The sequence below is a fragment of the Clostridium psychrophilum genome, assembly GCF_018861705.1.
GTDB lineage: Bacteria > Bacillota > Clostridia > Clostridiales > Clostridiaceae > Clostridium_AD > Clostridium_AD psychrophilum.
Genome location: NZ_JAHLEC010000001.1, coordinates 57,672 through 115,342, shown reverse-complemented (window position 1 = coordinate 115,342; position 57,671 = coordinate 57,672). Strand labels below are relative to the sequence as shown.

36 protein-coding genes, 1 riboswitch and 2 other annotated features are annotated in these 57,671 nt (G+C 30.5%); of the genes, 26 read left to right on the top strand and 10 right to left on the bottom strand.

All coding sequences use genetic code 11. The features are described from left to right. Nucleotides 1-292 precede the first annotated feature (292 nt). Nucleotides 293-1,405 carry a DUF362 domain-containing protein gene (locus tag KPL38_RS00550; RefSeq protein WP_216285483.1) on the bottom strand — a complete coding sequence of 371 codons (1,113 nt, stop codon included), beginning with the start codon at nucleotides 1,403-1,405 and terminating at the stop codon, nucleotides 293-295. Between the two features lie 595 nt (nucleotides 1,406-2,000). Between KPL38_RS00550 and KPL38_RS00545 the strand changes: the two genes are divergently transcribed. The 6 genes from KPL38_RS00545 (at nucleotide 2,001) to KPL38_RS00520 (ending at nucleotide 10,941) form a co-directional block, all read left to right on the top strand. After that, nucleotides 2,001-2,441 (top strand): MarR family winged helix-turn-helix transcriptional regulator, encoded by a 441-nt coding sequence (locus KPL38_RS00545; protein ID WP_216285481.1) that lies wholly within the window; start codon nucleotides 2,001-2,003, stop codon nucleotides 2,439-2,441. A gap of 29 nt (nucleotides 2,442-2,470) precedes the next feature. Continuing rightward, the gene (locus KPL38_RS00540) at nucleotides 2,471-4,246 is read left to right on the top strand and encodes an ABC transporter ATP-binding protein (RefSeq protein ID WP_216285479.1); all 1,776 of its coding nucleotides are present in this window, start codon (nucleotides 2,471-2,473) and stop codon (nucleotides 4,244-4,246) included. Next, the gene (locus KPL38_RS00535; RefSeq protein WP_216285477.1) at nucleotides 4,243-6,246 is read left to right on the top strand and encodes an ABC transporter ATP-binding protein; all 2,004 of its coding nucleotides are present in this window, start codon (nucleotides 4,243-4,245) and stop codon (nucleotides 6,244-6,246) included. Before KPL38_RS00540 ends, KPL38_RS00535 begins: the two co-directional genes overlap by 4 nt. A 288-nt stretch (nucleotides 6,247-6,534) precedes the next feature. Further along, nucleotides 6,535-7,377, top strand: coding sequence for a BglG family transcription antiterminator LicT (gene licT, locus KPL38_RS00530; protein ID WP_216285475.1), 843 nt, complete (start codon nucleotides 6,535-6,537; stop codon nucleotides 7,375-7,377). A gap of 197 nt (nucleotides 7,378-7,574) precedes the next feature. Continuing rightward, nucleotides 7,575-9,455, top strand: a complete 1,881-nt coding sequence (locus KPL38_RS00525) for a beta-glucoside-specific PTS transporter subunit IIABC (protein WP_216285473.1) — start codon at nucleotides 7,575-7,577, stop codon at nucleotides 9,453-9,455. A 64-nt stretch (nucleotides 9,456-9,519) separates the two neighbouring features. Beyond that, complete coding sequence (locus KPL38_RS00520; protein ID WP_216285471.1) at nucleotides 9,520-10,941, top strand: glycoside hydrolase family 1 protein; 1,422 nt, start codon at nucleotides 9,520-9,522, stop codon at nucleotides 10,939-10,941. 87 nt (nucleotides 10,942-11,028) lie between these two features. Here the strand turns inward: KPL38_RS00520 and KPL38_RS00515 are convergent, their stop codons facing one another. Then, the gene (locus tag KPL38_RS00515; protein WP_216285469.1) at nucleotides 11,029-11,985 is read right to left on the bottom strand and encodes a YncE family protein; all 957 of its coding nucleotides are present in this window, start codon (nucleotides 11,983-11,985) and stop codon (nucleotides 11,029-11,031) included. A gap of 322 nt (nucleotides 11,986-12,307) precedes the next feature. Here KPL38_RS00515 and KPL38_RS00510 point away from each other — a divergent pair, with 322 nt between their 5' ends. The 4 genes from KPL38_RS00510 to KPL38_RS00495 all read left to right on the top strand — a co-directional run bounded on the left by KPL38_RS00510 (nucleotide 12,308) and on the right by KPL38_RS00495 (nucleotide 20,411). Beyond that, on the top strand, nucleotides 12,308-14,485 hold the full coding sequence (locus KPL38_RS00510; protein WP_216285467.1) for a family 2 glycosyl transferase: 2,178 nt from the start codon (nucleotides 12,308-12,310) through the stop codon (nucleotides 14,483-14,485). Nucleotides 14,486-14,677: 192 nt separating this feature from the next. Then, nucleotides 14,678-17,821: a hypothetical protein gene (locus KPL38_RS00505; RefSeq protein WP_216285465.1), complete on the top strand. Its 3,144-nt coding sequence runs from the start codon at nucleotides 14,678-14,680 to the stop codon at nucleotides 17,819-17,821. A 62-nt stretch (nucleotides 17,822-17,883) separates the two neighbouring features. Further along, complete coding sequence (locus KPL38_RS00500) at nucleotides 17,884-18,948, top strand: HEAT repeat domain-containing protein (protein WP_216285463.1); 1,065 nt, start codon at nucleotides 17,884-17,886, stop codon at nucleotides 18,946-18,948. A gap of 38 nt (nucleotides 18,949-18,986) precedes the next feature. Beyond that, nucleotides 18,987-20,411: a glycosyltransferase family 2 protein gene (locus tag KPL38_RS00495; protein WP_216285462.1), complete on the top strand. Its 1,425-nt coding sequence runs from the start codon at nucleotides 18,987-18,989 to the stop codon at nucleotides 20,409-20,411. A 140-nt stretch (nucleotides 20,412-20,551) separates the two neighbouring features. Here the strand turns inward: KPL38_RS00495 and asnB are convergent, their stop codons facing one another. After that, complete coding sequence (gene asnB, locus KPL38_RS00490; protein WP_216285460.1) at nucleotides 20,552-22,393, bottom strand: asparagine synthase (glutamine-hydrolyzing); 1,842 nt, start codon at nucleotides 22,391-22,393, stop codon at nucleotides 20,552-20,554. Nucleotides 22,394-22,565: 172 nt separating this feature from the next. Further along, nucleotides 22,566-22,736, top strand: a riboswitch (Lysine riboswitch). A 166-nt stretch (nucleotides 22,737-22,902) separates the two neighbouring features. On the opposite strand from asnB, the gene KPL38_RS00485 reads away from it, so the two are divergent. After that, on the top strand, nucleotides 22,903-24,102 hold the full coding sequence (locus tag KPL38_RS00485) for an aspartate kinase (RefSeq protein WP_216285458.1): 1,200 nt from the start codon (nucleotides 22,903-22,905) through the stop codon (nucleotides 24,100-24,102). A 26-nt stretch (nucleotides 24,103-24,128) separates the two neighbouring features. After that, entirely contained in the window at nucleotides 24,129-25,427 is a 1,299-nt protein-coding gene (gene lysA / locus KPL38_RS00480) for a diaminopimelate decarboxylase (RefSeq protein ID WP_216285456.1), read from the top strand. 461 nt (nucleotides 25,428-25,888) lie between these two features. On the opposite strand, the gene KPL38_RS00475 is transcribed toward lysA, so the two are convergent. Beyond that, complete coding sequence (locus KPL38_RS00475; protein WP_216285454.1) at nucleotides 25,889-27,076, bottom strand: cation diffusion facilitator family transporter; 1,188 nt, start codon at nucleotides 27,074-27,076, stop codon at nucleotides 25,889-25,891. Between the two features lie 173 nt (nucleotides 27,077-27,249). Here KPL38_RS00475 and KPL38_RS00470 point away from each other — a divergent pair, with 173 nt between their 5' ends. Further along, entirely contained in the window at nucleotides 27,250-28,551 is a 1,302-nt protein-coding gene (locus KPL38_RS00470; protein ID WP_216285452.1) for a M18 family aminopeptidase, read from the top strand. A 162-nt stretch (nucleotides 28,552-28,713) separates the two neighbouring features. Continuing rightward, nucleotides 28,714-37,335 carry a glycoside hydrolase family 94 protein gene (locus KPL38_RS00465; RefSeq protein ID WP_216285450.1) on the top strand — a complete coding sequence of 2,874 codons (8,622 nt, stop codon included), beginning with the start codon at nucleotides 28,714-28,716 and terminating at the stop codon, nucleotides 37,333-37,335. A 45-nt stretch (nucleotides 37,336-37,380) separates the two neighbouring features. Here the strand turns inward: KPL38_RS00465 and KPL38_RS00460 are convergent, their stop codons facing one another. After that, nucleotides 37,381-37,656 carry a hypothetical protein gene (locus tag KPL38_RS00460; RefSeq protein ID WP_312884123.1) on the bottom strand — a complete coding sequence of 92 codons (276 nt, stop codon included), beginning with the start codon at nucleotides 37,654-37,656 and terminating at the stop codon, nucleotides 37,381-37,383. A gap of 395 nt (nucleotides 37,657-38,051) precedes the next feature. On the opposite strand from KPL38_RS00460, the gene KPL38_RS00455 reads away from it, so the two are divergent. The 3 genes from KPL38_RS00455 (at nucleotide 38,052) to KPL38_RS00445 (ending at nucleotide 41,830) form a co-directional block, all read left to right on the top strand. Beyond that, complete coding sequence (locus KPL38_RS00455) at nucleotides 38,052-38,426, top strand: desulfoferrodoxin (protein ID WP_216285448.1); 375 nt, start codon at nucleotides 38,052-38,054, stop codon at nucleotides 38,424-38,426. A gap of 450 nt (nucleotides 38,427-38,876) precedes the next feature. Beyond that, nucleotides 38,877-39,875, top strand: a complete 999-nt coding sequence (trpS, locus tag KPL38_RS00450; RefSeq protein ID WP_216285447.1) for a tryptophan--tRNA ligase — start codon at nucleotides 38,877-38,879, stop codon at nucleotides 39,873-39,875. 359 nt (nucleotides 39,876-40,234) lie between these two features. Next, the gene (locus tag KPL38_RS00445; protein WP_216285445.1) at nucleotides 40,235-41,830 is read left to right on the top strand and encodes a peptide chain release factor 3; all 1,596 of its coding nucleotides are present in this window, start codon (nucleotides 40,235-40,237) and stop codon (nucleotides 41,828-41,830) included. 62 nt (nucleotides 41,831-41,892) lie between these two features. Here the strand turns inward: KPL38_RS00445 and KPL38_RS00440 are convergent, their stop codons facing one another. Next, nucleotides 41,893-42,048, bottom strand: a complete 156-nt coding sequence (locus KPL38_RS00440) for a DUF5670 family protein (protein ID WP_216285443.1) — start codon at nucleotides 42,046-42,048, stop codon at nucleotides 41,893-41,895. A gap of 231 nt (nucleotides 42,049-42,279) precedes the next feature. Between KPL38_RS00440 and KPL38_RS00435 the strand changes: the two genes are divergently transcribed. After that, nucleotides 42,280-42,828 (top strand): ECF transporter S component, encoded by a 549-nt coding sequence (locus KPL38_RS00435; RefSeq protein WP_216285441.1) that lies wholly within the window; start codon nucleotides 42,280-42,282, stop codon nucleotides 42,826-42,828. A 110-nt stretch (nucleotides 42,829-42,938) separates the two neighbouring features. Here the strand turns inward: KPL38_RS00435 and KPL38_RS00430 are convergent, their stop codons facing one another. Next, nucleotides 42,939-44,057, bottom strand: a complete 1,119-nt coding sequence (locus KPL38_RS00430) for a GerAB/ArcD/ProY family transporter (RefSeq protein ID WP_216285439.1) — start codon at nucleotides 44,055-44,057, stop codon at nucleotides 42,939-42,941. Between the two features lie 137 nt (nucleotides 44,058-44,194). Here KPL38_RS00430 and KPL38_RS00425 point away from each other — a divergent pair, with 137 nt between their 5' ends. The 4 genes from KPL38_RS00425 (at nucleotide 44,195) to tyrS (ending at nucleotide 49,610) form a co-directional block, all read left to right on the top strand. Next, nucleotides 44,195-45,601 carry a spore germination protein gene (locus KPL38_RS00425; protein ID WP_216285437.1) on the top strand — a complete coding sequence of 469 codons (1,407 nt, stop codon included), beginning with the start codon at nucleotides 44,195-44,197 and terminating at the stop codon, nucleotides 45,599-45,601. Then, nucleotides 45,594-46,712: a Ger(x)C family spore germination protein gene (locus tag KPL38_RS00420; protein ID WP_216285435.1), complete on the top strand. Its 1,119-nt coding sequence runs from the start codon at nucleotides 45,594-45,596 to the stop codon at nucleotides 46,710-46,712. The genes KPL38_RS00425 and KPL38_RS00420 overlap by 8 nt, the downstream gene beginning before the upstream one ends. Before the next feature lie 143 nt (nucleotides 46,713-46,855). Beyond that, nucleotides 46,856-48,001 carry an AlbA family DNA-binding domain-containing protein gene (locus tag KPL38_RS00415; protein WP_216285433.1) on the top strand — a complete coding sequence of 382 codons (1,146 nt, stop codon included), beginning with the start codon at nucleotides 46,856-46,858 and terminating at the stop codon, nucleotides 47,999-48,001. A 56-nt stretch (nucleotides 48,002-48,057) separates the two neighbouring features. Then, nucleotides 48,058-48,328, top strand: a binding site (T-box leader). A gap of 61 nt (nucleotides 48,329-48,389) precedes the next feature. Further along, nucleotides 48,390-49,610, top strand: coding sequence for a tyrosine--tRNA ligase (gene tyrS / locus KPL38_RS00410; protein WP_216285431.1), 1,221 nt, complete (start codon nucleotides 48,390-48,392; stop codon nucleotides 49,608-49,610). Here the strand turns inward: tyrS and KPL38_RS00405 are convergent. Beyond that, nucleotides 49,589-49,777 (bottom strand): hypothetical protein, encoded by a 189-nt coding sequence (locus KPL38_RS00405; RefSeq protein WP_216285429.1) that lies wholly within the window; start codon nucleotides 49,775-49,777, stop codon nucleotides 49,589-49,591. The two genes, tyrS and KPL38_RS00405, sit on opposite strands and share 22 nt — an antisense overlap. A 163-nt stretch (nucleotides 49,778-49,940) precedes the next feature. Between KPL38_RS00405 and KPL38_RS00400 the strand changes: the two genes are divergently transcribed. From KPL38_RS00400 to KPL38_RS00390, 3 genes are all read left to right on the top strand, one after another. After that, nucleotides 49,941-51,548 carry a hypothetical protein gene (locus KPL38_RS00400; RefSeq protein WP_216285427.1) on the top strand — a complete coding sequence of 536 codons (1,608 nt, stop codon included), beginning with the start codon at nucleotides 49,941-49,943 and terminating at the stop codon, nucleotides 51,546-51,548. Nucleotides 51,549-51,646: 98 nt separating this feature from the next. Next, nucleotides 51,647-51,913, top strand: a complete 267-nt coding sequence (locus KPL38_RS00395; protein WP_216285419.1) for an EscU/YscU/HrcU family type III secretion system export apparatus switch protein — start codon at nucleotides 51,647-51,649, stop codon at nucleotides 51,911-51,913. 23 nt (nucleotides 51,914-51,936) lie between these two features. Beyond that, nucleotides 51,937-52,626: a metallophosphoesterase gene (locus KPL38_RS00390; RefSeq protein WP_216285417.1), complete on the top strand. Its 690-nt coding sequence runs from the start codon at nucleotides 51,937-51,939 to the stop codon at nucleotides 52,624-52,626. A 143-nt stretch (nucleotides 52,627-52,769) separates the two neighbouring features. Here the strand turns inward: KPL38_RS00390 and KPL38_RS00385 are convergent, their stop codons facing one another. Continuing rightward, nucleotides 52,770-53,621 carry a DUF2225 domain-containing protein gene (locus KPL38_RS00385; RefSeq protein ID WP_376769010.1) on the bottom strand — a complete coding sequence of 284 codons (852 nt, stop codon included), beginning with the start codon at nucleotides 53,619-53,621 and terminating at the stop codon, nucleotides 52,770-52,772. A gap of 261 nt (nucleotides 53,622-53,882) precedes the next feature. Between KPL38_RS00385 and yjbM the strand changes: the two genes are divergently transcribed. Then, a complete protein-coding gene (gene yjbM / locus KPL38_RS00380) occupies nucleotides 53,883-54,674 on the top strand; it encodes a GTP diphosphokinase (RefSeq protein WP_216285413.1) in 792 nt (263 codons plus the stop codon). 140 nt (nucleotides 54,675-54,814) lie between these two features. Here yjbM and leuS read toward each other — a convergent pair whose 3' ends face one another. Next, entirely contained in the window at nucleotides 54,815-57,277 is a 2,463-nt protein-coding gene (leuS, locus tag KPL38_RS00375; RefSeq protein ID WP_216285411.1) for a leucine--tRNA ligase, read from the bottom strand. Nucleotides 57,278-57,404: 127 nt separating this feature from the next. Further along, nucleotides 57,405-57,635: a binding site (T-box leader), on the bottom strand. Nucleotides 57,636-57,671 lie beyond the last annotated feature (36 nt).

The window sequence follows — 57,671 nt, the reverse complement described above, 5'->3', positions numbered from 1 at the left end:
TTAGTGTAAATGTATTATAGTATGGCTTTCTCCGGAAGTGACTTCAAATAAGAAGAGCAGAAACAATTGAAATTTCATTTAGAAATTCTTCTTTTGCTAATATAAAATTCCCGTGAGCATGACAGGATGTCAGGCTAGCGAACCCGAGACAGGACGTCGAGCGTGAGCGATAGAGAGTTTTATATTCTCAAAAGATTAGAATCTCTTAATGAAATTTCACGTTCCAATCTCTTATTTGGAGGCACGCAGGAGAAAGTTAATACGGATGTACTACATCCCGGATTGTTAATTCTTATTTAACTGTTACTATTTCATATTCATTGGTACCAAATCCTATTTCTTTTGCATGGTCAAGTCCAACTTTCCAGTTTGTATTTGGGTGAATATTTGAGAATTTATCTTCGCCTTCATGATAATGGTTATCTGAAAGTTCACATCCGTATAATGCTGTTGCTTTATTGACCATATCAACACAGGCTTGATCTAAAGCTATTGGATCAAAAGATGCTGCGATACCTATGTCTGGAACTATTGCTACATCGTTTTCTGGCGAACAATCACAATTAGGGGAAACATTCATTATGAAACTAATATGAAAGTTTGGTTTATCTTTAATTACAGCATATGTATATTCTGCAATTTTTTCATTGGCACTATCAGCAGATTCATTCCACTTTATTGTTGCTGATCCAAAGCGACAGACTGCAACGCATTGGCCACAGCCTACGCATTTATCGTAATCTATAGTTGCTTTTTTATTTTCATCAAAAGAAATTGCTTCATGTAGGCAATTTTTAATACATTGGCCACAGGCAACACATTTATGATGTTTCATTACAGGTTTTGATGCGGAATGCATTTCAAGCTTTCCACCAACGGAACCTGAGCCCATGCCTAAATTTTTTAATGTTCCTCCAAAGCCTGTCATTTCATGACCTTTAAAGTGAGTCATAGAAATAATTACATCTGAATCTGCAATAGCTGAACCTATTTTAGCTGTTTTGCAATGTTTTTGGTTGATTGGAATTTCTCTATAATCTCCACCTTTTAATCCGTCTGCAATTATTAAGTTACAACCAACTGCAATTGGGTTAAAACCATTTTCCATAGCGGATTCTATATGGTCTACAGCATTATGTCTTCTTCCTGAGTATAATGTGTTTGAATCAGTAAGAAAGGGTTTCCCACCAAGCGTTTTGATAAGTTTAACTATACTTGCAGCATAGTTTGGTCGAATATATGAAAGATTCCCAGGTTCTCCAAAATGAATTTTTATAGCTACAAATTTATCTTTAAAATCAATATTTTTAATACCAGCCTCGATGACAAGTTTTTGAAGCTTATCTAATAAATTATATCCTGGTTTTGTTCTTAGGTTTGTGAAATATACCTTTGATTTTTCCATTCATTTACCTCCTACTATTTTTTATTACAATTTTTAAAAATTAAATCGCCTATTATAATATTATATCATATAGTAACATGTGTTTTTTTATTATTTATTAATGATGTGGTTGAAGTTCTCATTCTAGGCCCTAATAAATATAACTTCTAATTAATTGAAACATTTTATAAACTTTTCTGCGGAGCTTTATAATAGTCAGTTCGCCCCTGTTTGATTTTCCAATAACTAAAGCTAACGGTATTATCTAACAGATTAATTAATAAAATTGAACATATTATAAGCGCGTAGCATAATCTGATTTTAAAGGCTTATAAAACGGCATATAAAAATGATAATCTTTTAAATTATAAATGATCTATTTATGAGGAAATGGTTTATTTAAGTCATTTTGGTTAACAAATAAAACTAAATAAAGCATTGAAATAGTTTACATTTAATTCTTGTCAGCCCTTTGATGAACAGACGTTAACGCCTGTTTATTTGTTTTGAAAATATATATTGACATATAATATATATGGGATTACAATATACTTCGTAAGCTAAATATACGGACACGAAACATTTGCAGACGAAATACATTTGAGGTGGTGATTAAGTGGAAACATTGAATGAAAGTATAGAGGTTGCAAAACTATTTCAAGAAGTTATGCAGTTGTTTAAACATAGCATGTCCAAGGTGTTATGTGATACAGGAATGTCTGCACCACAAGGCATGGTTTTGGGACTTTTAAGTAAAAAAAAGAAGATGAAGATAACTGAACTTAGCAATGCGCTTTGTCTATCAAATAGTACAGTTTCTGGAATTATAGATAGACTTGAGAAGCAAGAAATGGTAGTACGAGAAAGAAGCGATACTGACAAGAGAGTAGTTTACGTAAGTATAGCACCAAATTTTGAAGACATGCATAAAACTTTCCATAAGCAGTTTGAAAGAAATCTTGCAGAGGTAATGAGCAAGGGAAACGCGGAGGAAATTCATAAAATATTTGAAGGTTTATACACACTTAAAAAGCTTTTAAGTGATGAACAAAAATAATGTAATAACAATGAATGGGGATGACATTAATGATCAAATTATTTAGGTTTTTAAAGCCATATACAATGCAAATAATAGCAATACTTGTACTGATTTTTATTCAAGTAATTGCAAATTTATATTTACCAACTTTGATGGCTGATATAATTGATAAAGGTATAGTGCAAAAGGGGACACTTCAAACTATTTCATTTTTAGGGTTTAGTGGATTTTATAAAGGGATAGATTATATTCTTAGAACAGGTGGAATAATGCTAATAATTTCAGCCGGTGGTGTATTATGCTCAATAGTTGCTGCATTCTTTTCATCAAGAACTGCTGTGGCGTTTGGTAGAATTATTCGTAATAAATTGTTTGCAAAAGTTGAAGGATTTTCACTTCATGAATTTGATAAGGTTGGTACTGCTACCCTTATAACAAGAACAACAAATGATGTTACGCAAATTCAAACAGTAACCGTAATGATATTTTCTATTATGTTATTTGCACCACTCACTGCAATAGGCGGTGTTGTAATGGCTTTAAGGGAAGATGGCCCTCTAACTTGGATATTTGCAGTTGTAGTTCCTCTACTTGGAATTATTATTGCAATAACGCTTAAATTCGCTATGCCGTTATTTAAATTGATGCAAGTTAAAATAGATAAATTGAATCTTGTATTACGTGAATCACTTACTGGTATTAGGGTCATTCGTGCATTTAATCGAATTGATACTGAAAAGGCTAGGTTTGATGACGCTAACACTGATCTTATGAATAATGCAGTAACAGTAAACAAAATCATGGCGTTTTTATTGCCAATAATGATGTTAATTATGAATGTTACAACAGTTGCTATTATCTGGTTTGGTGCTAAAAGAATAGATACGGGCGGCATGCAAGTTGGTTCACTTATAGCATTTATACAATATGGAATGCAAATCTTATTCGGATTCTTAATGCTTGCAATGGTGTTTATAATGGTGCCAAGAGCTCAAGCTTCTGCAATAAGAATAAATGAAGTGTTAGAAATGAAAGCAGATATTATAGATCCAAAGGAAGCAATACTCGCTGATAAAGAGAGTGGATATGTTGAATTTAAGGATGTAACCTTTAGCTATCCTGGTGCAGATCAACCAGCTATTAGTAACATAACTTTTAGTGCAAAACCTGGTGAGACTACAGCAATTATTGGGGGTACAGGTTCCGGTAAGTCAACTCTTATTAACTTAATACCACGTTTTTATGATGTAGAAAGTGGATCTGTATTAGTTGATGGAGTAGATGTACGCGAAATGAGTCAAGAGGACCTTCGATCTAAGATAGGTTTTGTTCCTCAGAATACTGTACTCTTTACTGGAACAATTGCTGAAAATATTAAGTATGGTAAAGATAATGCTACTATAGAAGAAATAGAGCATGCAGCAAAAGTAGCTCAAGCTACGGACTTTATTAAAGGAATGGATAAAGGATATGATCATCCTATTGCTCAAGGAGGAACAAACGTTTCAGGAGGACAAAAACAACGTTTATCTATAGCCCGTGCTTTAGTTAGAAAACCTGAAATATATATTTTTGATGATAGTTTTTCAGCACTTGATTTTAAAACTGATGCAAAACTTAGGGCAGCACTTAAAAAAGAAATAAATAATGCTACAGTAATAATAATTGCTCAAAGAGTTGCAACAGTTATGGATGCAGATAGAATTATAGTAATAGATGATGGCGCCATTTGCGGCATGGGGACTCACAAGGAACTTTTAACTAGTTGTAAGATATATCATGAGATTGTATTGTCGCAGCTTTCAGAGGAGGAATTATCATGAGTGAAAAAAATAAGAAGAACAAACCAAGCGGCGGTATGGGTGGTGGGCCTATGGGATCCTTTGCTGGCCCAATAGTTAAAGCAAAAGACTTTAAAGGCACACTAAAAAGGCTTTTAGGTTATTTAAAACCTCAAAGAACTAATTTTATTCTTGTTTTTATATTTGCAATCATTAGTACTATTTTTACAATAGTAGGTCCTAAGATTTCAGGATGGGCAATAACTAGATTGGTTGAAGGTATAATAAATAAATACTCGATAATTCAACTGAATATAGCGCAAGGAAAAATAGCAACATTAATAAAGGCTAACCCAATGGCGGGGAAAAGTCCTAAAGTAATTGAAGGTCTTGCTAAAATTAAAGCAGAAACTGCAAAGATAATGAAAGTAAATAATGGCCAAATAGATTTCACATATATAGGAAATATTATTCTATTATTGCTTGGATTATATTTAGTAAGTACGCTTTTCGGATTTTTTCAACAATATATAATGGCTGGAGTAGCACAGAAAACTGTTTACAATATGCGTAAAGAAGTTGAAGATAAGTTATCACGGTTACCACTTAAATTCTTTGATTCAAGAACTCATGGGGAAATACTAAGTCGTGTAACAAACGATGTTGATAATATTTCGACAACACTTCAGCAAAGTCTTACCCAGCTTATTACATCCATTGTTACAATAATTGGTATTATTGTTATGATGCTTACAATAAGTCCATTAATGACTCTTGTTGTAATTTTAACATTACCATTATACGTTTTTGTTACGGCTTTTGTTGCAAAGCGATCTCAAAAGTTTTTCGCTGCTCAACAAAAAGAAATTGGAGCACTTAATGGCCATGTAGAGGAGATGTATACTGGACATAAAATTGTTAAATCTTATGGACATGAAAAAGATTCAATAGAACAATTTAAAAACATTAATGACAGATTATACGTTGCCGGTTGGAAAGCTCAGTTTATATCTGGGATAATAATGCCTATGATGAGGTTTGTTAGTAATATAGGTTATGTAGTAGTTTGTGTTGTCGGAGGATTTTTAGCAACTCAAGGTAGAATAACTATAGGTGATATTCAAGCATTTATCCAATACTCAAATCAGTTTACTCAACCAATAGTTCAAACTGCAAATATTGCAAATATTATACAATCAACTGTAGCATCAGCAGAGCGTATTTTTGAATTATTAGATGAAGTTGAACAAATTGAAGAAACTTCCAATAGTAAGGTAATTGCACTTCCTAAGGGAGAAGTTAAATTTGAACATGTTGATTTCAGTTACAGTGCAGAGAAATCACTTATTAAAGATATGAATATCGATGTAAAGAGGGGCCATACAATTGCAATAGTTGGACCAACAGGGGCTGGTAAAACTACACTTGTTAATTTACTTATGAGGTTCTATGAGATAGATGCAGGTAAGATATCAATAGATGGAGTTGACATAAGAGACATAAAACGTGGAGAATTACGTAGTATGTTTGGTATGGTACTTCAGGATACTTGGCTTTTTAATGGGACTATAATGGAAAACATTGCTTACGGGAAAAAAGGAGCAACTGATGAAGAAACTATGCAGGCAGCAAGGGCAGCTCATGCACATCATTTTATTAAAACTCTTCCTGATGGATATAACACAATACTAAATGAAGAAGCTTCTAATATATCTCAAGGCCAAAAGCAACTTCTCACAATAGCTAGGGCAATACTTGCAAATCCAATTATTATGATACTTGATGAAGCTACAAGCAGTGTTGATTCAAGAACAGAAGTTTATATACAAAGGGCAATGACTGAGCTTATGGAAAATAGAACAAGTTTTGTAATTGCACATAGACTTTCTACAATTAAGGATGCAGAGTTAATATTAGTTATGAACAAAGGAAGCATTATCGAGATGGGCAGTCATAATGAGCTTCTTGCTCAGAATGGATTCTATGCAGATCTTTATAATAGCCAGTTTGCTGGAGCAAATTTAGATAACGAAGTAATGTAATAAAAGGTACTGTAGAAATAATTCTGCAGTACTTTTTTATAATATATTCATCTTGACGATATTTACAGTACATGCTATTATAATCATTAGTGCAAATAATTTTTAATAGGATTGTGACTGATAATTCAAGCAAGACCAAGGTTAATGTGAGACTTACTTATTTAGGGCATATAAGTGGTTGATTTCAATTTGGTTTTTTTATTTTATAATAAAATTAATATTAAAAAATTATTGATTAAATGCATTTACAATTGTATAAAATATAGCTATTTTAAAGTGGTGTTAATAATGAAAATAAAAAAAATATTAAACAATAATGCGGCAACTGTTATTAATGAAGATAATAAGGAAGTTGTTGTTATGGGCCTTGGGCTCGCTTTTAAAAAAAAGTCTGGTGATAAGCTTGAGGAAGAAAAAATTGAAAGAACATTTACTTTAGAGAATAAAGAGGTATCTGAAAAATTAAATAAGTTAATTAGTGAAATTCCTTCAAAATATGTTAAGATTTCAGAACAAATAATAATCTATGCAGAACAAAATTTACACAAAAAGTTAAATGAAAATATATATTTAACATTAACAGATCATATTAGTTTTGCAATGACTAGGCAGAAACAAGGTCTAGATATAAAAAATCCTATGCTTTGGGAAATAAAAAAATTTTATAAACAAGAGTATGAGATTGGACTTACTGCACTTAACATAATAAAAGAGAATTTTGGAGTAACGCTGCTTATTGATGAGGCAGCATCTATTGCATTGCATATTGTTAATGCAGAACTAAATCAAGATATGCCAAGAGCTGTTAACATGACAAAGATTATTCAAGAAATTCTGAATATAATTAGATATAATTTTGAAATAAACTTTGATGAAGATTCCCTAAGCTATCATAGGTTAGTAACTCATTTAAAATTTTTTGCCCAACGAATGTTAACGGAAACCACATCTACAGGTGATGATGATTATTTATATGACATAGTAATTGACAAGTATAAAGATTCATATAAATGTGTAGAAAAAATTAAAGCTCACTTAAAAAAAGTGTATAACGCTACAATGTCAAAAGAAGAAATGACATATTTGACAATACATATAAACCGGGTTGTTAATCGAGACATACTTAAATAAGATTTTAATACATAGTAAAATTAATAATGAGGATTGTGACTGAGATTCAGGCAAGACCTAAAAGGTTTACTAAAGACTTTATTGAATATCATTAACTTTTAAAAAACTAAAAGTATGATGATTAATTGAAGTGTTTAGTTAGCAGTTTAGGCTTTTTGTTTTTTTGAAAAAATAAATTTAATTAAGGAGTGACTAAATTGGATTATAATAACTTAGCAAAACAAATTCTTAAACTGGTTGGGGGAGAGGAAAACATATCAAGTGTTGTTCATTGTGCTACAAGATTAAGATTTAAATTAAGAGATAATAAAAAAGCAAACAAGATAGAACTTAAGAAATTGAATGGTGTTTTAAGTGTAGTTGAAAGTGGAGGAGAATTTCAAGTTGTTATTGGTAGTGATGTGTCTTATGTTTTTAATGAACTGAAGAAAATGAAAGATACCGGGATGAAATCTGATTCAGACGTGACAAAAAAGGAATCAGTTGCGTCAAAAATTTTTGGTGTTATATCAGGAAGTTTTTCACCATTAATACCAGCACTTGCGGGATCAGGTATGTTAAAAGCATTGCTTACTGTTCTTACATTGACAGGTTTGTTGTCAACACATAGTGGAACTTATAGTATTTTGTCTGCAGCTGGAAATGCTGTGTTCTACTTCTTGCCAATATTTCTTGGCATCACTTGTGCTATTAAGTTAGAAGCGAATCCATATGTAGGAGGGGTAATTGGGGCAGCTCTTTTAGAACCTAATTTGACAGCACTTCTTGCCTTGGGTAAAACAACAACATTTGTTGGAATACCAGTAGTATTAATGAATTATTCATCTTCTGTGTTTCCAATTTTTATATCAGTTTGCATTTTTGCAGTGTTTGAAAGACTACTTAAGAAAATTATCCACAAGGATGTACAAATGTTTTTAGTCCCTATGTTATCTTTGATGGTTATGGTGCCTTTAACTGTAATAGCATTTGGACCTTTTGGAGTTTATGCTGGACGTGCCATTGGAGCAGGAGTTACCTTCTTGAGTGATAGAAGTGGTATATTAACAGGAGCCTTTATGGGAGCTGCTTGGACATTCCTAACTGTGTTTGGCCTCCATTGGTCTTTGGTACCTATTATTTTATCGAATATTGCATCTGGTGGTGATCCAATTTATGCAATGGCTGCGGCTGCTGTTTTTGCTCAAATGGGATTGGCTTTTGGCATTTTTATAAAAACAAAAGACAAAGAATTAAAAACACTTGCAGGAGCTACTTTACTACCAGCGTTACTTTCTGGAGTAACAGAACCTATAATTTATGGCTTACTATTACGTTTTAAGCGTACTATTCCATATGTTGCTATTGCTGGAGCTATTGGTGGAGCAGTTAGTGGAGTGTTTGGAGTACAAGAAAAGGTTTTTGCTTTTCCTAGTGCACTTGCAACACCAGCTTTTTCACCAATGTTAATGTATGTAATTGCAATGATGATTTCATTTGCTATCGCAACGCTTTTCACCGTATTTTTGGGATATGAAAGCAAAAGTAAATCAAATGAATCAAGTGAAGTAAGTGAAGCAAGTGAATCAAGTGAATCAAGTGAAGTAATCAAAGACAAAAACGATAAAAGTGATTCGTTACTTTTAAAGAAAGAAATTATTGCTAGCCCATTAACTGGAGAAGTTAAGGCGTTATCATCTGTGAATGATCCTGTTTTTTCAACAGAAGCAATGGGAAAAGGAATTGCTATTGAGCCTGCAATTGGTGAGGTGGTATCACCAGTAAACGGTATTGTTAAGGCAATATTCCCAACAAAACATGCTGTTGGAATTATATCTGATGGAGGCGTAGAAATATTAATCCATATTGGAATAAATACAGTCCAATTAGATGGCAAATACTTCACGAAAATGGTTGAGCAGGGAGCTAAGGTCAAGCAAGGTGACTTATTAATTAAATTTGATATAGAGAAAATAAAAGAAGCAGGATACCAAGTTATAACTCCTGTTATTATAACAAACACTGATAATTATGTAGATATTTTGGCAAGTAACACAAAAGAAATTAAAAAGGGAGAAACACTATTAACTATTGTATAGTTATGGGATAATTTTAAATATAAAGTACAAGTAAGGAAAATAAAAATAGAAGGAGGAACTAAAGATGCAAAGTGATTTAGAAAGATTCCCAAAAGGATTCTTATGGGGGGGAGCAGTTGCTGCTAACCAATGTGAAGGAGCATATAATGAGGATGGCAAGGGTTTATCAACACAAGACATAGCACCAAGAGGCATTGTCGGGGCTATTACAAAAGGGCCAACAAAAGATAATCTAAAATTAATAGGCATTGATTTTTATCATAGATATAAAGAAGATATTAAATTATTTGCTGAAATGGGATTTAAAACATTTAGAACATCTATTGCATGGTCTAGAATTTTTCCTAATGGTGATGATGCCAAACCTAATGAAAAGGGATTGCAATTTTATGATGATTTATTTGATGAATGTTTAAAATATGGAATGGAGCCACTTGTAACAATTTCTCATTATGAGACTCCGCTTGCTTTATCTAAAAATTACGATGGTTGGGTAAATCGAAAACTTATAGGATTTTTTGAAAATTATTGCAGGACAATTTTTGATAGATATAAACATAAAGTTAAGTATTGGCTTACATTCAATGAAATTAATTCAGTACTTCATCAACCGTACATGAGCGGGGGTATATTTACTGATAAAGAAAAATTAACAAAGCAAGATTTATATCAAGCAATTCATCATGAATTAGTAGCGAGTTCAATGGCTGTTAAAATTGGTCATGAAATGATGCCGGGTGCAAAAATTGGATGCATGATTCTTGGAGTGCCCAATTATCCATTAACACCAAATCCTAATGATGTAATTGAAGCAATGAAGCAGGATAGAGAAAACTTGTACTTTGCAGATGTACATGTAAGGGGAGTATATCCTAAGTATATGGATAGATATTTTAAAGACAATAATATTAAAATTAATATGCAACCTGGAGATTCTGAAATTCTCAAAAACACGGTAGATTTTGTTTCATTTAGCTACTATATGAGTTCTTGTGCATCAACAGATCCAACTAAAGAAAAGGGAGCAAGTGGAAACCTAATTGCAGGAGTTCCAAATCCATATCTAGAATCTTCAGAGTGGGGATGGCAAATAGATCCAATAGGATTACGATACCTTCTCAATCTTTATTATGATCGTTACCAAAAACCATTATTTATTGTTGAGAATGGTTTAGGTGCTGTTGATGAACTAATAACAGATAAAAATGGAAATAAAACTGTAAATGATGATTATAGAATTAAATATTTAAACGATCATTTGGTTCAGGTAGCAAAAGCGATAGATGATGGAGTAGAAGTAATGGGGTATACGTCTTGGGGATGTATTGATCTTGTTAGTGCATCGACTGCTGAATTTAAAAAACGTTATGGTTTCATATATGTAGACCGTAATAATGATGGAACAGGAAGCCTAAAAAGATATAAGAAAAAGAGTTTTAATTGGTATAAAGAAGTAATAAGAACAAATGGGAAAAGCTTAGTATAATTAGTGAATTCAAAGCCACGTTGAAGTAATTTCAACGTGGCTTTGATTTGTTTTAATATTCATAAAATAATTGAAATTTACGGGTAACTATGCGTGTAGTTTATTTCTGTGAGGTTTTGTGTTTTTATTATTAAGAACTTTAATATTATGAAATGGAAAACGTTTTAGACCTCTTAATGCATAAATCCTATTAGGAGAATTGTACCCAATAGCTAAAAATGGGATTTCGTTTTCTAGTGCTATTGTTATGCCTTCACTTTCTCCCGTTTTGTGGATATAATAAGTAGTTATTATTGAACCTTTATAATCTAGCACCGTAATTTTATTATTTGTATATAAATAAATGTTTTTGCCATCAGTTTCTAATCCTTGTGGGGTACCTTTTGTAGATATATTAAAAGTATTTATAACATGCATGTTGGCTAGATTTATGATAGTAAATGTTGGATTGCCATTATCGCCACGATTTATAACAGTATGCAATATTAAATAGTCATGCACATTATCAATAGCAAGTAAGGCTGATGTTCCCAAACTATTATAGTTTAAAGTACTTAGTATTGAACTTTTAGTATAATCAACAACATAAACACGTGCTAAATTATGGCCGCCACCATTCGCGATATAAATATTATTTGTTTTAGTCCTATATCCCAGATCAGCACAATGCCCTACAACCATTGATTTTGTTTCGAAAATCTCTTCCCCGAACCTATCATATTTAACTATTTTTCCATGTCCATTACCTACATCAAAACCACAATAAAAATGGTTTTTAAAAAATGTAATCCCTTGAAAATTATGCTTATCTTTTATATTAAATAGTGAATTATCAGAACTTTTATTTGTAGGGTGGGTATATTTAATCAACTCTAATTTTTTTGATTTATTATTTAAAGATTTTTTTTGATTTATTGCAACAAAAGGTCGCACTGTTAATTCACTTGTTGAGTTTAATGTTTCTAGTGGTTTATTAAAATGTTTTACTACAATAAGAAACAAAGCTACTATAATTAAACAAAAATACACTTTGAAACATTTCAATTAACAACACCACCCTTTTGGTTAGGTTTTGTTGAATAATATTAAATTATACAGCTATTTAATATTATATGTTTAATGAACTATAAGTTTAATGAATCTTAAAAATTTGTTATATATTGACACTTAATTAATAAGAAATAATACAATGTAAATAGTGCAAAATATGTTGAATATTTAAATAATTTGACGAGAAAAAAATGAAAAAAGATAAAGGAAATCGATATAAATTGTAGAATTTAATTTAATTAAGAATAGTTTTGTTAACATATAAGAAGGAAAAGTAGGTATGATTTATTTTTATCATACTTAAGGGGGGGACAAGATGATTGTTAAAAACAAAAAAACTATTTTATTTGCTATTATAGCATTTGGTTTATTAATAACGGTCACCTTAGTATTATTTGTATTACATAAAAATAACAAAGCAAATAAAAATACTACAGTTGTGATAAAAAATACATTGGGTTATATAAGTAAGACGGATAAAAATTATTTTTATGTTTTAGAAAAAGGTACGTGGAATAAAATGTTTATAAAAGGGGTCAATATTGGAGCTGGAAAACCAGGTGCGTTCCCTGGAGATGTTGCTATTACTTACGATGAATATTATAGATGGTTTGGTTACATATCTCAAATGAATGCAAATACAATTAGAGTTTATACTGTGCAAAGACCTCAATTTTATAATGCTTTATATGATTTTAATAAAAAAGCTGAGAAAAGTGGTAAAAAGCCTATTTATATGATTCATGGAGTTTGGGTTAATGAAAATGATATAACAACAATTAATGATGCTTATGGTAATAATGATAAGATATTAAAGGATGTAATTACGTCAGGTAAAGAGACTGTTGATATATTGCATGGAAATTGTTATTTACCAGTTAGAAAAGGTTATGCTGATGGTACTTACACATCAGATGTTTCAAAGTATGTTATTGGATGGATTTTGGGTATAGAATGGGATCCATCCTTCGTAGTAAGTACAAATGAAAATAATCCTAAACGCAATAATTATAATGGTAAATATCTCTACACAAAGGATGCATCACCTTTTGAGACTTTTCTATGTAATATGGGAGACAAGATTATAGACTATGAAATGACAAAATATAAAATGCAAAGACCAGTTGCTTTCTCAAACTGGGTAACAACTGACCCATTAAAACATCCGAATGAACCATATAAAAACGAGGATATTGTTTCAGTAAATGTAGAACATGTTAAAGGGCATAATAGCTTAAAGGTTGGTATGTTTGCATCTTATCACGTATACCCTTATTATCCAGATTCATTTAGTTTTCAGACTAATTATGTTAAATTCAAAGGCACTGATGGAAAACCAAATCCTTATTTAGCTTATTTAGAGGAGATTAATAAATTTCATTCCATGCCTGTTTTAATATCAGAATTTGGCATCCCAGCTTCAAGGGGAAAGGCACATGAAAACAAAGTAACAGGGTTTAATCAGGGATTTATAGATGAGAAAACTCAAGGCAATATGTTACTAAAAATGATGAATGATATGCACTTTGGAGGCCTTGCTGGTGGATTAGCTTTTTCGTGGCAGGATGAATGGTTTAAAAGAACTTGGAACAACAATGATCTTGATTTACCGGATTCTCGTCCATTTTGGCTTAATGCACAGACAAATGAACAGCATTTTGGTCTTTTGGCACTAGAACCTGGCAATCAGAAAAGCATCTGTTATATTGATGGTGCTTTTAATGATTGGGCAAAAGATAAACCACTGGTTTCAAGCGGTAACATTAAAATGGATGTAAAGAGTGACGAAGGATATGTTTATTTAATGATAGATGCTAAAAATTACGACTTTAATAAAGATACATTATTGATACCAATAGACACAATAAATGGACAGGGAAATAAAAGCTTTTCAAAGTACAAGACAACTTTTAGTAACAATGCAGACTTCGTAATTAAAATCCATGGAAAAAATGATTCGCATGTGCTTGTAGATACATACTATGATAATTATTATTTCAGATATGGCGTTCTAACAAATTTAATTAAAACAGAGCCATCATTTGAGATTAAAAATACTGGAATATTTAACTATATTAGGCTTAACACCAATAAAGAATTTGTTGTGCCAAAGTTAAATACTGTTATTCCTTTTACTGGTTATGAGACTGGATTACTTAAATATGGTAATGCAAACCCAAATGATGTAGATTTTAATTCTCTTAGTGATTTTAACTATAATAATGGAAAACTTGAAATAAGAATCCCATGGCAGCTGCTTAATGTTATGGATCCATCAGGGAAATATGTAATTGATGATATGTATGCTCAGGGAAAAATATCACCATTAAAGGTGGACGGGTTCAGATTTGGAGTGGAGAATATGAAAAATGGTGCCTCCCAGGATTTAATAATGAAAGAATATGATTGGAAGACATGGGAGACACCAACATTTCATGAAAGGTTAAAACCTTCATATTACATTTTACAAAAGGGATTACAAAAATTAAATTAGAGCTTTTGAAGCAAAATCATCTCCTGCGGAGCTGTAACATCTCTGAAAGAGATGCAATAACGACCTCAGAAGGAGATTTGAAATTTCATTGAAGTTTTATTTTTGCTATGGTAGTTAACTCCAACTTATAGAAATGGGAGACTTTCCTTCTGAAATGTCGTTAAATAATAAATAGGGAATGAGGAATAAATAATGGGGAAAAAACCTATTAAAATTAAAACTTTAATTTTTGCATTAGTATTATTGGCATTAGTGACACCTTTTATATTATGGAAAGTTATGCCTAGAAAGAGTCTTCAAATAGTTGTATTAAATAAAACTTTTCCAATTATGACATCAGTGAAGGATAAGATAACTGAACTAGATTACAGTAAGCATCGTGGATTATTCTGGCTTATGGATCAACTTGGTATAAAGAATCCTAATACTAATAAATTATACGATGTAGCTCGTGACTATTATGGAAATTTTATATCTTCTGGAAAACTAAAGGAATTACCTTTGAATAAATTAACAAAAGTACCAGACGTAATTTATATAGCTGATACCTATGGCACAGATAACTCCAAGATTAATGGCAAAGAGCCAAAAAGAATTTCAGGACTTACTAAGGATGAAGTTGGCTTAATTGCAACGGCGCAGGCGAAAGGAACAACTGTTATTGGAGAGTACAATATTGCACAAAATCCTACAAAGGCAAGTGTGGCAAGTGAACTTTCCGATATATTTGGCGTTAATTTTACAGGGTGGGCGGGTAAGTTTTTTTCTGACTTATCGTCTAAAGAGGACGTTCCAAATTGGATTAGAACAATATATGAGGCACAATTTGGAAGAAAGTGGAATATGACTGGCGCAGGTATAGTAATAGCAGGAAACAATAGAATTATAATTCTTAAACGTGGAAAAGATTTTAAAGGAAACTCCATAAATTTATCTACGGACAGAGCGAAGGAATTTAATACAAAAGTTATCGATTATTATAATTGGTTTGAAATTGTAAAACCAAAAGATGATAAATCAGTTATTGCTTGGTATGACATAAATTTGACAACTGACGGAATAAAACAAATGAAACTATTTGGATTAGGGGATAAATTTGCTGCAATTATCATGAATAAATCTAGTATTAAAAAATCATATTACTTTGCCGGCGATTTTTGTGACTACCGTGAAACTGCAAAAGCATATTCTTTTTTAGGAGCAGCGAATTTATATAAAATGTTCAGCATTAGTAGTGAGGGTGATAGTTCATATTTTTATTGGAATTTTTATGTTCCATTTATGTCAAAGGTGTTAAAAGAAATTAAACCGTTAGATAAAAACATCGTTTTTAAGTCTAATGCAGGAATTACTAAAGAAGGTACGAGGCTTGTGTCAAAGGTTTCTTCTAAGTATCTTTCTGTTTACCAAAATGGAATATGGAAGAGAATGTATGTCAAAGGAGTGGATATAGGTACTTCATTGCCAGGTTTTGCTAAAGGAAGTTTCCCAAGCGATAACATAATATATACGCAGTGGCTTCAAAAGATAGGAAAGATGAATGTTAACTGCATAAGAGTGTATACAATTATGCCTTGTGGTTTTTATCGTGTACTTGATATTTATAATTCTCTTAATCCAAATAAAAAATTATTTTTACTCCAAAATATATCGGTAAAGGATCAAAAGGAGAATGAAAATTTTCTAAGTAAAAATTATAGAAAAGCTTATCAAAAGGCAACTGAGGATACTATTAACGCCATTCATGGAAATACATCGATTAAAATAAATGATGGTCAGGATTACGATTTATACATTAATGATGTTTCAGGGTATGTACTTGGATATTTAGTAGATCCAGGACTAAACACAACTAATGTGTTAGCAACTAATAAAGCAAATCCTCTATATAAATATAATGGAGTTAATGTTTCATCTGGAATAAATGCGACGACCACAGAGTCGTGGCTCGCATCGGTTAGTGATGAAATATATCAATATGAGCAAAAAAAATATAATATGCAGCATCCTGTTGCAATTACTAGCATTCCAGAACTTGATACCCTTCACCATGATAAATCAGGAACTAATGGCGATGATGATGTAACATGCGTTGATATTAATAATGTTGATATTTCTAGTAAGGTTAAGTGTGGATTCTTTGGTGCATACAACATTTTCCCAGATCATCCAGGGTTTATGACTGGTGAAGACGACGATTTAAAACCTAGATATGCTGGGTACAAAGAATATATGGATAGTTTTATAAAAACTCAAAAAAAATATCCTGTATTAGTTAGCGAATTTGGTATTCCTACAAGTATGGGAGCAAATCAGATAGGGGGGCTTGAATACCCTAATGGTAAAAATGGTGAGGTTATACAAGGACAAGGAATTGCTTCTATGATGAATATAATAAAAGACAGCGGTTGTATGGGTGGTCTTGTTTATGAATGGGCTGATGAATGGGGGAGGAGCGGACCTACTACATCATCTTTAATGATACCGTATGAGCGAAGTAATTTATGGCATAACATGATTGAACCTGCTCAGAATTATGGAATTTTAGCTCTAGAGTCACCAGTTCCAAAAGATTATCCCACATCGATGCAGGCAGCAAAACCTTTACAATCAATAGCGTATACAGCAGATGAATCTTATTTGTATATAAAATCAAGTTTTAACAAATTACCTGATTTTAATAAGAAAAGTTTAATGATTTATTTGAATACTATAGATAAAAGGAAGGGAGAACATATGCTAACACCTTATATAAATGAAAATTGGTCAGGTGTTGAGTATGAAATTAACATGCAAAATAAAAATAAGGCGGATCTATTGGTAATACCAACTTATAATTTAAGCAAAGGATCTTATTATACGAGCGTGTCCATATCTGGTGTATTTGAAAAGATGACTAGGCAGATTTCAATAGCTAATAAAACCAAGTCAGGTAAAGTTATCGCGGCAAAATATGAAGATCAATCCATTTTAGTACCAGGAAATTTTGATGATAACATTAACAATTTTTATTTTGAGGGTAATACGTTGTATATAAGAATTCCATGGGCACAATTAAATGTTACAGACCCATCTAGTCTATTAGTATTAGATGACAAGAAAAATAAAGCAGTAGTTAATAATGCGATAGATAAGTTAGTAGTGAGAGTAACTGAGGGTATAGTAGGGTCTGTTATTATTAAAGATAAAATAACAAAAAATGTAGATTATCATTTCCCAAAAAATATTTCTGATTCAGGGAATAGAACATTTACGTGGAGTACTTGGGAGAAGCCAAATTACGTTTCACGTAATAAAAAAAGTTATGATATTATAAAAACATTATTTGATCATTAATTTAAGAAATGCGTCATAAATAATGATTCCTAAGAAAAATATACATAGAAGGTGGAATGAATATGGATAAAACAGCATCATATTTATTGATTATTTCAGCAGGATTATTGATGTTTTATTTTGCATTAATTATTTATGTTTGGTTTTTTAGATACTTTAGTGATTCAACAACTAAGAAGGCAAAACAAGACTTAGAGGATATGTTCTCAACGCTTTTAAGTGTTATAAATAATAAAACAAATAACTTCCAAGGTATAAAAGAAGTTCAAAAAATTACATTGTTTGTTAAAGATAGGGGTTCAAGAAAAGAATCATTAATTAACATAATAATTAGTTATGGCGATGATTTTATTGAAAGCAATCATCAGTTATTAATGAAATTATGTGAAGTAACCGAAATTAAATCATACTTAATCGAGAGGCTAACTTCAAAAAGTTCTTTTAAAAAATCATTAGCTTGCCGTCAGTTGGGTGAATTAAAACTTGAAAATACAGAAAAATATGTTTTTAAACTTAGTTCTTGTAAAAATAATGATGTTAGATATAATGTATTGCTTTCACTTGCAAAACTTGGTGACTTAAAAGGATTAGTATATATATTAACAAAAAATTATGAAAGTGTACATTTATCTCACAGAGCTGTTATTGAGATAATTTCAGCTTTTAATGGTTCAAAAGAAAATTTGTTTCATAAAACTTTGCCACTTAGTGATGATTATATTAAAGGAGTTTTAATAAAGGCTGCTGCTGATTATAAAATTGAAGGATTGAGAGATTATTATGTTAAATATTTAAAAAGTGATGATAAAAATCTTAGAATAGCATGTATTAGAGCTTTGTGCGAACTTGAAAATTCGGACAATGAAGGTTACATAATAAACATGCTTGATGATAAAGAGTGGGAAGTTAGAGCAGCATCGGCCAAAAGTCTTGAAGAAATTGGAACATGTAAGAGCTTTGCAGCTCTTGCAAAAACTGCTGGAGATACAGAGTGGTGGGTAAGACATAATGCTGCATGCACTCTTATTTTACTTTATGGTGGAAAGAAATATGCATCTAAAATAATTAGTGGTAATGATAAATATGCCAAAGAAGCTATTGTTAGTGCAATAGAAATGGTATCTTAATGGGGTTTTAGTATAATACAAGGAGGTGCAAGTTATAAATGTTTATTCTTAGAATGTTTATTATATACTTTAGTTTGTTTTGCATTGCATATACAATTGCAATAAACATTTTTTATAATGGGCAGATGGTTATTTCTTTTTTAGATATATTAGGTTACATGAAAAAAATGAAAACGTCTGATTATAAAAGGTATAGTGAATCAAAAAATATGATTCCTATATCTATTATTGTACCTGCCTATAATGAAGAAAAGACAATTGTTGATAATATTAAATCTTTACTTGCATTAAACTACTTGGAATATGAAATTATAATCATTAATGATGGTTCAAAAGATTCCACAAAGGAAAAAATAATAAAAGAGTTTGATTTAAAGAAGGTAAATCAGCCTGTAAAAAAGAGCTTGAACACACAAGAAGTATTAGGCATTTATCGTAATACTAAATATGAAAATTTAATATTTGTAGATAAATTAAATGGAGATAAAGCCGACGCACTTAATGCTGGTATAAATGTATCGAAATATCCTATTTTTGCATCTATAGATGCGGATTCAATACTAGAAAAAGATTCACTCATAAAACTAACAATGTCATTTGTTGAAAAACCGGAAACAGTAGCGGTAGGTGGAATTATTAGAATTGTAAATGGTTCTATAATTAAAGATGGTGAACTTTTAAAAATGAATATTCCTAAAAGTAAAATTGCAATATTCCAGATAATTGAATATTTACGTGCTTTTCTCACTGGCCGTACAAGCCTTAGTAGATTGGATGCTATTCTAATTATTTCGGGTGCATTTGGAGCTTTTAATAAAAAAGCTGTTATTAATTGCGGGGGGTATAAGGTTAATATAATTGGTGAAGATATGGAGATAATTGCAAGACTCCACAAAACAATGAAAGATAAGAAGAAAAAATACAAAATACAATTTTTGTCGGAACCGATATGTTGGACTCAAGCGCCTGAATCATTTAAGGATTTAAGAACTCAACGTAGAAGATGGCAAATTGGGTTATTTGATACTTTATTAACCTATAAGTCTATGTTATTTAATCCTAAATATGGCACTATCGGTATGATATCGCTGCCTTATTATTGGCTGTTTGAATTATTTGGACCAGTTATTGAGTTCTTGGGGTATATATTTATACCTTTAGCATATCTTTTTGGACTATTGCATTTTAGTAGTTTTATAATATATCTTATTATTGCATTTTTACTTGGTTGTACGTTATCAATGGGTAGCATATTACTAGAGCAGGTATCATTTTGTAAGTATGCATCACTTAAGGATATTTTACTGCTTACATTATTTGCAGTACTCGAGAATTTAGGTTATAGGCAACTTACTATACTTTATCGCATTGAAGGAATTATAAAATTTAAAAAATTGCGTCATTCCTGGGGGACTATAGAAAGAAAAAAATTTGCTTCTAGCGATAATGACCACAATATGTAGTATAAATTTATTGAAGTTATAGTATAAAACATTTGAGGAAAATTGTTAAATATTTGAAAGAAATTTAAATAAAAGAAAAACTGTAGAAAAAATATTTCTACAGTTTTTTTAAAAACATTTTACTATTTATAGTTCCTAAATTATTTCAAAATAACATTATATTCTTTAAGCCAGGTATTAACTTGGATCAAGTAAGCGATAAGTTGAGGACCTGTCATAAGTTGACCATACCAAGGATTTTTATATGCATTACCACCTGAATCAACTATTTCTTGAACATGTTTTTGGTCTATGAGTTGTAATATTGGCGAAGACTTATCCTTTAGTATGCCATTCATTATTTTTTGAACAGCCATAGTATAGTTTGGATTATGAGTTTTTGGGTAAGGACTCTTTTTTCTCCAAAGTACATCGTCAGGAAGTAGTCCTGTAAGAGCTTCTCGCAAAACTCCTTTTTCACGTCCTTTATAATACTTCATAGCCATAGGTATATTATATGCGTATTCTACAAGTCTTTGGTCTGCAAAAGGTACTCTAACTTCAAGTCCACTTGCCATACTCATTCTATCTTTTCTTGTAAGCAAAGTTATCATGAACCATTTTATATTTAAATAGAATAATTCTCTCATCCTATGCTCTCTTGTGCTTTCACCTTCAAGTTTTGGAACATTACGAAGACTTTCATCATATTTTGCTTGAACATATTCTTCTAGTGGAAGATTTTTGAGATCAGGGGAGAGTATGCTTCTTCTATCACTTACAAATTTAGACCAAGGAAAAGTTGTAGCATTTATATCTTCTTCTCGTCTAAACCATGGGTAACCACCAAATAGTTCATCGGCACATTCACCTGAAAGTGCAACAGTAGAGTTTTTTCTTACCTCTTTGCAAAAGAGATATAATGATGAGTCTACGTCAGCCATACCTGGGAGATCGGTAGCAATAACAGCTTCTTTAAGGTATGATGCAAGTTCAGGTGTATCAATTAATATATCGTGATGATCAGATCCAATGTAATCTACCATTTTATATATCCAGTCAGCATCTGTGTTTGGTTGAAATACTGTAGGTTTAAAAAACTTTCTGTTATCAACATAATCTACAGAATAAGTATTTAAGTTAGGCATTTTATTTTTTTTGAAATAGGTAGAGGCTACTGCTGAAATTATACTTGAATCAAGACCACCAGATAAAAAGGTGCACACTGGAACATCAGCAATTAGTTGTCTTTCAATTGAATCTACAAGTAGGGAGCGTATATGCTCTGCAGTTGTAGACAAATTTTCATCATGAGTTTTGGCAGTAAGTTTCCAATATTCTTTTGTAATAAGTCCTTTTTTATTATAAATTGCGCTAAAAGATGGAGGCAATTCTTTTATGCCTTGAAATATACCACTACCGAGAGGTCTTGCGGGTCCAAAACCAAAAAGTTCAGTTAGACCTTGTTTGTCAACAATCGGGTCTACTAACGGATGAGCTAAGAGAGTTTTTATTTCTGAACCGAAAATTAATGAATTATTTTTAATAGTATAAAATAAAGGTTTAACCCCTAATGGATCTCTTGCTAAAAATAGTGATTGATGTGTTTCATTCCAAACTCCAAATGCATAAATACCATTTATATGTTTAACACATTCTTCACCCCAGAAAATATAGGCTACTAAAAGCACTTCAGTATCAGAATATGAAGTAAAACTAAATCCATTTGATTTTAATGTTTTTCGTACATCGTCTGTATTATATAATTCACCATTATAAACTATAGTATAGGTGTTATTTCCTATTTTTTTTGTCATAGGCTGTGCTCCACCTTCTGGGTCAACTACTACTAGACGTCTATGGCCTAAAATTGCATGTTTTGAAAAATGAAAACCACAGGCATCTGGTCCTCTTTGTTTCAAGGTATCTGTCATTTTAAAAAGAATTCTATCATCTTTTTCAATATTATCATACAAATTAATCCATCCTGCAATACCGCACATTTTATCATCTCCTAAAATTAAATAACATTGTCATATATATCTTATGTGGTTTAATTTAAAAAGTGCATAAATGTTTTTTTTATTAAACATACTTTAGCAAAAATTCATTTAATTAATACTTGTTATTATAAACATACTGTGATAGACTATGTATTAAATAAATAAGTAAACTACCTAGGGTAGAGGTGCTGTAACTAAGAGTACTTGTTCTGAGCAGGCATGCAAAGATGAATAAGAAAAGGAGTTATGGCCGAAGAAAATATATTTGGTAAAGTTATTTTCTGAGTTTGTATATAATATATGCAAAATTGTCACTGATTTTCAGTGGAGAGCTACAAGGTACACGAAGTTTGTATAAAAACATATATTTTATGCAGCAAGGGTGTTCCTTTGCTGCATTGTTTTTTTTTGGAGTTATCTAATTATATTTCAAAGGAAGATACTGAAGGTATCAGTAGGTTATTCAAAAATACATAAACGGTATAAATATTATTAGGAGTGATTTTATTATGGCAGTAGTTGTTCAAAAATATGGAGGTTCATCTGTAGGCACAACAGAGAAAATTAAAAGTATTGCACAATGCATTGTAAAGAGAAAAAATAAAAATACTGATTTAGTTATAGTAGTATCTGCTATGGGAGACACTACAGATGATTTATTAGCTCTTTCAAAAGGGATGGGAGAAGAGCCAGATAAAAGAGAACTAGATGTATTATTATCAACAGGAGAAATAATTTCTAGTGCACTTTTGGCCATGGCAATAAAAAGCCTTGGTTATGATGCGATAAGTTATACCGCATACCAAATTGGAATTCAGACTAGCGGACAATATGGTAAAGCATTAATTGAAGATATACATGGTAATAAAATTAAAAAAAGTTTAAATGAAGGAAAAATTGTTATAGTTGCTGGCTTTCAAGGAATAAATGGAGAAGGAGATATTACAACACTTGGTAGAGGTGGATCAGACACGACAGCTGTTGCACTAGCTGTAAAACTTAATGGTAGATGTGAGATATATACGGATGTTTCTGGAATATATAGTGTAGATCCTAGAGCGTATAGTGATGCTAAAAAATTAGATGAGATAGAATATGAAGAGATGCTTGAGCTCGCAAGTTTGGGGGCACAAATAATGCATTCAAGGTCAATAGAACTTGCTCAAAAATATAGTATACCTATATATGTTGGCCTAAGCAATAGTGATATTAAAGGAACTATAATCAGGGAGGTACAAAACATGAATATGGAAAGTAAACCAGTAACAGGTATTGCTACAAGTGATGATGATGTGGCAGTAACTCTTAAGAATATACCCAAAGATGTAAATATATTAGCTACTATTTTTGAAGCTATAGGAACTAAAAGAGTTAATATAGATATGATAAGCCAATCGTCACCAGTAGATGGAATGGTAAGTGTATCATTTACAATTCCTAAAGAAAATTTGAAGGATAGTTTGAAAATCATAAATAATTTAACAGTGGATACTAAAGTAATAGTTGATGAGGAGATAACTAAATTTTCAATGGTGGGACTTGGAATGAAGACAACTTCTGGAGTAGCGGCTAGAATGTTTAGGGTCTTTAGTAAAAATAATATCGAAATCAAGATGATTACTACATCTGAAATAAGGATTACTTGTGCTATTAAAACACAAGATAAATCAAAGGCTATTCAAGTTATCGCAAAGGAATTTAACTTATAAATAATAGAACTAAAGGAGGGAAATACATGAGATTATTTGGTAATATAAAAAATGACAATAACAAATTGAGTATTGCGGGTGTTAGTGCTCAGATTCTAGCTAAGGAATACGGTACCCCCCTATACATTATGGATGAACAACTTATAAGGGATAATTGTAGAAGGTTTTATAAATCTTTTAAATCCGAGGGGGAGCATAATAAGGTAGCTTATGCTGGAAAAGCATTTTTAACTATTGCTATGTGTGAGATTATAAAATACGAAGGGCTATATCTAGATGTAGTCTCAGGAGGAGAATTATATACTGCATATAAGGCTGGTTTCCCATTAGAGAAGATATATTTTCATGGTAATAATAAAACTATTGCTGAGATAAAAATGGCAATAGAACTTGGAGTAGGTACTTTTGTAGTAGATAATCTTCATGAAATAGAAATTATAAATGAAAATGCAAAGGAAAAAGGCATTATGCAAAGAGTTCTTCTTAGAGTAACTCCAGGCATAGAAGCTCATACCCATGATTATATAAAAACTGGACAAATTGATTCAAAGTTTGGATTTTCTATATTAAATAATGAATTAGAACAAGTAATAAGAACTGCATTAACGCTTTCAAATATAAAACTTGCAGGACTTCATTGTCATATAGGATCTCAAATTTTTGAATTAGAACCTTATAGAGATGCTGTACGCATAATGACAACTTTTATTAAACATATAAAAGAGAAGTTTAATTATGATATAGAAGAACTAGATTTAGGCGGAGGTTTTGGCGTATATTATGATTATGGTGATAAACCTAAGGAAATAGAGGATTTTTGCTCCGTAATACTTGAGGAGACTAAAGCTCGGTGCATAGAATATGGGATAAAACAGCCAATTCTTGTTATAGAACCTGGCAGATCAATTGTAGCTAATGCAGGTATAACATTATATACTGTAGGTGCTATAAAGGATATTCCAGACGTTAGAAAGTATGTGGCAGTTGATGGTGGAATGACAGATAATATAAGACCAGCATTGTACAATGCACAATATCAATGTGTACTTGCAAATAAAATAGATGGACCTTGCACGGAGATAGTAACAATTGCAGGTAAGTGTTGTGAAAGTGGAGATATATTACTCGAAGGTGTAAAACTTCCAAAGGTCAGTAGTGGAGATCTTATGGCGGTATTATCAACTGGTGCTTATGGATATTCAATGAGTAGTAATTATAATAAAATACCTAGGGCACCTGTAGTTCTAGTTAATGATGGTATTAGTAGAATTATATGTAAAAGACAAACTTATCAAGATATGATTAGTAATGAAGTATGCTTATAAAAAATAGATGTATCTAATTTCTCTTACATGCCTTGCGATAAGAGTTTGAAATATAAAATATGTAGATCAAGTTTAAGGAGTAGTAAGGATATTTACTATATTTATCATTGATTTATATGTTCCTTAGAGACACAAAACAATTTATTGTTTTGTGTCTCTAAGTTGTTTTATAAGTATTTTATTCCACAAGCTAAGGAGTTGTAAAACACAGTATGTAATAATCACGCTTACCTACTCATGTTTTTATCCCTTAATGCGCAAAAAAAGTATATGCTATGTGTAATGCATTGAAGCGAGCTTTAGAACTCCTATTTTATTTTTACTTAAGTTGCGTTAAGAAAAGCATATGTCTGAGCGATAGCGAGTTTATGTTTTTTAGCAGATTAAGTAAAAATAAATTTAGGAGTTCTTAGCAAGGTGAATGTATTAATCGTATTGAAATACGCGTAATATATACTTGACTATTGTACACCTATATAATCTCTATCAATTGTCATCACAGCATTGTAATTAGGATAGATTTTCTTTAGATCTATATTAATATTGTCTTCTAAGTGTGATTCGTCTTTTTCTGAAAAGTTGGGATCAAAATCAATTACAACATCAAAAATTAAATTTTTATATTCGCCTTCTCCTACAATTCTAAAGTCGTGAATTGATTTAATTATAGGAAAAGATTTTAATACATCTAAAAGTTCTAAACGAGAAGCTTTAACATCCTTATCAGTTGTATTTATGGGGTCCATATGAATTACTAAATACAAATTGAATTGATCAGAAATTTCTTTTTCAGCTTTGTCTATAATTTCATGAATTTTAACTATAGATATATCACAAGGAACTTCAGCGTGAATTGATCCCATACATCTGCCTGGTCCATAGTTATGAATAACTAAATCATGTGCTCCTGTAATATAGTCAAAGGATAATAATTTTGAACGGATTCCTTTAACGAGTTCCTTATCAGGCGCTTCACCAAGCAATGGATTGAAAGTTTTTTTAATTAGTGAATATCCAGCATATATTATAATAAGGGATACTAATATTCCGATGTAACCATCTAATGGAAAGTTAACCCAAATAGATAAAAGCAGTGATAGTGCAACGCAACTTGAACTAATTACATCGCTAAATGCATCAGTAGAAGAAGCTTTTAGGGCGGAGGAGTTTATTGCCTTGCCCATAATGCTATTAAATTTACTAATCCAAATCTTAATGCCTATAGAAGCTAAAATTAATAAAAATGGTATAAGACTAAAAATTACATTAGATGGATGAATAATTTTATTAAAGGAAGTTTTAATAAATTCAAAACCAACTAAAATCACCATAAACGAGACTATTAGCCCAGAAATATATTCTAGTCTTCCATGACCAAAAGGATGTTCCTTGTCTGGTGGTTTACTTGCAAGTTTAAAGCCTAATATTGTAATAACGGATGATGCAACATCTGAGAGATTATTAAATGCATCGGCTATGATTGCTATGCTATTTGTTATTAACCCTACAATTAGTTTTGTACTAAAAAGAATTAAATTTAATATAATTCCAACTAAGCCACCAAAGTAACCATAGGAATCTCTTACTATTTTATTACTAGTATCTTTATAATTTTTTATGAATCTTGAAATTAAAAATTTTGATAACATATTCCACCTCTGATTATATAGTATAAATAAAAATATCGTTTTTAAACATATATTTCATAATTAATTATAGCATTTATTTAGAATATATAGAAATATTAACAATGAAATTTGTTATACTAACAAAGAGAATAAATAAATTGCTTATATGCTTAACATTTATTGGAGGAATATATATGAACGAAGAATTAGAATTTGCCCAAGATCTTATTGATTATATTTATGATAGCCCCACAGCTTATCATGCTGTAGCAAAAGCTAAAGAAGATTTATCCAAAAAAGGGTTTATAGAAATTAAAGAAGAAGAAAAGTGGAATCTTAAAAAAGGTGGAAAATATTTCAGTACAAAAAACGATTCTGCACTAATTGCTTTCGTTGTTGGAAAAGGTAAAATCGAAGAAAATGGTTTTAAAATTATTGGAGCACATACAGATTCCCCTAGTTTTAGAATTAAACCAAATCCAGAAATGGTAGTAGATGATATATATGTAAAATTAAATACAGAGGTTTATGGTGGACCTATAATAAACACATGGCTCGATAGGCCTCTTGCAATAGCAGGGAGAGTAACTTTAAGAAGTGAAAATATTCTATATCCAGAAACTAAACTAGTAAATATTAAAAGACCTATAATGATAATTCCTAATCTTGCTATCCATATGAATAGAGATGTAAATGCTGGTATTGAGCTTAATAAGCAAAAAGACACATTGCCATTACTTTCGATGGTGAGTGGAAAATTCGAAAAAAATAATTATTTGCTGAGTGGTATAGCAAAAGAATTGTCTGTAAATATTAAAGATATTATAGACTTTGATTTATTTCTTTATGAATATCAAAAGGGATTAATTATTGGATTAAACAATGAATTTATCTCAAGCTCAAGATTAGATGATTTAGCGATGGTACATGCGGGGATAAGAGCGCTTGTTAAAACACCTGCCGTAGAGGCAACTAACGTAATGGTTTGTTTTGATAATGAAGAAGTAGGAAGTTCAACAAAACAGGGCGCTGATTCTAATATGTTAGTTGATATTTTAGAGCGAATTACAATATCTTTAGGTAATAATCGCGAGGACTTTTTTAGGGCTATTGCTAAATCTTTTATAATATCTGCAGATAATGCACATGCACTTCATCCTAATAGTCCAGAAAAAAATGACCCAACTACTAAGCCTTACATGAACAAGGGTCCAGTTATAAAAATTAGTGCGAGTCAAAGTTATACAACTGATAGCAATTCTGATGGGGTTTACGAATTAATTTGTGAAAAAGCAGGTGTGCCGGTGCAAAAATTTGTAAATCGTTCTGATGCTAGGGGAGGTTCAACAATAGGGCCAATATCTTCAACTCATTTAAATATACGATCAGTAGACATTGGAAGTCCAACTTTAGCTATGCATTCTATAAGGGAATTAGGGGGAGTATTAGATCATAATTACGTTTTTAAATCTTTTGAAGAATTCTACAAAATTTAATAAAAATACAACTATGGTACATCGAAAGAAAAGCTCACAATATTTTTGTGAGCTTTTTGTTGTTTTTACTAATAATTAAACAGTTAGTTGGAGATAATAATTTTAGCTAGACCTAAAACTTTACAAATGTTTTTAACAAAAAGTGTTAAAGGGGTGTTTACAATGCTAAATGTTATATTAGGAACAATAATCGTGATAAGTATTTTAACTTACATAGTAGTAAAAAGAAACTTGACTCATTATCAAGAAGAAAACTTACTAAAAGATGTTCCAACCATAAATGTTAATAGGGAAGATTTAGAAAAACATGCCTTTGAAATAGCACGTCATTATTCTGATGTCAAAAATACTAATTGTAAAAAAAAGCTTATTAGTAATTTAGATAGAAGTTATGAAAAAATTTTAAAAGGCTACGAGAAAATAGATAAAGAAGGTAAGAATAAAAAGGAGGTATTGCCTGCCGCAGAATGGTTAATAGATAATTTATACCTTATAGAAAAAGAATATAAAAGCATAAAATATAATATGCCACAAACATATTATAAGGATTTACCTGTTATATACAAAGGAGTTATGAAGGGGTATCCAAGAGTCTATCATATCGCTATTGAAATAGTATCCCACACTGAGGGGAGGATGGATGAGACAGTTATTGCTAATTTTATTGGAGCATATCAAAAAAATGCTGTACTTACAAGTGGCGAACTTTGGGCTATTCCCATAATGCTTAGAATAGCTTTAATTCAAAATATTAGTATGATAACAGAGAAAATTGTTAATGCGGAGCAGGATAAAAAACAAGCTGAATTAGTTGCAGAGCGATTAATTAATGCTTTTACTGAAGGAAAAATTGCTACAGAATTGTCTTTACTAAATAGTCAAAAGTTAACATTCAATTCTCATTTCACAGAACGATTATTAAAATTGTTAAGAGATAATGGAATCGATTCTAGTGAGGTATACGAGTATATAGATGAAAAGCTTGGTGCAGAGGAAATGAGTTCTGACAGAGTGATTGCATTGGAACATCAAATAGAGGCTAATTTTGAAATATCTATGGCTAATTGTATTAATAGCATAAGAGTAATTGAAGGCTTAAACTGGAAAAATTATTTTGAAAAACTAAGTTCTGTAGAAAACATTTTGAGAGATGATCCATCACAAATTTACAGCAAAATGGATTTTATGTCGAGAGATGAGTATAGGCACGTAATAGAAAAATTATCAAAACATACTAAACTTCCAGAGTCATATATTGCAAAAAAAGCAATAGAATGTTGCGTAAAAGGTGAAAATACAATTTATAAAAAACACGTTGGATATTATTTGATAGATGATGGATTAAGTGAATTAAAAGAAAAAATAGGATACAAAAATATAGGAATGCAAAAGCTCAAAAACAAGATAAGTAAGAGCAAAGAAAATTATTATATTGGTACTATTATAATATTTACTATGTTAATAGGATGTTACATTATTACTAGCAGTTTATTAAATGATAATAACAAAGATTTATGGAGATATGTTTTAACTGTATTGGTTATATTAGTGCCTTGTAGCGAGATAGCAATATCTATTTTTAATTGGAGTCTAAGCGTTCTAATTAGACCTTCTTTTATTCCGAAAATGGATTTAGATAAAGAAATACCAGAAAAATATAGTACAGTTGTTGTAATTCCAACCTTATTAAATAATTCTAGTAGGGTTGTTGAGTTAGTAAATGATTTAGAAATATATTATTTAGCAAATAACCAAGAAAATTTGTATTATGCATTACTTGGGGATTTTAAGGATAGTGATAACCAGAATGAAAAGGAAGATAAAGAAATAAATAATGCAGGAATTTTAGCTATAGAAAAACTAAATAAAAAGTACTGCAATTCTGATAAGAAGATATTCTTTTTCTTAAATAGATATAGGCAGTACAATATAAAAGAAAAAAAGTGGATTGGACTCGAAAGAAAACGTGGAAAACTTATGGAGTTTAATCAATTTTTGAGAGGCAACGAAAATACAAGCTACAATGTAATAAGTAGCAATGCTGAGATTCTTTTAAAGGCTAAATATGTTATTACATTAGATGCTGACACAAAACTTCCAAGGGATGCTGCCAAAAAGTTAATAGGGGCAATGGTACATCCATTAAACAATGCTGTTATAAATTATAGTAAAAAGAAAGTAGATAGAGGGTATGGTTTAATGCAACCAAGAATAGGCGTGTCTATAATTAGTGCAAATAAAACTTTATTTTCTAAAATATTTTCTGGCGAAACAGGTATAGATATATATAGTACTGCTGTGTCAGATGTATATCAAGATGTATTTGGTGAAGGAATTTTTACTGGAAAAGGGATTTACGATGTAGATGTATTTAATTATATGTTAAAGGACGAGATACCTGAAAATGCTGTATTAAGCCATGATTTATTAGAGGGATCTTATGTTAGAACTGCATTAGTGACAGATGTGGAGTTTATAGATGGATATCCGGCTTACTATAATGCTAGCTCTATGAGATTACATAGATGGACTAGAGGAGATTGGCAATTACTGCCTTGGCTTAAGAAAGCTTCGCCACTAAATAAAATATCTAAATGGAAAATATTTGATAATTTGAGGAGAAGTTTATTATCACCTTCAATCACAATACTGATTATACTTGCCTTAGGTGGAATACTGCCTGATGGAACAGATAAATGGGTTATTACAGCTTTTGTTGCGATTTTAACACCAATTCTTTTTAGTGTAACTGAAGCTGTGGTTTCGCCTTCTATAGGTATTAGTTTATCTGGAAAAGTTCAGAATGGTTCAATGGCTATTGAACAAACATTTTTGATTATTTGTTTTATACCTTATCAGGCATATATGATGTTAGATGCTATAATAAGAACTTTATATAGGGTAATAATAAGTAAAAAAAATTTATTGGAATGGCAGACAGCAGCTGATGTAGAGGTCAAGTTAGGGAAAAAACTTAAAAATTTTATATCATCTATGTGGATGGGAAGTGCTATTTCACTCTTAATCTTATTTTTATCATTTAATTCAAGCATGAGCATCGGGATACTTAGTATACCTTCTTGTTTGCTCTGGTTTTTAAGTCCTCTACTTGCATATGAGATAAGTAGGGATAGAAATGTAGAAAAACTGGAACTTCTGGATAAGGAAAATATTTTCCTAAGAAAATTAGGTAGAAAAACCTGGGCCTACTTTGAAGATTTTGTAAATGAAGAAAATAATTGGCTTGGGCCAGATAATTATCAAGAAGATCCACCTAATGGAGTAGCTCATAGAACTTCACCAACCAATATGGGAATGGAACTGACCTCAAATTTAGTTGCATATGATTTGGGGTATATAGGAATTATAGAGGCGTCACGTAGAACAGAAAAAATCATGAAATCAATGGAAAGTTTGGATACTTATAATGGACATTTTTATAATTGGTATGATACTAAAACTAAGGCTCCACTTTATCCTAGGTATGTATCTACAGTTGATAGTGGAAATTTAGTTGGGTATCTTTGGGTAACAACACAGGCATTAGAAGAATATTTAAATAATTCATTATTTAGCAGTTCTAAAACTAAAGGATTACAAGATGTTATGAGGCTTGCTAGTGAAGAAATGGAAATGTCTAAAGAATTAAAAGAAGTATATTATGAAGTCATAGTTAAATTGGATAATGATAAAATAGATTTTAAATATTGGAAGACTATTATTGAAGATTTATCTTTTGAAATTTCAAAAACTGAAAAAATTTGCGAGAGTAAAAAATTATACTGGAATAAAAAACTTGCAAATGATGTGGATGGGTTCTTAAATGAAATAAATGAACTTTTTCCTTGGTTTAATTATGCATATGAAAATAACTATGATTATAAGATTAGCAAGTCATTACAAAACTTGCTTGAAAACACAGCATTGAATGATATCCCAGAAAAAACAACTAATATGTTAAATATGTTAAATAGAAATTTAAAAGGTAATGAGTCCTTAGAAAAATTAAAAAGTATGTTAGAGCTGACAAAAGAAAAATCTCAGATTGTTATTAACAATATAGTAAGCTTAAAAGAAAGAATAAACTTAATGGCAGATGCTACAGATTTTAAAATGTTATATGATGAGGAAAGAGAATTGTTTAGAATTGGATATGATGTGGAAAATGATAGTCTAGGTAAAAGTTATTATGATTTATTAGCTTCTGAGTCAAGGCAGGCTAGTTTTGTTGCCATAGCAAAAGGAGATGTGCCTAAGAAACATTGGTTTAAGTTAGGCAGGTCTATGACTCTTATGGGAAAAAGTAAGGGTCTAGTTTCTTGGAGCGGCACTATGTTTGAATACATGATGCCATTGCTTATAATGAAAAATTATCCAGATACAATGCTTGACGAAACTTATAGATCTGTAATTGGGGCGCAAAAAAAATATTGTAATGATAGAGGGGTGCCATTTGGAATCTCTGAATCTGCATTTTATAATTTCGACATAAATTCAAATTATCAATACAAGGCATTTGGAGTAGCTGGAGTAGGATTAAAGGCAGGACTTGAAAATGAGTTAGTTATTGCACCATATTCTACTGTTATGGCACTACAAACAGATTTTAGAGGCGCTTATGATAATCTTTTAAAACTTAAGGCTGAAGGTTTAGAAGGAACTTACGGTTTTTATGAAGCTATAGATTACACTAAAAGCAGGATGTCCAAAGATGATTCTAAGGAAATCGTTAAGTGTTTCATGATTCATCATGAGGGAATGAGCTTAATGGCAATAGATAATGTATTATCAAATAATATTCTTCAAAGGAGATTTCATGCCTTACCAAAGGTTAAAGCAACAGAGTTATTACTCCAAGAGAAAATTTCTAAAAGAGTAGTATATGATAGAAATTACAAATTTAACACATCAGGAACAGTAATAGGCAAACAAAAAATTATAGTAAGAAAATATACGACAGCAAAAACTGAAACCCCTGAAACACATTTGATGTCAAACGGGAATTATTCGTTAATGATTTCAAATAGTGGAGCAGGATATGGTTTGAGAGATAAAACTATGATTTACAGATGGAAGGAAGATGTAACAAAAGATAATACAGGTATGTTTGTGTACATTAAAGATGTGGATGAAAATAAATACTTTAGTGCAACATATGAGCCTTGTAAAACTGAAGGTGACAGCTATGAAGTAACATTCTCATTAGATAAAGCAGAATTTACAAGGGTTGATGATAGTATTACTACTAGAACGGATATTACTGTGTCTACTGAAGATGATTCAGAAATAAGAAGATTGCACATTACAAATTATGGTGCTAAAAATAAAAAAGTAGAAATAACAAGTTATTTAGAGGTAACTCTTGCTCATTATGATGCTGATATAGTTCATCCTGCTTTTGGAAACCTATTTGTCAAAACGGAGTATGTAGATAAACCTAGTTGCGTTTTGGCAACAAGGAGGCCTAGATCTAAGGGAGAGAAACAGCCTTGGATTATGCAGAGCGTTGTAACTAACGGAACTACTTTAGGGCCTATTCAGTATGAAACTAGCAGAGCTAGTTTTATAGGGCGTGGCGAAAATACAACGCACCCATCAACAATGAAATTAGATGCACCTTTATCTAATACTGTTGGAGCAGTACTTGATCCTATAATAAGTATAAGAAGGAGGGTTAAGATAAAACCTGGTGAAACTTGTATCATAGCATTCACTACTTCTATAGCTAATAGTAAAACTGAAGTAATTGATTTAGCTAAAAAGTATAGTGAATTTCATAATGTAAATAGAGTGTTTGAACTAGCGTGGAGTCAGACTCAGGTAGACATGAAATATTTAGGCATAAAATCTACTCAAGCAAATTTATATCAAGTAATGGCTTCTAAAATTTTATTCTTAAATTCTACTTTTAAACAAAGAGAGGAATATATAAAAAATGTATCAAAGGGTCAATTTACTCTTTGGGGATATGGTATTTCAGGAGACTTACCTATAATGCTTTTTATAGCTAGGGAGAGTAAAGATAAGAGCTTAGTTAGTCAGCTTTTAAATGCTCATGAATACTTAAGTCTTAAAGGGTTAAAAGTTGATTTTGTGATAATAAATCTTCAAAAAAATTCATATGATCAGCCACTTCAAAAAGATATTAAGGATTTAGTAGGTAGTAGTCACTTAAGAGATAAAGAGAATAAACCTGGAGGAATCTTTATTTTTAATAAGGCTACTATTACAGATGAAGATATAGATCTTCTAATATCTATATCTAGAATAGTTATTGATTCCTGCAAGGGATTGTTAGTATCTCAAATTCAAAACAATTGTAGGGAAATAGAAAAACAACCATTATTGCAAACTTTAAAAAATAAGTTTATTTATAAAGAGCACAAGTTTAACATTGGGCCATTAGAATATTTTAATGACTTAGGAGGTTTTAATCTAGAAAAAGAAAACTATACTATTATACTTAAAAACTTTAATAATACACCAGCACCTTGGATAAATGTAATTTCTAATGGCAATTTTGGATTTCATGTATCAGAGTCCGGATCAGCATATACATGGAATCAAAATAGTCGCGAGAATAAAATAACTACTTGGTCTAATGATTGGATAAGTGATGAATGTTCAGAAGCTATATATATGCGAGATGATGTTTACGGCAATGTGTGGTGTATTACACCTAAACCCATAAGGGATGGTGGAGAATACTTAATTGAACATGGTTTTGGATATTCAAACTTTAAACATGAAGTTTATGGAATTATGGGCAAAGTAACAATGTTTGTACCAATGGAGCATAACGTCAAGTTGTGCAAGATAAAACTTAAAAATAATAGTAATGTAGTTCGTGAATTAAGTATGACTTACTATGCAGAACTTGTAATGGGAGTTGTGCCTCAACATACAGCAGAGCACATTATTACTTACTTGAATGAAGAAAAGGAATATATGTATGCAACAAATTGTTATAATCAGAATTTTGGTAAACTAAATGCTTTCTTAAAATTGGTTGGAGGTGAGAAGCAAAGCTTTACTGGAGATAAAAGTGAATTTTTAGGTAGAGGTGGAAGTGTTGAAAATCCAGAGGCATTAAAGAGAGTAAAACTTTCAAACAATGTGGGTGTAGGGCTTGACCCATGTTTTGCAGTTACAACTAAAATTCATCTAGAGCCAAACATGGAAATAGAATTAATAGCTATGCTAGGTGAAAGTGATAATTTAGATAATACTTGTAACATTATTAATAAATTTGAAGATTTTGAAAGAGTAGATGTTGAATTAGAAAATGTTAAAAGTTATTGGAATAAGTTACTTCATACTGTGCAGGTTAAGACTCCAGATAAAAGTATGGACATAATGCTTAATGGATGGTTAATGTATCAAACAATAGCGTGTAGATTATGGGCAAGAACTGCGTTTTATCAATCTGGTGGGGCTTATGGTTTTAGAGATCAGCTTCAGGATGTTATGTCTTTAAGCATGATTGAGCCTAGTATGACTAGAAAACAAATATTATACAGTGCTTCGAGACAATTTGTTGAGGGTGATGTGCAACATTGGTGGCATCCGGTTGTTGATAGTGGAATAAGAACAAGATTTTCTGATGACCTATTATGGTTACCTTATGTAACTATGGATTATATAAAAAATACAGGCGATTATGAGATTCTTGATGAAGAAGCTAGTTATTTAATGGACACATCACTTTCAGATGGAGAAGACGAAAGATATAATATTTCAGGAAAGTCAGATTTTACAGGAAGTATATATGAACATTGTATAAGATCAATAGATAGAGCTCTTAAATTTGGCGCTCATAATATTCCATTAATGGGTAGTGGTGATTGGAATGATGGAATGAGTACTGTAGGTAACAAGGGAAAAGGCGAGAGTGTATGGCTTGGATGGTTTTTATATGATATATTAAATGATTTTTTTGAAGCTTGTATTTATAAAAATGATAATGAAAGACTTCAAAAGTATAAGGAGATGCAAGAATATATAAGAACAAATCTTGAAGAAAATGCATGGGATGGGAACTGGTATAGAAGGGCTTATTTTGATGATGGAACACCACTTGGATCATCTCAAAATGAAGAATGTAAGATAGACTCTTTATCTCAATCTTGGTCAGTTATATCTGGAGCTGCAAATGAGCAGAGAGCAACAAAGGCTATGGAATCATTGGAGCGTTATCTAATAAAAGAAGACAATGGGATGATTTTACTTTTAACTCCTCCTTTTAATAAATCAACGTTGGAACCGGGTTATATTAAAGGTTATGTACCTGGAGTTAGAGAAAATGGTGGTCAATATACACATGCGGCCACCTGGGTAATCCTTGCTTTTGCTAAACTTTACAAAGGTGACAAGGCTGCTAAGTTATATAATATGATAAACCCTATTAATCATACAAAAACTTTGCTAGATTGTGAGAGATATAAAACTGAGCCTTATGTAATGTCTGCTGATGTTTATGGGAAAAAACCTCATGTAGGTAGAGGGGGCTGGAGTTGGTATACTGGAACCTCAGGATGGATGTATAGAACTGGAATTGAAGCTATACTAGGGTTAAAATTGAAGGAGGGAAAAGGGTTTACAATCGAACCTTGTGTACCAGAGGAATGGTCACACTATGAGATCATTTATAAAAAGGATAAATATGAATATGCAATTGAGGTTAAACGCCAGGAACATAAAGGCATTTGGCTTGATGGGAATTTATGTGTAGATGGATTAGTACCATTCAAAGATGGAGTGCACAAAGTAGTAGTTACAATATAAAAAAACAGATGACTTTTAAAAAGTCATCTGTTTTTTTATATTGTATTAATCTTTTATATTGTAGAAATCTTTTATATTGTAGAAATCTTCATCATGAAGTTCCTCGCCACCCCAATAGGTGTAGTCAAATTCAACATTAGATATATTCATAGCAACTATGGGGTCAGTTACTGGGTCTGGTAACATAGTAGAATCAGTTTCTGAATAAGATCTTATGTTTTCAGGTTCTTGTTCAAAAAAATCCCTTTGGTATGGTGCATACTTTTGGTGTGGAGCATACCTTTGGTCTGCTGCATACATTCTTGTTTTATCTTCAGACATATTATTACCTCCTTTTATAAACATATTTAATATAAATAATCTTTATTATTTAAATATAGATTATTTAAATATAGATTATTTATATTATATGTTTATAGCATTTAGTGTTCCACATTAGAGATAAAAGATAACAGTAATATTAATAAAATTATTAACTTAAATGTAATTATATTATTTTAATTAATAACTGTGATTGCATAAAATGAATTAGGTTGGAATATAATATATATGTTTATAAAATATTCTACAAAATAAAGGAGATTTTTAATGAACATAGAATATATATAATTACTATCAATAAATAATTGTTATGCATCAAAAACGTTATAAATTAAGAATTTTACAATTAATACTTATTGATATTTATTGATATTTAAATTTAAGGAGGAATAAAAATGACAGAATTAAGACAGATTTACAAATGTGAAATATGTGGTAATATAGTTGAGGTAGTTCATAATTCTGGAGGAACTTTAGTTTGTTGTGGAAAAAATATGACTCTTCAAGAAGAAAATACTCAAGAAGCAGCTGTTGAAAAACATATACCAGTATCTGAAAAAATACAAGGTGGAATTAAAGTCAAGGTTGGAGCAGTAGAGCATCCATCACTTGAGAAACATCATATTGAATTTATTGAAGTACACACAGAAAACAAAGTTTATAGAAAATTTTTAAAACCAGGTGAAAAGCCAGAAGCAGAATTCAAAATAGAAGAAGAAGTGTTATTTGTAAGAGAATACTGCAATTTACACGGACTTTGGAAAGCATAAATATTAGATTATTGTTGATTATTTAACAAAATAGGTATATTATAGTTGTAAGATATTTTTAATATTTTATAAATATAATCTATGATGAGAAGCAAGTAAATTTAAAAACAAATTCAAAGAGAGTCGTTGCAGGTGTGATTACGATAATTATGTTTAAATTGAATGGGTCTCTAAGATTCGGGATGAAGGTTAGTAGTCTTTGACGTAAGCCTTACGTTACAAAGGTAGGATATCATAGTGTATCTGCTCAGAAGAAACTTTATTATAGTTTCTAAGTATTAGGTGGTACAGTGTATAATGCGCCCTATGGATTAATCCATAGGGCTTTTTTGTATTTAAAACATTGATTAAATAATATATTGGATAGAAGGCATATAAAATAATTAACAAAGCAAGTTGCATGTAGAACAATATATAATTTTGTCTAATTTATTCTAGGAGATGGTTATTTTGGAAGAAAGTAAAAAAGTAATATTTAGTGGAGTCAAACCTTCAGGTGATTTAACTTTGGGAAACTATTTAGGAGCTATAAAAAACTGGGTTAAATTACAAGAAGAATATGAATGCTATTTTTGTGTGATGGATTTACATGCAATTACAGTAAAGCAAGAACCTAAGGATCTTAGGCGAAGAACATTAGAGATATTAGCTATTTATTTAGCTTCAGGAATTGATCCTGATAAAAATACTCTATTTATCCAGTCACATGTTCCAGCTCATTGTGAGGCCTCTTGGCTTTTAACATGTTGTACTTACATGGGAGAATTAAGCAGAATGACACAATATAAAGATAAATCTAAAAATAGTGGAGGAAGTATATCCGCAGGTTTATTTAATTATCCTACATTAATGGCAGCAGATATTTTATTATATCAAAGTAATTTAGTACCTGTAGGAAAAGATCAATTTCAACATCTTGAGATGGCTAGGAATATTGCTGAGAGATTTAATAAAACATATAGTGATACATTTGCATTACCGGAAGCTTATACAGCAAAAGCAGGGGCCAAAATAATGGATTTACAAGATCCAACTAAAAAGATGTCTAAATCAGAGAAAAATGTTAATGGATACATATTGATAATGGATCCACCAGAAGTTATTAGGAAAAAAGTAAATAGAGCAGTTACAGATAGCTTAGGGGTAGTTAAATATAATGATGAGCAACTTGGCGTAAAAAATTTAATGACTATACTTATGACAATAAACAATGTGACAATTGAAGAAATTGAAAATAAATATCAAGGATTAGGTTATTCTCAATTTAAAAAGGATGTAGCAGAAGCAATAGTTTCAGAACTTGAACCTATACAAGTAAAGACTAAAGAATATATAGGCAATAAAGCTTATCTTGAAGGAATATATAAAAAGGGTTCAGATAAAGCTAGTTACGTTTCCAATAAGACATTAAGAAAAATGCAAAAGAAAATGGGATTTATCCCAAGATAATATATAAGATTCATATTCAACTTATTATCTTAGGTTTGATAATGATTTACGAGTAGTAATTAGAGCACATAACAATCAAAAATGGTTATGTGCTTTTTATTGTTTACAGAACGTTTTGCTTTCATAAACCTAGAGAAGCATGCTTTGTTATTTTAGAAAGATTAGAAAGATTATAAAGAGTTAGAATAAACAGATTTTATATAGACAGTACAGGCTTTGTTGACAGATATGTTGATAAAAGATAAAATTGATAAGTAGAGAATTGATAAGTGAAATTTTATAATGACTAGGAGTGCAGAGAGTGATTATAAGAATATATATAAATGTACATAATTCATAAATAAAGAGGAGATATGATGTTGGAGGATTACATAAAACAGATTAAAAAGAGAAGAACGTTTGCTATAATTTCTCATCCAGATGCAGGTAAAACTACACTGACAGAAAAATTATTATTATATGGTGGTGCTATAAGGCTTGCAGGTTCAGTTAAAGCGAGAAAAGCATCTAAACATGCGGTTTCTGACTGGATGGAAATAGAAAAACAAAGAGGTATTTCTGTTACGTCATCAGTTATGCAATTTAATTACAATGATTTTTGCATTAATATACTTGATACACCAGGTCATCAAGATTTTAGTGAAGACACTTATAGAACTCTTATGGCAGCTGATAGTGCAGTAATGATTATTGATGGTGCAAAAGGAGTCGAGGAACAAACAAGAAAGTTGTTCCATGTATGTAGTAGTAGAGAAATACCAATATTTACATTTATTAATAAAATGGACAGAGAAACTAGAGATATATTTGAACTTATGGACGAGATAGAAAATGAATTTGGTATTAAATCTTATCCAATGAATTGGCCTATAGGCTGTGGAGTAGATTTTAAAGGTGTTTATGATAGGCGTTCAAAAGAAATTATTGTTTTTGATGATGGAAAGCATGGTCAAATAGAAGCTAAAGAAACAAAAATCAATATTTATGATGAAAAGGCTATTGAACTTATTGGTGATTCACTATATAAAAAGCTTAAGGAAGATATTGAACTTTTAGATGTAGCGGGTGATGATTTTGATTTAGATAAGGTATCTAAGGGAGAGCTTACACCAGTATTTTTTGGAAGTGCATCAACTAATTTTGGAGTTGAACCATTTCTTGATAACTTTTTGAAATTAACTTCACCTCCATTACCAAGAAATTCGAGCATAGGGAAGATTGATGTTTATAGCAAAGATTTTTCTGCATTCGTTTTTAAAATTCAAGCTAATATGAACAAGGCTCATAGGGATAGAATTGCTTTTATGAGAATTTGCTCCGGAGAGTTTGAAAAAGGCATGGATGTTTATCATGTGCAAGGTGGTAATAAGATAAAACTAGCACAACCTCAACAGTTTCTAGCACAAGAAAGAGAGATAGTAGATAAGGCTTATGCAGGAGATATTATAGGAGTATTCGATCCAGGAATATTTAGCATAGGAGATACTATATGCAGTTCCTCTAATAAATTTCAGTTTGAGGGAATACCAACTTTTGCTCCAGAACATTTTGCAAGGGTTAGAACTATTGATACTATGAAGAGAAAGCAATTCATAAAGGGAGTGTCACAGATAGCTCAAGAGGGTGCAATTCAAGTATTTAAGGAACTTCATATAGGAATTGAACAAATTATAGTCGGGGTTGTAGGGGTTCTACAGTTTGAAGTATTAGAATTTAGACTTAAGAATGAGTATAATGTGGATATTAAGATTGAAAGGTTAATGTTTAAACAAATAAGGTGGATTGAAAATAGTAACATAGATAAAGAAAAACTTAATTTGACTAGTGATACTAGGATAGTTAAAGATCTAAAAGATAGAAACTTATTATTGTTCCAAAACGATTGGGGTATTAGCTGGGCACTAGATCATAATAAAGGTTTGATTTTATCAGATGTTGGTAAAAATAATGACTAATAAAGAAATAAAAAGAAATTCCTTGGTAATTATCAAGGAATTTCTTTTTATTTAATATGTTTTCATATTTTTCTTTTTTTACTAGATAGAATATCAATTAAAAATACGATTGCAGCAATGATTAGTAAAATATTAATTAAGTCTCCGCCTATACTAAAAAGCACTCCTATTAACCAAAATAAAACTACAAAACCTCCTAACCAACGTAAAAGGGTCATATGAACACCTCCGTTCATAAAATATTAATTTGATAGAGTAGTTAATATCTATAAAATTAATACTAACTTATATATATAGTATTAAGTAATTTAGTGTTGTATATGCAAAATGTGTGTAAAATCTTTGAAAGAAGTGTACCCATACATTTGAAAAAGCTATTTATATTGTATATAATAATATGAAAATGACTTTTAAGTATATATTTGATATTAAATTTTAGGAGGAGAAATATGGAAAATAGTAAATCAGCAACTGAAACTATAGATATAGTACAAATAAGTCTTATGGCGGCAATTATATTTATAGCTACATCTGTCATACATGTGCCTACGTTTATTGGGGTGCTTCATTTGGGGGATAGTATGGTGTTCCTATCAGCTATTTTACTTGGAAGAAAAAAATCATCAGTAGCATCTGCAGTAGGGATGAGTTTATTTGATTTATTAAATGGATATACATATTGGGCACCTTTTACTTTAATTATTAAAGGTGTAATGGGTTATATTGCCGGAACAATTGCTTATAGAAAAAATTATAATGGAGATAATCTAAAAAATAATATTTTTGCATTTGTTGTTGCGGGGATTTGGATGATAGTTGCATATTATATTGGAGGAACTATTATTTTAACGTTTATTTCTAAGCAAAATGCTTTTCAGCAAGCACTAATTATTAGTTTAAAGGACATACCTACAAATATAATACAAGTAATAGGTGGTATAGCTTTAGCGATACCTTTAATAGCTGCCTTAAAAATAAAGATAAGAAACTATATATAAGATGATTAATTAAGGATTTGAGTATATTACAGGATCAAGGAATTATATTTTAATATATTATTAAAAAGAAGGCATTATGTTAATTCTAAATTTAACATAACACCTTATTTTTATATTTTTTTTATAGGTACATTTTTATTGCTTTTTCTGGTAGTAAAATAGAATATACTGAAAATTATTGTTGGTATCACCATAAAACTTATTACAGAAAAATAAACAAAAATATTTAAGAATTTATATAATAATATTACTTTAGCAGATATGAAAAAGGATATTATAAATACAAACAAGGTAATAATATATATCACATATTTGTTAAAGAAAGAAAGGTTCTTTAATAAAATGAGTATAGCATTTAACGTTAATATATATTTTATAAACCATCCACCAACCATTTGCAGCATTACAAAAAATTCACCGCCTTCTACAAAATTGAAATAACTTATAAGCTGAGTTTGTATAAGTTTAGGATAGTTAAGATTTAAGAGTCTAGCTAGACTAAAGGTACTTAAAACACCAATGGTTGCAAATATTTCCATCTGAATTACAATTAATAGTGCAATAATACAATGTCTTACGATTTTTGATCTATTATGAACTTTTGATAAAAAAGGGATAGCAATAGCTATACTACCATAACATCCTAGCACCTTTATTATAGATAAAATAAAAGGTCGTGATACACCATTTGCCATTATAGGTAGTAGGTATGAAAGCTTTTTATATTTAGCAGTAAGAACTGTTAGGATTATCCCTGAAACCATAATGAGAAATATACCAATAACAACAATTATAGTTAGTGCTCTAGTCCCTTTTTTTGTAATATAAATGGCTGGTATTAATATAAATAAGAGAAAAAACCAAGGTGGAGTTTCTTGAAGTAGATTTATATTAAGGGCATTTGCTTCTACGGAAGAGCTTTCTATTAAACTTATAATTAAAGTTATAATGAACAAAATTAAAAAAATGTTTCCTATAGTTTTACCTAAAGCTTTATGGTAGATTTCATCCATATTATAGCAATTGCGTTGTTTGCAAACGAAAATCAAATAAATAAAGAAAAGAAACATGATAATCGAGGCAATAATAACAGAAATCCACGAATCTCTACCCCCATTCATGATAAATACATTAGGGTAAGTTTTCATTGCTACAATGGAAGTCCCCCAGATTATGAACATTAAATGTTTTGTATTAAGCTTATCCATTCTATCTCCTTGTCTCCTCATTGTTAATACTATATTGCATCTTAAAGAATTTCCAATATAGTATTATTATTTCCAAATATTAAAATATTAATCTTAAATATTATAAAAATTCAGAATATAAAATTTAAATATTACAAATAATAAAATGGGTGATTAAAATGGAGAAAATAGATATAAAGTATGTTAAAGAAAAATTAAAGAATAGCTATGATGTAAAATATAGGGAAATACAATGCGATTTAGGAACAATATATGGAGTATTCATTGATGATTTAGTTGATTCTAAATTTATTAGTGAATATATATTTAATCCACTTATACGATTCAAGATTGTAACTTCAGATTTAGAATATATAAAGAAAGAGGTATTATACGCTAATATTATTGGGGACGTTAAGAGCAATGAGGACGCTGTATCACACGTTTTGGCTGGAGATTTAGTACTTATATTTTCTTTCGCAAGTAAATCAATTTTTTGTGAAGCAAAGGGATATGTAAGGCGTAGTGTTGGTATTCCCGTTACAGAAAACGTACTTAAAGGACCAAGAGAAGGATTTACGGAGCTTTTTGTAGATAACGTATCACTAATTAGGCGTAAAATAAAAAACCCGGCTTTAAAATTTGAACCCTTAACATTAGGGAGTAAATCTAACACAATAATTGTGATATGTTATATAGAAGGTGTAGCGCCTACAGGACTTGTGGATTATATAAGAAAAAAGGTGTCTAATATAAAATTAGATTTTATATTAGACACGAATTATATTGAGGAAGAATTAAAGAATAGAAACACGGCATTTGACACAATAGGAACCACAGAAAAACCAGATGTGGCTGCATCAAAACTTTTGGAAGGAAAAGTGGCAATAATTGTTGATGGTACTCCATTTGTAATCACCGCTCCGTATTTTTTCGTGGATAATTTTCAAATGCCAGATGATTATTATGGCAATAAGTTTTTTGGAAATGTATCAAGAATTACGAGAATAGTTAGTTTCTTTGCAGCATCTTTATTGTCAGGGATGTATTTGTCTTTTGCTACTTTTCACTTTGCACTTATTCCATCTGTACTTGCTATAAAGTACGCAACGTCTAGAGCGGGTGTACCTTTACCTACTGTTATTGAATTATTACTAATGACTTTCTTTTTCACATTACTTCGAGAGGCAGGAATAAGATTGCCACAGTCAATAGGTCAGGCAATGAGCATAGTTGGAGCTTTAATTCTAGGTGATGCTGTAGTGGGAGTAGGCATAGCATCGCAAAGTACTGTGGTAATAGTAGCACTTTCGGCTATATCATCATTTTTAGTACCTAAGGTTTATGGTGCTATATCTATATGGAATGTAATAATCATTTTATTTTCAGCAACACTTGGACTCCCAGGGTTTTACATTGGATTTCTTGTTTTTATAGCACATATGGCGGGACTTGAAAGTTGTGGATATCCATATTTATTTCCTTTAGGAACACTAGAAAGTTTTAGATTTAAAGATGTATTATACAGAAAAGATCTAAATAAGATATCTAATAGTATTTTTAGTAAGGATGATCAAGATGAATAAATATAAAAAATTATTGCTTATAATATGTTTAATAATGAGTTGTACTACAATGTCTGCATGCTTCAATTACAGGGACATTAATAAACTTTTATTTGTTACTGCGTTAGTGATAGATGTTGATGATATTGGAAATCCTGTAATATATGTGGAAGCTTTTAGGGGAGTAAAAGGAGCAACGCCTGAAGGGACAGATGAGAGAATATTATTTAATGCAACAGGGAAAACACTATTTGAAGCAGTTAGAAATATGAATGCTACATCAAGCTTCAAATTGAATTATACACAAAATAAAGTTGTAATATTTACTCAAAAGGCAGCACAATTTGGTGTTTCTGATTTCATAGATTTTCTAGATCGTGATCAAGAATTACTTGTAAGACCTTATATTGCAGTATATCCAGGAAATCCTGAGCAACTTATGAAGCTAGATATTATTCAAGAAAAGTACATCGGATTTTTTATAACAGAACTTATACAAAATATTGGAGCAGATCCAAGAGCTGTGGTACTTACTTTAAATGATTTTTACAACCAAAGAGTTAATGGAGACAAAACAACTGTAATACCTATAATAGATATTCCAAAAGATAGCTTAGAGTCAAAACTTCAAATAGATGGTGGGGCAGTTATTCAAAATGATAAAATGGTTAGTACTTTAGCAGCAGATGAAGGGTTAGGATTTAACTTTTTAAATGACGAAATTGCAAGTGGTACTTTAGAGGTAACTAATCCTTGTAATATTAATAAATTTGTGACATTAGAAATTAGAAAAAGTAAAACTAAAACAGATATTAGTTATGATAAAAATATTGTTCATTTAAAAAAGAAAATTAAGGTTATGGTAGATTTTGGATGTGCACAAAAGAGCATTAATTTGACACAAGCGAATATCGTAAAAATTCAACAACAGGCAGGAGAAAATATTTTAGAATCTTGCAATAAGTTATTTGAAAAATATAAAATAACAGGTGTAGACATTTTTAGTATAAAAGACAAATTTTACGAAAAATATCCTTCTATAAAGATAAATGATATTATTAAGAAAACTAAGTTAGAAGTTAATGTTGAGGTAGAAATAAAGAATACAGGAACTACAAAAAACTTTCAGTAGTATAATTAATTATAAACTTAGGCGATGGTATTCCATCGTCTTTTGTTGTAAATTATAATTATAAAAAATAGTTTTTAATATTTTTGAAACATTACATAATGATAAACATAATATAGTACTATAGCACTTTTGGGGTGGAATTCATGGATATAAAAAAAATAAAAATTTTGTTAAATAAAGATGAGGGTACAAAATTAGACTTTAAACAAAAGATTGATATATTAACGGAAAGCGGAAAAAAAGAATTAGCGAAAGACGTGTCTGCTATAGCAAACTCTCGTGGAGGACGTGGATATATTATTATTGGAGTTGAAGATAAAACCAAAAAAATTATAGGTATTAGTGATTTTAATTTTAAAGAAGAACAAATCCAACAAATTATTAGTTCGCGGTGTGAGCCACCAATTCCAATATCCATAGATTTTGTAACATACCAAAGCAAAAAAGTAGCAATTATAACTATATATGATAGTGGTCAGAAGCCATATCAATTGAAAGAAAATGGGGCATTTTGTATTAGAAGAGGTTCTACAACAGATACTATGAGAAAAGAAGAATTAATTTCTTGCTTACAAGAAAATTTAAGTCTTAATATTGAAACTATGCCTATTATGAATAGTGATATTAATAGTTTGGATTTAAATATGGTTAATAGATATTTATTAAACAAAAGCATTATGGTGAATGATCAAAATAGGTTGGAATTTATGGATAACGCAGGTATAACTTTTATTGAAAGAGATTATAATAAAAGAGTAGTGACACTTGGTGGTCTATTAGTATTTTCTCAGGTTAATAGTATTTATTTACCTTACAATATGATAAAAATAATAAATAAGATAAAAAACACTTCCGATGAAGTTGTAATTGTCCAAGGAAATTTATTAAATATGCTTGATAAAGTAGAAGAATTATTTAAAAAAATATTTCCAAAAAATTACCCTATAGATGCAGTGTATGAAGCTGTTAAAAATGCGATACTTTATAGGGATTATACTATATTTTATAAAGAAATAGAAATAATAATAAGTTATAATAGTGTTAGTGTAATCAGTCCAGGTAACCTATTGTATTCCAATGAAATTAATACTCATAGTTATTTAAAAAGAAACATGTGGATATATGATAAGTTAATAGCTTTGGATGATAGAAAGAGATTTATAAAATCAGGAAGAGGTTTTGCACGAATGAAAAAAGCTTTTAATAAATATGGAAAGGTAATATTTGTGGATTCAAAACATGATAATACTTTTAAAGCTATTTTCCCGGGAATTAAAAATTTTGTCTGAATTGCTTGATTTACATTATAAATATAGGTATAATTAGTAACATAAAAAAATATATATAAAAGGCTATGAAAGAAAAAAGTAACTGTATGAATTATTAAGAGAGCTAGTGGTAGGTGTGAACTAGTTAATAAATACAATGAAATACATTCTGGAGCTTTAAGCTGAAGCAGTATCGAAGATTAACATCATCAAAGATGATGAGTAGCATCGAAGATGAACAGCATCGAAGATGATGAATAGGCTGAGACGGGTAAACCTTACGTTATAAGGAAAAAGCGGATTGTTAAATCAATTTGGGTGGTACCACGGAATTATTTCGTCCCTTTCTTAGGGGGCGTTTTTTTTATTTCTTAAAATATAACAAAATCAAAACAAGGAGGAATAAATTATGGAAAATGTATATGATACACTTTGCGAGAGAGGATACATAAAACAACTTACTCACGAGGATGAAATAAAGAAAATATTAGGAAAAGAAAAGGTAACATTTTATATAGGAATTGATCCAACAGCAGACAGTTTACATATTGGTCACTTTGTTACTATGATGTTTATGGCACACATGCAAAGGACAGGACATAGGCCAATAGCATTAGTTGGCGGTGGAACTGCAATGATAGGTGATCCATCTGGAAAAACTGATATGAGAAAAATGCTTTCTAAAGAAGAAATTGATCACAATATAAGTTGCATAAAAAAACAGCTTTCAAGACTTATTGATTTTAGTGAAGGGAAAGCAATACTTGAAAATAATGCGAATTGGTTATTAAATTTAAATTATGTAGATTTTATAAGAGACATAGGAGCACATTTTTCAGTTAATAAAATGTTAACTGCAGAGTGTTTTAAACAGAGATTAGAAAAAGGGTTATCTTTCCTTGAGTTTAATTATATGCTTATGCAAGGATACGATTTTCTAGTTTTAAACCAAAAATATGGATGCACTATGGAATTAGGTGGAGATGACCAATGGTCTAACATAATAGCAGGTATGGAGCTAATTAGAAAAAAAGAGAGTAAAGCCTCTTATGGTATGACTTGTACATTACTTACTAATAGTGATGGCAAGAAGATGGGTAAAACGGAAAAGGGTGCTTTATGGCTTGATCCAGATAAAACATCACCATATGATTTTTACCAATACTTTAGAAATGTTAGTGACTTAGATGTAGAAAAATGTTTATCACTCCTTACGTTTGTACCAATGGATGAAATAAGGCATCTAAGTTCTTTAAAAGGTCAAGAGATTAATAAGGCTAAAAAAGTTTTAGCTTTTGAGGTTACAAAACTTATCCATGGAGAAGAAGAAGCAATTAAGGCTCAGAACGCTGCAGAAGCATTGTTTGGTGGCGGTACTAATATGAGTAGCGTGCCATCTATATCAATACCAGAGAGCATGAAGAATGCCTTATTAACGGATATATTAGTTCATACTAAGGTGGTTTCTTCAAAATCTGAGGCTAGAAGATTAATTGAGCAAGGTGGATTAACTATTAACGATAAAAAGATTGAAGATAAAAATGCTATTTTAGAAGACAATGATTTTAATGATAGTTGTGTTCTTATAAAAAAAGGAAAGAAAAAATATTATTCTTTAATCATTGAATAGAAAAGATTAAAAAGCAAAGTTGAAATTGAATCATCTCCTGCGGAGCTGCAACAGCTTTGAAGAAGATGCATTGACAGCTTTGGAAGCAGATTTAGACTGCCACCAAAGTAATTTTCATAGGCTAGACAAGTGCCACTTATAGAAGATGGCAGACTTGAAGCTTCCAAAATGTTGTTAAAATTTTAGCTTTGCTTTTTTACTTTTTGATGATAAAGTTAACAATTAATATATAATTGTTAACTACCTACTTAAAAAAATAATATTTTATACGATAATGAAGTATTGTTAACTTTCAAACCACAATTATGCCAAATAAATGGGAGGTGGCTTATGCCGATAATTAGCAATACTCCAATACCCAGAAATCAACAAACAAAAAAAGCATTTAGTAAAATATCTTTTGAGGCTGGAGAAAAGTTTAACGCAAGAATTGTAAGTGCTGACATTCAAAAGGGTGAGGTAGATTTAAAGTTATTAGATGGATGGCAATTTGCTGCAAAACTTAATAAGCCACTTAAGCAAGCTCTTGATGGTAGTGTTCTGGGGTTTGAGGTAGAAGGATTTGAGGATGGTAAGCTTAAAATAAAATTAACAAATGAAGATAAAAATGAGAAAATAGATGTTAATAATGTAATAGAAGATTCCCCTCTTGAAAAACCTTTAGGTAATGATAAAACGGATGTGTTACTTTTTGAGAAAATGATAAAACATGATATGCCTTTAACTAAAGAAAATATATCTGATATAAAAAATTTAGTAGATTTTAGAGATAAGATCTCTTTGAAGCCAGAGAAAGAAGATAATTTTATTATTAAGTATCTTAATAGTAGAAGTATTGATATTAATAGTGAAAAGGCAAATGAAATAACAAAGAAATTAAAAAACTTTTTTGTTGCTATAAAAAATTTAGATGTTGATGAGATAATATTATTTAAAAAAAATAATATTGAACTTACTAAAGGAAACATAGAGAGCTTTATAAAGTTATTTAAGGGTGATTCATCTATATATAACAATTTGAAAGATATTAACAAATATCTTTCGAATAGTGGGATGACTAAGAATATAACGAATAATAATAATCCTTCAGTTATAAGTGAAAATGAGAATTTTTTTAAGAAAATTGATGAAGATAATCAGGTATTAACTTCTAAAAATTTAGAATCCACAAATCAAAATAAAAAATTGAATATAAATAAACCTGAAAGCAATACGATAAACAACGTAAAGGTTGCTAGTAAAAACATTGTTAATACAAAAGTTAATGGGTATGGTAAAAATAATCCACTTAATGAAATTGTAAACATGATAAAAAATGCATTGAATATTTCAGAGATAGACAAAGGCGTTATAAATAATGTTTACAAAGATATTGAAAAATTGACTACTGATGTTCTTGTTAAAGAGCAAATTGAATTAAAGACTGAACAAATTAAAACTATAGTTAAAACCATTATAGAGGATAAGTTGAATTTAAAACCAGAAACTTATAAGTTAGTCATGGATGTTGTTAATCAATCATCCAACGATATAAAGATATTCAATTCTATTTCAGAACAATATTATTGTTTGGATTTGCCAATAGATATTAAAGAAAATGAATACCAACTAAAACTAATTATTAAAGATGATAGAAAAAGAGGCCAAAAGATCGATAGTAAAAATGTCCAAATTGCTACTAGTGTTAAAACAATGAACATGGGAACTGTGGATGCGTTTATTAAAATTAACAATAATATTATGAACATTAATATTAAGTGCAATAAATTATTTGTTAGAGCTTTGGATATAAGCAAAGAAAATTTAATTAAAGATTTATCTAGTATGAATTATAGGGTTAATATAAAAGTTAATAAAAAGGTTAAAGAGTTCACACTAGAGAACTGCGGAGAATTTTTTGATGATAGAAGTTTTAATACAATCAATATAAAGGTATAATAGTAAGGAGACATTTAAAAACAAACAAAAAAATTGTGAATAGGTTTTGTTTAATAACTATGGTTACAACTTTAAGTAATAATGAGGTGTCTTATAAAATGAAAAGGGTAAAAAAAGCTACTGCAATAAGATATGAAAATGGATATGATGCGCCTATAGTAACTGCAGCAGGAATGGGGTATATTGCAGATGAGATTGTTAAGACGGCAAGGGAGAGTAAGGTAGCTATAGTTCAAAATGAAGAATTATCTAATTTACTAACAAGCGTTGACATAGGATCAGAAATACCCTTAGAATTATATGATGCAATAGCAAAGGTTATTGCTTACGTAATGGATATAGATGCATTGAAAAAAAAAGACTAAACAATTGATAAAGGAGGTATACTATGGCTTTATGGGCAATATCTGATCTTCATTTAGCAACAAATTCAGATAAACCCATGGATATTTTTGGAGAAAACTGGATTAATCATGATGAAAAAATTAAAAAAAATTGGCTAAAAAAAGTTTCTCCAGAGGACACTGTACTAATTGCAGGGGATATTTCATGGTCAATGAATATTAGTGAGGGTATGGAAGATTTAGAATGGATTCATAAACTTCCAGGTAAAAAGATAATTATTAAAGGAAATCACGATTATTGGTGGGGCAGTATTACAAAACTTAATTTGCTTTACGATGATATGAATTTTATTCAAAATAATTTTTTTAGTTATAAAGATTTTGCTATATGTGGGACGCGTGGTTGGAATTGCCCTGGATCTGCAAGGTTTTCAACTCATGATGAGAAAATATATAGCAGGGAGCTAATAAGACTTAAAATTTCATTAGATGATGCAGTAAAAAATGGATATAAAAAAATTATTGTAATGCTTCATTATCCACCTACAAATGATAAGTTCGAGGAAACTGAACTTATAAGGATATTAAAAGAATATAATGTGGGAAGGGTTATTTATGGACATTTACATGGACCGTCTTTAAATAGATTATATGAAGGTAATATAGAAGGTATAGAGTACATAGTTACATCTTGTGATTATTTGAATTTTGATCCTTTATTAATATTAGCATAAAATGGAAGTTGATAAATTGTGGATAATTAAGGTTATTAAATTTATAACTGTGGATAAATTTAATAATAAATAGGCACATTAAAATAGATAACAGGCTAAGGATGAAAGTATTCTGACTTATTATTTATTTTAATGTGCCTAAATTATCGTTTAAACAATTTAGATAGAAAACTAGATTTCTTAGTGCTTATTTCTTCATCAAAGTTATTTTCTGAACATTTAAGATTCTCGGTAGAAACTGAGGATGAGTTTTTATTTTTGAATTCGTCTTTTTTAATTAAATCTTTCATGTCTCTAGCAAGTCTTTTTAAACTTTCTTTAACCTCTGGGGTTGTTATTACGCTACTAAACCAGATTAAAGAATCATTAGCATGGCCGGTACGTCGATTTAACTCTCCAATAAGATACATTATATTATATTTGTCCAGACCATATAAAGGAAATGCTTCAACGTAATATGCATCCTTAAGTCTTTCTAGGGCTTGGTCTAAATATTTTAGTTCCAGTTTTTTGGCGTTTTCTGTTTCCAATAATCTGTACATCCAAGCGAGTTTTAAACAATTAATTGCCATCTTACTTGATTTTGCGTTTATAACTATATAATTTAAGAGCGATAACTTATATCTTTCAATGGCAATATGAATATCATAAATTTTTGGATAAGTTCTTCCACGCCATTTAGATGTAATTAATTTGGATACTTGTTCTATTTCTATAGTTCTTAGAGTATTAAAGTCTGATCTCATGGCCGCATAACCACAACTATTACAAACCCAAACATCATAGAAATAAGGATTAATTAAAGAATATCTAATAAAAAAATCACTGTCTTTGTTTATCATTCGGTAAGCTGAGGATTTTACTGTTAAAGCATTAAATACATTTTCGCATACAGGACAGGTAACTTTTGTATTATATAAAGGAGATTTTAGTTTGTTTTCCAATTCATTTTCTTTTATAATTTTATTATTTTCATCACCAATGTTGGCATTAATTCCAAAATCAGAAATTAAATCATCATGATTAAATATTATTTTTTTATCCATTTAAACACCTCAAAATAAGATTTAATGTGGTATGATTAGTTTATATAATTTGGTAGATTTTACTTTCTTAGTAGATTATATTAATTTACTACTTAATTATAACAGAAAATTAATAAAATTATAGTATCAATATATGTAGTAAACCAAAATTTCCTAAATGTTAATATTAACAACAAAGTGATATAAAATTTTATGCAAAGGACTGAGTTTATGGCAATAAGAGAGTGGAAAAAATTTTTAATTCCTTATGAACAGGGTGTAGAAGAGTTAAAAGTAAAATTCAGAAGTATAAGAAGAGAATATAGACGTAAAAATGATTATTCACCTATAGAATTTGTTACAGGAAGGGTAAAAGAAATATCTAGTATTCTTGAAAAGGCTAATAAATTCGGTATTCCTTTAGACAAAATTGAATTCGAAATGGAAGACATTGCAGGTATAAGAATAATGTGTCAGTTTGTAGATGATATTGATAAGGTTGTAAATCTAATTCGTGAAAGACAAGATATGCAGATAGTTTATGAGAAAGATTATATTGCAAATGTAAAAGACAGTGGATATAGAAGTTATCATATGATTATAAAGTATCCTGTGAACTTAGCTGCTGGAAAGACCGAAATACTTGCAGAATTTCAAATAAGGACTTTGGCAATGAATTTTTGGGCAACAGTAGAGCATTCTTTAAACTATAAATATAAGCATGACATACCTGAGTATATAAGAAACAAACTTAAGAATGCTGCAGATGCTGCATTTCAGTTAGATGAACAAATGCTAGAAATTAAAGATGAGATTAAAGATGCACAAAAATTGTTTGAGGTAAAATCAAATTTGGTATCGGATATAATGAATAATATCCTTATGCTTTCATCTCTTGGGAAACTAGTTGATGCAGCTAGTTATAGAGAAAAATTAAAAAAATTGCTCGAAGAAGGCGAAGTTTTTGAACTTAGTAGTTTACTGAGGGCGACTCAGAAAACAGTAGATATGTATGGGTCATGATCATCACCTTTGGTACTAATTAGTTAGAATAAATGCAAAAGAAGAGTGGAACGTTTTTAGTAAGACGTTCTACTCTTCTTTTATATTAATGAAATTCTTTACCATTAATTGTTTTAGGAAATTATTGTAGATGATTTTTATTAGGAAACTACAATATTAACTAGTCGTCCTTTAATTACAATCACTTTGCGCACAGTTTTGCCTTCAAGAGCTGTGATGATAAGTTTATCATTAAGTGAAATCTCTTTTATTTTTTCTTCAGTTAAATTATTAGCTATAGTTATTCTAGACTTAATTTTTCCATTTATTTGAATAGCTATTTCTACTTCATCTTTAATAAGAGCATTAGCATCAAATATAGGCCAACTTTGATTAAATACAGAGTAAACCATACCTAAAGTTTCCCATTTTTCTTCTGCAAAGTGAGGAGCAAATGGAGCTAAAAGTTTAAGATAATCAACAAGCACCTCTTTTAAAAACTTACTGTTTTGATTTTTTTCATTAACATATTTGGATATAGCATTTGTGAGTTCCATGAGTCTTGCAATTGCGGTATTAAATTGTAGCTTTTCTGCATCTTCAGTAACTCCTTTTATCGCAAAATGCCTCCAATAGTTTAATTCTTTCTCCTCTGCGCCAATAGAGGTTGAATTATTAGTTTTCTTTAAAATTTCACAACTTCCAGTGTCAATTGCCCTTTCAATTCTATCAAAGAATTTTGATATAGCCTTTATACCATCATCACTCCAAGCACCACCCTCAGTATAACCAAAACCAAACATTAGGTACATTCTAAATACATCTGCTCCATACTCTTTTATGTACTTATCTGGAGATATGGTGTTTCCTTTTGATTTACTCATTTTTAATCCATCTTCTCCTAGAATTAAACCTTGATGAGTAAGAGATAAGAAAGGTTCATCAAAGTTTAAATATCCCATATCACGAAGAGCCTTTGTGATGAATCGTGCATAGAGCAAGTGCATACATGCATGTTCAGGTCCACCTACGTATTTGTCTACAGGAAGCATTTTGTTTATTAAGTCTGTATCAAAAGCTTTTTCACTGTTTTTATTATCTACATATCTTAGATAGTAGAAAGAAGAACAAACGAAGGTATCTAATGTATCAGCTTCTCTATGAGCAGGCCCCCCACAAACAGGACAAGTAACATTCATAAAATCTTCGCATTTAGCTAAAGGTGATTCTCCATTTGGAGTGAATTCTACACAATATGGTAAATTTACTGGAAGCTGATCTTCACGAATAGGAACAGTTCCACATTTATCACAGTAAATTATTGGAATAGGAGATCCCCAATATCTTTGTCTTGAAACTAACCAATCACGAAGTCTAAAGTTAACCTTTTCTGCACCTAAATTCATGCCTTCCAATTTTTTTACTATTGCTTTTTTACCATCATTTGTAGATAAACCATTAAATTCTTCACTATTTACAATTTTACCATGCTCAGTGTAAGGAAGAGGCTGATCATCTCCATTTACACTCTTTTTGCCGATGATTACTCTTTCTATAGGTAAATTATATTTAGTTGCGAAGGCAAAATCTCTATCATCATGAGCTGGAACAGCCATTACACAACCAGTTCCATAAGTGTTTAGAACATAGTCAGCAATCCAAATTGGAACTTTGCGTCCATTTATAGGATTGATAGCATATGAGCCAGTAAATACACCAGTTTTATCACGTGTAATAGACTGCCTTTCTATATCGGTTTGTTTCCTAGCATCATATTTATAAGCTTCAACAGTTTCTTTGTATTCGTCTTTAGTGAGAACTTCAACAAGATCATTTTCAGGTGCTATAACTACATATGAAACTCCGTATAGAGTATCTACTCTTGTAGTGAATACGCTAAAAGATACATCAGAATCTGATACTTTAAAAGTAACGTCAGCGCCAGTAGATTTACCTATCCAATGTTTTTGCATTGCTTTGGTTTTTTCAGGCCAATCCAAGGTATCAAGCTTTTCTAGTAGTTCATCTGCATAGTCAGTAATTTTTAAAAACCATTGGGTTAAATTCTTTTTAGTAACTTCGGTTCCACATCGTTCACAAGTACCGTCTGCTAAAACTTGTTCATTTGCAAGTACTGTATTACAACTAGGACACCAATTTACAGGGGCTTTTTTTCTGTAAGCAAGACCTTTCTCAAATAATTTTAAGAATAACCATTGAGTCCATTTATAGTAATCAGGGCGGCATGTAACAACTTCATGATCCCAATTAAACATCGCTCCCATAGCTTTTAATTGCTTTTTCATAGTAGCAATATTTTTTTCCGTAGAATCTTTTGGGTGAACGCCTGTTTTTATTGCGTAGTTTTCAGCAGGTAGTCCAAAAGCGTCAAAACCCATTGGTTGAAATACATTATACCCCTGCATTTTTTTCATTCTAGCCCAGGAATCTACAGGCGCATAGTTAAACCAATGTCCAGCATGTAGTTGGCTTCCAGATGGATAAGAGAACATTTCAAGTACATATAACTTTTTATCCATATTATTTTCGTCAAATTTGTACAAATTAGTGTCTTCCCACTTTTGTTGCCATTTTTTATCAATGTTTGTATTGTATTTTCCCATTAATATTCCTCCTTAATACGTTTTAAAACCATCATAAATATTTTATACTTTGATCATCAACTTTGGTGCTACAATATTTGTATGTAATAATATGTTAAACACGAAAACAAAAAAACCTTCATCTCAAATAAGAGACGAAAGTAAAATTCCGCGGTACCACTCTAGTTAGGCATTACACCTCACTTACGAATATAACGGTTTTAACCGTACTTGTTTTTAACAAGTAAGCTTTTACTTAAAAGTAAGCTCTTACTTAAAAGTAAGCTAGGCAAGTTCATATTATATCATTACTGCTTCACACCGAATAGCAGCTCTCTTAAGTGATGTAAATATTACTACTCCTATTTAAAGCTATTTATTATAATAGTATTTGCTTATTATTGGATTATTATCC

Excerpts from the sequence above, each read along its gene's own strand:
- KPL38_RS00550 (WP_216285483.1), bottom strand. The coding sequence starts at position 1,405 with ATGGAAAAATCAAAGGTATATTTCACAAACCTAAGAACAAAACCAGGA.
- KPL38_RS00435 (WP_216285441.1), top strand. The coding sequence starts at position 42,280 with ATGGAAAATAGTAAATCAGCAACTGAAACTATAGATATAGTACAAATA.
- KPL38_RS00400 (WP_216285427.1), top strand. The coding sequence starts at position 49,941 with ATGCCGATAATTAGCAATACTCCAATACCCAGAAATCAACAAACAAAA.
- KPL38_RS00470 (WP_216285452.1), top strand. The coding sequence starts at position 27,250 with ATGAACGAAGAATTAGAATTTGCCCAAGATCTTATTGATTATATTTAT.
- licT (WP_216285475.1), top strand. The coding sequence starts at position 6,535 with ATGAAAATAAAAAAAATATTAAACAATAATGCGGCAACTGTTATTAAT.
- KPL38_RS00495 (WP_216285462.1), top strand. The coding sequence starts at position 18,987 with ATGTTTATTCTTAGAATGTTTATTATATACTTTAGTTTGTTTTGCATT.
- KPL38_RS00395 (WP_216285419.1), top strand. The coding sequence starts at position 51,647 with ATGAAAAGGGTAAAAAAAGCTACTGCAATAAGATATGAAAATGGATAT.
- KPL38_RS00475 (WP_216285454.1), bottom strand. The coding sequence starts at position 27,076 with ATGTTATCAAAATTTTTAATTTCAAGATTCATAAAAAATTATAAAGAT.
- KPL38_RS00505 (WP_216285465.1), top strand. The coding sequence starts at position 14,678 with ATGGGGAAAAAACCTATTAAAATTAAAACTTTAATTTTTGCATTAGTA.
- KPL38_RS00440 (WP_216285443.1), bottom strand. The coding sequence starts at position 42,048 with ATGACCCTTTTACGTTGGTTAGGAGGTTTTGTAGTTTTATTTTGGTTA.
- KPL38_RS00485 (WP_216285458.1), top strand. The coding sequence starts at position 22,903 with ATGGCAGTAGTTGTTCAAAAATATGGAGGTTCATCTGTAGGCACAACA.
- KPL38_RS00535 (WP_216285477.1), top strand. The coding sequence starts at position 4,243 with ATGAGTGAAAAAAATAAGAAGAACAAACCAAGCGGCGGTATGGGTGGT.
- KPL38_RS00510 (WP_216285467.1), top strand. The coding sequence starts at position 12,308 with ATGATTGTTAAAAACAAAAAAACTATTTTATTTGCTATTATAGCATTT.
- KPL38_RS00500 (WP_216285463.1), top strand. The coding sequence starts at position 17,884 with ATGGATAAAACAGCATCATATTTATTGATTATTTCAGCAGGATTATTG.
- leuS (WP_216285411.1), bottom strand. The coding sequence starts at position 57,277 with ATGGGAAAATACAATACAAACATTGATAAAAAATGGCAACAAAAGTGG.
- tyrS (WP_216285431.1), top strand. The coding sequence starts at position 48,390 with ATGGAAAATGTATATGATACACTTTGCGAGAGAGGATACATAAAACAA.
- KPL38_RS00455 (WP_216285448.1), top strand. The coding sequence starts at position 38,052 with ATGACAGAATTAAGACAGATTTACAAATGTGAAATATGTGGTAATATA.
- KPL38_RS00460 (WP_312884123.1), bottom strand. The coding sequence starts at position 37,656 with ATGTCTGAAGATAAAACAAGAATGTATGCAGCAGACCAAAGGTATGCT.
- KPL38_RS00425 (WP_216285437.1), top strand. The coding sequence starts at position 44,195 with ATGGAGAAAATAGATATAAAGTATGTTAAAGAAAAATTAAAGAATAGC.
- KPL38_RS00430 (WP_216285439.1), bottom strand. The coding sequence starts at position 44,057 with ATGAGGAGACAAGGAGATAGAATGGATAAGCTTAATACAAAACATTTA.
- KPL38_RS00465 (WP_216285450.1), top strand. The coding sequence starts at position 28,714 with ATGCTAAATGTTATATTAGGAACAATAATCGTGATAAGTATTTTAACT.
- yjbM (WP_216285413.1), top strand. The coding sequence starts at position 53,883 with ATGGCAATAAGAGAGTGGAAAAAATTTTTAATTCCTTATGAACAGGGT.
- asnB (WP_216285460.1), bottom strand. The coding sequence starts at position 22,393 with ATGTGCGGTATTGCAGGATGGATTAATTTGTATGATAATATTGAAAAA.
- KPL38_RS00415 (WP_216285433.1), top strand. The coding sequence starts at position 46,856 with ATGGATATAAAAAAAATAAAAATTTTGTTAAATAAAGATGAGGGTACA.
- KPL38_RS00520 (WP_216285471.1), top strand. The coding sequence starts at position 9,520 with ATGCAAAGTGATTTAGAAAGATTCCCAAAAGGATTCTTATGGGGGGGA.
- lysA (WP_216285456.1), top strand. The coding sequence starts at position 24,129 with ATGAGATTATTTGGTAATATAAAAAATGACAATAACAAATTGAGTATT.
- KPL38_RS00540 (WP_216285479.1), top strand. The coding sequence starts at position 2,471 with ATGATCAAATTATTTAGGTTTTTAAAGCCATATACAATGCAAATAATA.
- KPL38_RS00390 (WP_216285417.1), top strand. The coding sequence starts at position 51,937 with ATGGCTTTATGGGCAATATCTGATCTTCATTTAGCAACAAATTCAGAT.
- KPL38_RS00420 (WP_216285435.1), top strand. The coding sequence starts at position 45,594 with ATGAATAAATATAAAAAATTATTGCTTATAATATGTTTAATAATGAGT.